This is a genomic window from Devosia psychrophila (assembly GCF_000971275.1).
Lineage (GTDB): Bacteria > Pseudomonadota > Alphaproteobacteria > Rhizobiales > Devosiaceae > Devosia > Devosia psychrophila.
The window spans coordinates 1-44,766 of sequence record NZ_LAPV01000125.1 but is presented as its reverse complement, the minus strand read 5'-3'; the positions used below and the strand labels follow the sequence as shown (position 1 = coordinate 44,766).

General features: G+C 61.9%; 45 protein-coding genes and 3 pseudogenes. 28 read left to right on the top strand and 20 right to left on the bottom strand.

Annotated elements, in window-relative coordinates; translation table 11 throughout:
• Positions 1–89 precede the first annotated feature (89 nt).
• The 4 genes and pseudogenes from WH91_RS23430 to WH91_RS11665 form a co-directional block, all read right to left on the bottom strand.
• Positions 90–826 (bottom strand): annotated as a pseudogene (locus tag WH91_RS23430) (MFS transporter).
• Between the two features lie 339 nt (positions 827–1,165).
• Positions 1,166–1,842, bottom strand: a pseudogene (locus tag WH91_RS11675) (VIT1/CCC1 transporter family protein).
• Positions 1,842–3,191: a sensor histidine kinase gene (locus tag WH91_RS11670; RefSeq protein ID WP_046171191.1), complete on the bottom strand. Its 1,350-nt coding sequence runs from the start codon at positions 3,189–3,191 to the stop codon at positions 1,842–1,844. Before WH91_RS11670 ends, WH91_RS11675 begins: the two are co-directional and overlap by 1 nt.
• 2 nt (positions 3,192–3,193) lie before the next feature.
• A complete protein-coding gene (locus tag WH91_RS11665) occupies positions 3,194–3,850 on the bottom strand; it encodes a response regulator transcription factor (protein WP_046171190.1) in 657 nt (218 codons plus the stop codon).
• A gap of 137 nt (positions 3,851–3,987) precedes the next feature.
• Between WH91_RS11665 and WH91_RS11660 the strand changes: the two genes are divergently transcribed.
• From WH91_RS11660 to WH91_RS11620, 10 genes are all read left to right on the top strand, one after another.
• Positions 3,988–4,458 carry a DUF2271 domain-containing protein gene (locus WH91_RS11660; protein WP_046171189.1) on the top strand — a complete coding sequence of 157 codons (471 nt, stop codon included), beginning with the start codon at positions 3,988–3,990 and terminating at the stop codon, positions 4,456–4,458.
• A 17-nt stretch (positions 4,459–4,475) separates the two neighbouring features.
• Positions 4,476–6,695 carry a PepSY domain-containing protein gene (locus tag WH91_RS11655; RefSeq protein ID WP_046171188.1) on the top strand — a complete coding sequence of 740 codons (2,220 nt, stop codon included), beginning with the start codon at positions 4,476–4,478 and terminating at the stop codon, positions 6,693–6,695.
• A gap of 37 nt (positions 6,696–6,732) precedes the next feature.
• A complete protein-coding gene (locus tag WH91_RS11650) occupies positions 6,733–7,674 on the top strand; it encodes an FAD:protein FMN transferase (RefSeq protein ID WP_210165775.1) in 942 nt (313 codons plus the stop codon).
• Positions 7,675–7,773: 99 nt separating this feature from the next.
• Positions 7,774–8,274 (top strand): cytochrome b, encoded by a 501-nt coding sequence (locus tag WH91_RS11645; protein WP_046171186.1) that lies wholly within the window; start codon positions 7,774–7,776, stop codon positions 8,272–8,274.
• A gap of 95 nt (positions 8,275–8,369) precedes the next feature.
• The gene (locus tag WH91_RS11640; RefSeq protein WP_046171185.1) at positions 8,370–9,455 is read left to right on the top strand and encodes a type III polyketide synthase; all 1,086 of its coding nucleotides are present in this window, start codon (positions 8,370–8,372) and stop codon (positions 9,453–9,455) included.
• The gene (locus tag WH91_RS11635) at positions 9,455–10,165 is read left to right on the top strand and encodes a class I SAM-dependent methyltransferase (protein ID WP_046171184.1); all 711 of its coding nucleotides are present in this window, start codon (positions 9,455–9,457) and stop codon (positions 10,163–10,165) included. The genes WH91_RS11640 and WH91_RS11635 overlap by 1 nt, the downstream gene beginning before the upstream one ends.
• Positions 10,162–11,349 carry an NAD(P)/FAD-dependent oxidoreductase gene (locus tag WH91_RS11630; RefSeq protein ID WP_046171183.1) on the top strand — a complete coding sequence of 396 codons (1,188 nt, stop codon included), beginning with the start codon at positions 10,162–10,164 and terminating at the stop codon, positions 11,347–11,349. Before WH91_RS11635 ends, WH91_RS11630 begins: the two co-directional genes overlap by 4 nt.
• An 835-nt stretch (positions 11,350–12,184) precedes the next feature.
• On the top strand, positions 12,185–12,319 hold the full coding sequence (locus WH91_RS25795) for a hypothetical protein (RefSeq protein ID WP_280140246.1): 135 nt from the start codon (positions 12,185–12,187) through the stop codon (positions 12,317–12,319).
• A 289-nt stretch (positions 12,320–12,608) separates the two neighbouring features.
• Positions 12,609–12,947 carry a hypothetical protein gene (locus WH91_RS11625; protein WP_046171182.1) on the top strand — a complete coding sequence of 113 codons (339 nt, stop codon included), beginning with the start codon at positions 12,609–12,611 and terminating at the stop codon, positions 12,945–12,947.
• 78 nt (positions 12,948–13,025) lie between these two features.
• Positions 13,026–13,697, top strand: coding sequence for a L,D-transpeptidase (locus tag WH91_RS11620; RefSeq protein WP_046171181.1), 672 nt, complete (start codon positions 13,026–13,028; stop codon positions 13,695–13,697).
• 49 nt (positions 13,698–13,746) lie between these two features.
• Here WH91_RS11620 and WH91_RS11615 read toward each other — a convergent pair whose 3' ends face one another.
• The 6 genes from WH91_RS11615 to WH91_RS11590 are packed head-to-tail and all read right to left on the bottom strand — an operon-like array spanning position 13,747 to position 17,079.
• The gene (locus WH91_RS11615) at positions 13,747–14,130 is read right to left on the bottom strand and encodes a DUF302 domain-containing protein (protein WP_046171180.1); all 384 of its coding nucleotides are present in this window, start codon (positions 14,128–14,130) and stop codon (positions 13,747–13,749) included.
• 14 nt (positions 14,131–14,144) lie between these two features.
• The gene (locus WH91_RS11610) at positions 14,145–14,930 is read right to left on the bottom strand and encodes a sulfite exporter TauE/SafE family protein (RefSeq protein WP_046171179.1); all 786 of its coding nucleotides are present in this window, start codon (positions 14,928–14,930) and stop codon (positions 14,145–14,147) included.
• 14 nt (positions 14,931–14,944) lie between these two features.
• Entirely contained in the window at positions 14,945–15,268 is a 324-nt protein-coding gene (locus WH91_RS11605; protein ID WP_046171178.1) for a protein tyrosine phosphatase family protein, read from the bottom strand.
• 6 nt (positions 15,269–15,274) lie between these two features.
• On the bottom strand, positions 15,275–16,189 hold the full coding sequence (locus WH91_RS11600; RefSeq protein ID WP_046171177.1) for an MBL fold metallo-hydrolase: 915 nt from the start codon (positions 16,187–16,189) through the stop codon (positions 15,275–15,277).
• 24 nt (positions 16,190–16,213) lie between these two features.
• Positions 16,214–16,651, bottom strand: coding sequence for a DUF6691 family protein (locus WH91_RS11595; RefSeq protein ID WP_046171176.1), 438 nt, complete (start codon positions 16,649–16,651; stop codon positions 16,214–16,216).
• The gene (locus WH91_RS11590) at positions 16,651–17,079 is read right to left on the bottom strand and encodes a YeeE/YedE family protein (RefSeq protein WP_074797706.1); all 429 of its coding nucleotides are present in this window, start codon (positions 17,077–17,079) and stop codon (positions 16,651–16,653) included. The genes WH91_RS11595 and WH91_RS11590 overlap by 1 nt, the downstream gene beginning before the upstream one ends.
• Before the next feature lie 116 nt (positions 17,080–17,195).
• On the opposite strand from WH91_RS11590, the gene WH91_RS11585 reads away from it, so the two are divergent.
• The 4 genes from WH91_RS11585 to WH91_RS11570 all read left to right on the top strand — a co-directional run bounded on the left by WH91_RS11585 (position 17,196) and on the right by WH91_RS11570 (position 19,867).
• Positions 17,196–17,510: an ArsR/SmtB family transcription factor gene (locus WH91_RS11585; protein ID WP_046171175.1), complete on the top strand. Its 315-nt coding sequence runs from the start codon at positions 17,196–17,198 to the stop codon at positions 17,508–17,510.
• Positions 17,511–17,898: 388 nt separating this feature from the next.
• A complete protein-coding gene (locus tag WH91_RS11580; RefSeq protein ID WP_046171174.1) occupies positions 17,899–18,162 on the top strand; it encodes a metal-sensing transcriptional repressor in 264 nt (87 codons plus the stop codon).
• Between the two features lie 8 nt (positions 18,163–18,170).
• A complete protein-coding gene (locus WH91_RS11575; protein ID WP_046171173.1) occupies positions 18,171–19,586 on the top strand; it encodes a cation diffusion facilitator family transporter in 1,416 nt (471 codons plus the stop codon).
• Positions 19,586–19,867: a hypothetical protein gene (locus tag WH91_RS11570; protein ID WP_052952783.1), complete on the top strand. Its 282-nt coding sequence runs from the start codon at positions 19,586–19,588 to the stop codon at positions 19,865–19,867. The genes WH91_RS11575 and WH91_RS11570 overlap by 1 nt, the downstream gene beginning before the upstream one ends.
• 152 nt (positions 19,868–20,019) lie before the next feature.
• On the opposite strand, the gene WH91_RS11565 is transcribed toward WH91_RS11570, so the two are convergent.
• A complete protein-coding gene (locus tag WH91_RS11565; RefSeq protein ID WP_082102124.1) occupies positions 20,020–20,469 on the bottom strand; it encodes a MarR family winged helix-turn-helix transcriptional regulator in 450 nt (149 codons plus the stop codon).
• A gap of 379 nt (positions 20,470–20,848) precedes the next feature.
• A complete protein-coding gene (locus tag WH91_RS11560; RefSeq protein ID WP_046171171.1) occupies positions 20,849–21,727 on the bottom strand; it encodes an AraC family transcriptional regulator in 879 nt (292 codons plus the stop codon).
• A gap of 187 nt (positions 21,728–21,914) precedes the next feature.
• Here WH91_RS11560 and WH91_RS11555 point away from each other — a divergent pair, with 187 nt between their 5' ends.
• The 6 genes and pseudogenes from WH91_RS11555 (at position 21,915) to WH91_RS11530 (ending at position 28,022) form a co-directional block, all read left to right on the top strand.
• Positions 21,915–23,150: an amino acid ABC transporter substrate-binding protein gene (locus tag WH91_RS11555; RefSeq protein ID WP_046171170.1), complete on the top strand. Its 1,236-nt coding sequence runs from the start codon at positions 21,915–21,917 to the stop codon at positions 23,148–23,150.
• A gap of 180 nt (positions 23,151–23,330) precedes the next feature.
• Positions 23,331–24,203, top strand: a complete 873-nt coding sequence (locus WH91_RS11550; protein ID WP_046171169.1) for a branched-chain amino acid ABC transporter permease — start codon at positions 23,331–23,333, stop codon at positions 24,201–24,203.
• A 20-nt stretch (positions 24,204–24,223) separates the two neighbouring features.
• Positions 24,224–25,116: pseudogene (locus WH91_RS11545) on the top strand (branched-chain amino acid ABC transporter permease).
• Positions 25,113–25,838, top strand: a complete 726-nt coding sequence (locus WH91_RS11540; protein WP_046171168.1) for an ABC transporter ATP-binding protein — start codon at positions 25,113–25,115, stop codon at positions 25,836–25,838. The pseudogene WH91_RS11545 and the gene WH91_RS11540 overlap by 4 nt, the downstream one beginning before the upstream one ends.
• Entirely contained in the window at positions 25,831–26,574 is a 744-nt protein-coding gene (locus WH91_RS11535) for an ABC transporter ATP-binding protein (protein WP_046171167.1), read from the top strand. The genes WH91_RS11540 and WH91_RS11535 overlap by 8 nt, the downstream gene beginning before the upstream one ends.
• Positions 26,571–28,022 carry an aldehyde dehydrogenase gene (locus WH91_RS11530; RefSeq protein WP_046171166.1) on the top strand — a complete coding sequence of 484 codons (1,452 nt, stop codon included), beginning with the start codon at positions 26,571–26,573 and terminating at the stop codon, positions 28,020–28,022. The genes WH91_RS11535 and WH91_RS11530 overlap by 4 nt, the downstream gene beginning before the upstream one ends.
• A 19-nt stretch (positions 28,023–28,041) precedes the next feature.
• On the opposite strand, the gene WH91_RS24235 is transcribed toward WH91_RS11530, so the two are convergent.
• Positions 28,042–28,236 (bottom strand): hypothetical protein, encoded by a 195-nt coding sequence (locus WH91_RS24235; protein ID WP_199533515.1) that lies wholly within the window; start codon positions 28,234–28,236, stop codon positions 28,042–28,044.
• 387 nt (positions 28,237–28,623) lie between these two features.
• On the opposite strand from WH91_RS24235, the gene WH91_RS24640 reads away from it, so the two are divergent.
• The 7 genes from WH91_RS24640 (at position 28,624) to WH91_RS11490 (ending at position 36,163) form a co-directional block, all read left to right on the top strand.
• Positions 28,624–28,791 carry a hypothetical protein gene (locus WH91_RS24640; protein WP_158409553.1) on the top strand — a complete coding sequence of 56 codons (168 nt, stop codon included), beginning with the start codon at positions 28,624–28,626 and terminating at the stop codon, positions 28,789–28,791.
• 220 nt (positions 28,792–29,011) lie between these two features.
• Positions 29,012–30,031: a LacI family DNA-binding transcriptional regulator gene (locus tag WH91_RS11515; RefSeq protein ID WP_280140245.1), complete on the top strand. Its 1,020-nt coding sequence runs from the start codon at positions 29,012–29,014 to the stop codon at positions 30,029–30,031.
• A 50-nt stretch (positions 30,032–30,081) separates the two neighbouring features.
• Positions 30,082–31,320, top strand: coding sequence for an ABC transporter substrate-binding protein (locus tag WH91_RS11510; RefSeq protein ID WP_046171162.1), 1,239 nt, complete (start codon positions 30,082–30,084; stop codon positions 31,318–31,320).
• 50 nt (positions 31,321–31,370) lie between these two features.
• A complete protein-coding gene (locus WH91_RS11505) occupies positions 31,371–32,294 on the top strand; it encodes a carbohydrate ABC transporter permease (protein ID WP_046171161.1) in 924 nt (307 codons plus the stop codon).
• Positions 32,291–33,157, top strand: coding sequence for a carbohydrate ABC transporter permease (locus WH91_RS11500; protein WP_046171160.1), 867 nt, complete (start codon positions 32,291–32,293; stop codon positions 33,155–33,157). Before WH91_RS11505 ends, WH91_RS11500 begins: the two co-directional genes overlap by 4 nt.
• 22 nt (positions 33,158–33,179) lie before the next feature.
• A complete protein-coding gene (locus WH91_RS11495) occupies positions 33,180–35,102 on the top strand; it encodes a glycoside hydrolase family 127 protein (protein ID WP_046171159.1) in 1,923 nt (640 codons plus the stop codon).
• On the top strand, positions 35,099–36,163 hold the full coding sequence (locus WH91_RS11490; protein WP_046171158.1) for an ABC transporter ATP-binding protein: 1,065 nt from the start codon (positions 35,099–35,101) through the stop codon (positions 36,161–36,163). The genes WH91_RS11495 and WH91_RS11490 overlap by 4 nt, the downstream gene beginning before the upstream one ends.
• 565 nt (positions 36,164–36,728) lie before the next feature.
• Here WH91_RS11490 and WH91_RS11485 read toward each other — a convergent pair.
• From WH91_RS11485 to WH91_RS11460, 6 genes are all read right to left on the bottom strand, one after another.
• On the bottom strand, positions 36,729–37,547 hold the full coding sequence (locus WH91_RS11485) for a sugar phosphate isomerase/epimerase family protein (protein WP_046171157.1): 819 nt from the start codon (positions 37,545–37,547) through the stop codon (positions 36,729–36,731).
• 48 nt (positions 37,548–37,595) lie between these two features.
• The gene (locus WH91_RS11480; RefSeq protein ID WP_244542439.1) at positions 37,596–38,399 is read right to left on the bottom strand and encodes an ABC transporter permease; all 804 of its coding nucleotides are present in this window, start codon (positions 38,397–38,399) and stop codon (positions 37,596–37,598) included.
• Positions 38,400–38,523: 124 nt separating this feature from the next.
• Entirely contained in the window at positions 38,524–39,459 is a 936-nt protein-coding gene (locus WH91_RS11475; protein WP_046171156.1) for an ABC transporter permease, read from the bottom strand.
• Entirely contained in the window at positions 39,459–40,472 is a 1,014-nt protein-coding gene (locus WH91_RS11470; protein WP_244542438.1) for an ABC transporter ATP-binding protein, read from the bottom strand. Before WH91_RS11470 ends, WH91_RS11475 begins: the two co-directional genes overlap by 1 nt.
• The gene (locus WH91_RS11465; RefSeq protein ID WP_046171155.1) at positions 40,469–41,455 is read right to left on the bottom strand and encodes an ABC transporter ATP-binding protein; all 987 of its coding nucleotides are present in this window, start codon (positions 41,453–41,455) and stop codon (positions 40,469–40,471) included. The genes WH91_RS11470 and WH91_RS11465 overlap by 4 nt, the downstream gene beginning before the upstream one ends.
• A 5-nt stretch (positions 41,456–41,460) precedes the next feature.
• Complete coding sequence (locus WH91_RS11460) at positions 41,461–43,041, bottom strand: ABC transporter substrate-binding protein (protein WP_046171154.1); 1,581 nt, start codon at positions 43,039–43,041, stop codon at positions 41,461–41,463.
• Between the two features lie 223 nt (positions 43,042–43,264).
• Here WH91_RS11460 and WH91_RS11455 point away from each other — a divergent pair, with 223 nt between their 5' ends.
• Positions 43,265–43,969: a GntR family transcriptional regulator gene (locus WH91_RS11455; protein ID WP_046171153.1), complete on the top strand. Its 705-nt coding sequence runs from the start codon at positions 43,265–43,267 to the stop codon at positions 43,967–43,969.
• 408 nt (positions 43,970–44,377) lie between these two features.
• Here the strand turns inward: WH91_RS11455 and WH91_RS11450 are convergent.
• Positions 44,378–44,766: ISL3 family transposase (locus WH91_RS11450; RefSeq protein WP_046171152.1), on the bottom strand; the 389-nt coding region annotated here is incomplete at its 5' end.

Here is a 44,766-nt window from a genome sequence, read left to right as displayed (position 1 = left end):
CCTCCTCGAACCTATCGGCAATATCCCGCCAGCGGAAGCTGAGGCAAACTTCTACGCGGCACTGGAACAAACGGCCATGGCCGCATAACTTATACCAAACAGCCTCCGGAATTCCCGGCGCGGTTCAGGCCGACCCCGAGCACAAAGCTTAAGATGCAACCGACAAGGAACTGCCGGTCGCCAAGTGTCCGAAGATCGACGATCGGCTTCCTCGATGCCAGAGTGCGACGGGCAAAGCCATATGCACAGGCGGCCGTGACAGCCAGCAACCCAAGTACATACGACGACGCCCAGCCTTGATCAGGTGCCTCCTTGAGGCCAATTTGCAGGCTCGCAAGTGCGATGGCGAGCATGGTCAGCGACAACAAGTCGAGCGTACCACCGACCGCCGGAATAGGTCTCTCTTTGGGAAGAAATAGCAGAGCGGTGATGCCTGCGACTATGCCCGGGGCAACATTGATCAGGAATAGCCAATGCCAAGAAAACGCCTCGGTAATCCAACCACCTACGATCGGCCCAACAGTCGGCGCCAGGACTGCCAGCAATCCGGCTACTGTGGTTGCTCGACCTTGGCTGCCAGCAGGAAACAAGACGAATACCGCTGAAAATACAGATGGTATCAGCGTCCGCCGGCAAAGCCCTGCACCACCCGCCACAGCACCAAAGGCTCGAAACTGTTGCTGGACGCACAGCCGATTGAGGCGACGCAAAACAAGGTAATTGCGATCACGAACAGCCAGCGTGCTGTTAGCAAACGCGTGAGATAGCCCGTTAGCGGAATAGCAATGATTTTTGCTATCAGATAAACCGTCTGCAGCCAGCTCATACGATCAGGCTCTATGCCAACCGAGCCTTGTATCGCAGCGATAGAAGTTGCTACGACCTAAACATCGAGGATTGCCATGAACATACCGACGCACATGGCAATAAACCCAAGCCATGTTGTCGTTAACCGAAGCGTTTCCGTCTGAACTGGCATGTGAATATGCTCGTTTTAGTGGACCATCTGATGTGGACGAGGCGTGTAATATGTCCCGCAGTTGGCATTCGCAGTGTCGCTAACGCTGTGCAAGTGCGAGCAAACTGTGTCTGAGATACAAGGCGGCTAGAAGCTCAAATTTGTTCCCGCCCAGGTAAGTTGGCTAGCGACTACCGACAGGTCGGTTCAACCCGAAATCGCGAATAACAATCCGATGCCAGCTGTGAGCGCCATAGCCAACGCGCCCCATAACATCACGCGGAGGGTCGGCCGAAAGATACCGGCGCCACCTGTCCTTGCGCCTACCGCGCCCAACAATGCGAGAAACGCCAGAGAGGCCAGCGCGACTGCCTGGATCAGCCATGGTCGCGGCACCACAAGCACCATTACCAACGGCAAGGCTGCGCCCACCGAAAATGTCGCGGCAGAGGTGAATGCGGTCTGGATGGGCCGCGCAGTTGTCATTTCGGAAATGCCCAATTCGTCCCTGGCATGAGCTGAGAGCGCGTCCTTCTCCGTCAGCTGAACGGCCAGCTGCAGCGCCAGATCTGGGGTCAGGTCACGTCCCACTTAGATCGCCGCCAGTTCCTGCAGCTCGGCTTTGGGGTCGTACCGCAATTCCTGAGCTTCGCGTGCCAAGTCCGCAGCCTCTGTGTCGGATTGGGAGCTGACCGACACATATTCGCCCGCCGCCATGGACCTATGCCGGCGACCAGAATTTGCGATGGTGCTGCCGCAGCCGCTGCGACTCCGATGATCAGGCTTGCCGTGGAGACAATTCCATCATTGGCGCCCAAGACCGCAGCGCGTAGCCAGCCGATCCGGGTGATTTGATGCCGCTCGGCATGGGTGTAGGCTCGGATCACAGGGTCAGTCCCGGTGTTGGAGACAGCGTCAGGACAACCTCGAAACCATCTTTCTGGCCGGTTGCGGGTGAATGGAGAGCCATGGTTCCTCCGGTCTGCTCCATAATTGACCGGACGATCGACAGTCCCAGCCCCGATCCGGTGCTGGATGTTGGACCCCGACGAAAGGGCTGGCTGATGGTCTGCAGGATATTGCAGGGCACGATCGTCCCGGCATTGGCCACGCGCAGGACATTTGGCCTGTCGACGGTAACGGTGATCGGGTGATCGTCGGCCCCGTGCAGGAGCGCGTTCTGGACCAGGTTAGTGACAGCGATGGCAAAGGCGTCCACATTGATTGGCGCCTGGAGCGTTGCCCCTTTCGAGACGAGCAGGTGGACGCGCAGCCCCACCGCCGACCTGGCCCGGAAATCGCGAACTACCAGCTCCAGCGCCGGCATCAGATCGACGACTTGGTCGGTGCGCGCGAACCCGGACTCCAGCCGCGACAGCTGCAGCAGCTTTTCCGCCAGCTGGCCAAGGCTCTTCAGGGCCTGTTCGATGTCTTTGAGCCGTTCGTGGCCGGGCGCCTGGCCGAGTTCGAGCGCCAGCTGCTGCGTCTGGGCCAGGGCACCAGCGATTGGCGTCCGCAATTCGTGCGCGCTGCTGGCCGCAAAGCTGCGCTCGGCATCCATGGCCGTCTTCAAACGGCCAATCAGGCTGGCAACCGCCTGAGCAATGGGCGCCAGCTCGATAGGATGCCCCTCCGTGCTCAGCGGCGCGAGGTTCCGGCCGTCCCGCCTCTCGATATCGCGCCGCAGCCGCTCCACCGGGCGCATCGCCACTCGGATCGCCACCCAGATGGCCAAGGCGATTAGCGGCAACAGCCCCAGCAGCGGCCACGCCAGAGCGGCTATGCTTTCGAGCAGGGCCTTGTCGCGGTGGTCAGAGCTTTCGAGTATCACGATACCCAAGCCACTCCGCTCGTCGGTCGCGGCAAACAGCCGCTTACCGTCGATTTCGGAGAACCCATTCTGCAGCGTGACGGTAGCCAGTTCGGGTGGCGCATTATCGCCGCGCACAATCACCCGGCCATCGCGATCGCGAACAAAATAGGTGAAGTAGTTCTCATCGCCCGGCTGGTCGAGACCGGGTACCTGGTGCGTCTCATCCTGCTCCAATTCGCCTGCGTCATGGATGGCCAGCGGCAGGAGCCGGTAGGCGCTTTGCTGCAGGGTTTCGTCAAAGGCCTCGTTCAATTCGTGCCGCATGACGGTGGCGGAAATCGACGCCGCGCCGATCCACAGCAGGCCGGTCCCGATGGCGAGGCCAAGCGACAGTCGCAGCGCAATGGAAAAGCTTGCCATGCCTAGCTTGCGACCTGATAGCCGAGGCCGCGGGCCGTGCTGATGAACTCGCGGCCCAGCTTCTTGCGCAATCGGCTGACATAGACCTCTACGGCATTGCTTTCGACTTCGGCGCCGAAGGCATAAAGTGAATCTTCGATGTCGCCTTTGGTGACGATGGCGCCGCGATGGCTGAGCAGGCGCTCGAGCACGACCCATTCGCGGGCGGTCAGCACGACGGACTTGCCGCCGACCGTCGCAACCTTGCGTGCGATATCCACGGCTATCGTCCCGATGGTCACTACCGGAAGTGGGCTGGCAGACGAGCGACGCGCCACGGCCGCCACCCGAGCGCTCATCTCGCTGAGATCGAAAGGCTTGATCAGGTAGTCATCAGCACCCGAGTTCAGACCCTCGATCCGAATTGCCACCTGGTCCTGTGCCGTCGCTATGATGACAGGCACCGGATTGTGTGCTGCACGCAACTCGCGCAGCAGATCCAGCCCCCGCCCATCGGGCAGGTTCAAGTCAAGCAGAACCAGTTCGTAGCTCATGGTGGACAATGCCAGCCGGGCATCATCTAGACGCTGCATCCAGTCGACCCCATGCCCGTTCGAAGCGATGTGGTCGCGGATGGCGGCCCCGAGCACGTGGTCGTCCTCGATCAGTAATACCCGCATGACGGCCCCTCTTGTCGAACGACGTATTAGCCGCCGCAGCTGACGCCAAGCTGAACGCGATAGTGGTCTGAATTCAGGCTGCTGTCAGCTTGCTCTTGTTTATGGACCGCGTCGATAACCCGACTGGGATCCCGAGCATGAAGAAGATAGCTGCAGCCCTCGTTCTCGCCACCGCGCTGGCAATGCCAGGCCTCGCTTATGCCAAGGACCTGACCATTGAGGCGCAGATCGCCGCCTATCGCGGACCCAATACGTTCTTGGCGATTTATGTGACCAAGCCCGATGGAAGCTATGACTCGACGCTTTGGGTTGCCGGACAAAACCAGCGCTACTATCGCCATCTGCGCAACTGGGTACGTGGCATATCCAGCGTAGGAGGCAATATCGACGGCATTTCCGGGGCTAGCGTCGGTGCCGGACAGACGCTGACCGTCCACGCCAGCCTCGCGGACTCTATGATCGACGCCGGCTACCAGATCCACGTCGACAGTGCCGTCGAAAACGGCGGCGAATACGCCAACGACGTCGTCATGCCACTGGCCCAGGCCAGCTCCGGCGTCGTGGCTACCGGTACCGGCTATGTGCAAAGCCTCACCGTGAACTTCTAGCGTTCGGAGTTCGGGCCATGCTGCGTCGTATCCACTCCCTTCCCGGCCTCTTGGCGGGTCTGCTCGTGATGTTCATGGCTCTCAGCGGCGCCTTCCTGTCACTCCAGCCGGCGATTGCCCAGTGGCAGGTGGGTACTGCGGGGACGCAACTCGACGTGGCGGCATTGTCGGATGCGGTTGTGCACGGGCTCCCCGACGTTTCGCGGATCGTCAAGCAGGCCTCGGGCGCCGTCATCGCCTATGCCGATGGTGCGGCGGGACAGCTTGCGACGCGCATCGATCCCTCGTCGGGCGCCGCCTTGGGGCCTTATGAGACCTCGCCGGTCTTTGCCTTCATGACCGAAATGCATCGCTCGCTGTTGCTTGGCCAAGGCGGGCATGTCGTCGCCGGGCTTGCCGCCCTCTCCATGCTGGTGCTGTCGATTTCGGGTGGATTACTGCTCGTCAATCGCCTGGGCGGCTGGTCCCGGGTATTCGGTGCCGCCAAGGGCACCTTCCAGCAGCGCCTGCATGTCGACATCGGCCGCATCGTGCTGGTCGCGCTGCTGCTCAGCGCTTTCACCGGCGCCTATATGTCGCTCGTCAGCATCGGCCTTTTGTCAACCGGGCAGGACAGCTTCATCCCATTCCCCACAACTGCCGATGGCGGCGCTCCGGCGCCGATTTCGGGCCTCGCTGCGCTGCAGGCGCTGCCGTTGGCGCAACTGCGCGAACTGGTCTTCCCGGCACCCGGCGATCCCACCGACGTGTTTGCCATCACCACCAATGCCGGCCAAGGTTTCGTCGATCAGGCGAGCGGAGCCATGTTGGGATTCGTCCCCAATAGCTTCGGCCAGACTGTCTATGAAGCCTTTTACACACTGCATACCGGTCAGGGCATCGCGTGGCTCGGCCTGGTGCTGGGGCTGGCAGCGCTTGCCGTGCCGGTAATGAGCGTCAGCGGCGCGCTGATCTGGTGGTCGCGCCGACACAACCAGCCGCGGCTCAAGCACAATGTTGCGGGCGGCGCCGCTGACACCATCATTCTGGTCGGCAGCGAGGGCAATTCGACCTGGGGATTTGCCACGGTTCTGCACGATGCGCTGACCCTTGCCGGCCACCGCGTCCATACCGCGCCGATGAACAGCCTTGCCCGGCACTATGGCAAAGCCCGCCGCATGTTCGTGCTGACCGCGACCTATGGTGATGGTGCAGCGCCACAAAGCGCCAGCCGGTTCCTGTCGCGGCTGGAACGGTTCAAGCCGAGGCCGGATCTCGCTTTTGCCGTCCTGGGCTTTGGCGATCGCAGCTTCGCCCATTTCTGCCAGTTCGCAGACGAGGTCGGTGCAGCGCTCCTGGCCACGGGGATGGACCAAATTCAGTCATCATGCACGATCGACCGGCAGTCGTCGCAGTCCTTTGCGCAATGGGGCGTCGAAACCGGCACGCGGCTGGGCACAGTGCTGCATCTAGTTCACACGCCACGCCTGCCGCGGACGACCAGGCTCGAACTGATCGATCGCGACGACTACGGCGTCGAAGTCCAGGCACCGACCAGCGTCTTGCGCTTTGCCATGCCAGGGGCAAAGCGCACCGGCCTGGGCAAATTGCTCGGCCTTGGCAGCCGCCTGCCGCGTTTCGAGGTCGGCGATCTCGTCGGCATTGTCCCGCCAGGCAGCCCCATCCCGCGATACTATTCGCTAGCCAGCGCCAGTCGCGATGGTATGCTCGAGATTTGCGTGCGCAAGCAGACAGGCGGCCTGTGTTCGGAGTTTCTGCATGCTCTGACGCCGGGCGAGAACATCGACGCCTTCGTCAAATCCAACCCCGATTTCCGCCCCGGACGTGGCCGCTCGCCACTCATCATGATCGGCGCAGGCACGGGTATCGCGCCGCTGGCCGGCTTCATCCGTCACAATCGGCACCATCGTCCGGTCCACCTCTATTGGGGCGGACGGGATCCGCGATCCGATTTCCTCTACGCGGTCGACATGGCGCAATGTCTTGGCGATGCCCGGCTGGCGCGCTTCGAGCCCGCCTTTTCCCGGACGGTTGGTGGTCGATATGTGCAGCAGAGTCTGCGCGATGATGTAGACGCGATCCGCGACCTCGTTGCCCACGGCGCCCGCATCATGGTCTGCGGTGGCCGGGACATGGCCGGCGGCGTGCGCACCGCGCTCGACGATATCCTCGCTCCACTCGGAGAAAGCGCTCAAAGTCTTAAAAGCACGGGAAGGTATCTCGAAGATGTCTACTAGAGTCATGGATACATGGACCGATCCTGGGGTTACAAGTTTGACGCCAGGTAACGTGCGTCACGCGTTGAATGGCCTGACCATGGGGACACGATACTCCGCGGTTTTCGTAGCTCCGGCAGATATCGATCTCTTTCTCATCCAGCGCGCACTGCAGTCCGCCGCCGATGCAGTCGACCGGCAGATGTCAAACTGGCAACCTGCCTCCGATGTCTCCCAGTTCAACTCGGCCCCGGCCGGCACATGGGTTGCCGTTGCCGCAGATCTGCTTGAAGTCGTCGAGACCGGCCTCGAGATCGGGCGTCGCTCGAATGGTGCCTTCGACATCGGCCTGGGCAACGTCGTCAACGCCTGGGGCTTTGGCCCCGAGCGTTCGGTGCCCGATGCCGCGGCGATTGCAGCTCTATCGCATACCCGGCAGGCTTCCGCGGGCGAAGGGCTTGAGCTTGATCGCCGCAACATCCGGATGAGGCGGCATGCGCCCATGCAGCTCGACCTTTGCGGAATCGCCAAAGGATTTGGGGTTGATCAACTGGCCAGGTGCCTCGACGCCTCCGGCATTCGCGACTACCTGGTCTCGATCGATGGAGAGCTCCGAGCCCGGGGGAGCAGACTTGACGGCGCGGTATGGCAAGTCGCCATCGAGCGGCCCGACAGGACGGACCGGGCGCCCATAGCAGCAATCTCGCTGCATGATGTCGCCATCGCCACGTCGGGCGACTATCGCCACTCGCTCGATTATCGTGGGAGACGCTTCTCGCACACCATGGACCCGCGCACCGAAAGACCGCTGGACAATTCTCTGGCCTCCGTAAGTGTGCTGGCCGCTAGCGCCATGCTGGCCGACGCTTGGGCGACGGCCTTGTTCGTCGCCGGTGAAAACGAAGGACCGGTATTGGCCGAAGCCAACGGCCTCGATGCCCTGTTTATCCTTCGTCAAGGCGATGAACTGCTCGAACTGCCGATCGGCAAGTTTGAGTAGCCTTCAGCTTGGCGTCAGGTTTGGCCGGTAGGACAGAGAAACGTGTTATGTTGGCCGGTTGCGGACAACCTTGTCGCGCACGCCACTGTGAGGTTTTCGATGAACGAACAACAGGCCACTGGCTATTCGACACTTCAGATTTCCCTACATTGGCTGATCGCGGCGCTCGTTGCGTTCCAACTCATCTTTGGCGAGGGCATGACCAATGTCCGCGATGCAGCAGAAGAAGGCGCCACTCCTTCAAGCGTCGATTTTGCCGTCAGCATCGGCCATTACTGGTTCGGTATTGCGATTCTACTTCTTGTTCTGGTGAGGCTAGGCGTGCGGCTTGCCCACGGCGTTCCGCCGCGCCCGGTTGCCACCCCGACCTGGATGGACTGGGCTGCCAAGTTGGTGCACTGGGCTTTTTACCTGATGCTGTTCGCGATGCCGGTGCTGGGCCTGCTGACCGTCTACGTGTCCGACTCGTTCGGCGACATTCACAAGCTTGGCAAGCCGGTATTCATCGTCCTGATTGCCATCCACGTTCTCGCAGCGCTGTTCCACCAGTTCATCAAGCGCGACGGCACGTTGCGCCGCATGCTGGTCCCTGCCCGGTAACCAGCTCTCTCTTCTCCTGCGATGCCTTGGCATCGCAGTCATATCGCAGCGTCATGACAAACACTGGCCGATTTCGGCCCTTTTAAGGACTACTCATGTCTGCTCAGGCCTTTCTGAACCGCGTCGCAACCGCGGTGCCGTCAAATGACGTCCACCAATTCTTTCTAGGGTTCGCCAGCTCCCAACTCAGCAACGATCCACGGCGCCGGGCGGTGTTCAACCGTATGTCCGATAAGGGCGGTATTGAGCATAGGTTCTCCTGCTTCCAGCCAGCCAACGATCCAGAGGGTGGCAGCGCGGACGTCGCTGGGATTTTTGCTCGGGGTAGCTTTCCTGGCACTGCCAAACGAATGGACATGTTTGCCGCCAGCGCTCCTGAACTGGCCCGTCAGGCCGTAGAAAAAGTTCTTGATGGAGAAGACCGAAGCCGCATCTCCCACATAATCGTTACAACCTGTACTGGCTTCTCGGCCCCCGGCCTTGATCTCGAAGTCATCGCACTGTGCGGTCTCTCAAGCTCGATCGAGCGAACCATCATTGGCTTCATGGGCTGCTATGCAGCCATTAACGCACTCAAGCAGGCACGCCATATTGTCCGCTCGGAGCCGGAGGCCCGCGTTCTGATAGTCAATATCGAGCTGTGCACCCTGCATCTCAAGGAAACCACGGACCTCGAAAAACTGCTGTCATTTTGCCTTTGGGGCGATGGCTGCGCCGCATCGATCGTTAGCGCAGAGAAGAAGGGTTTTAGCCTCGATAGTTTCCGCGCGATCATTGCGGCAGACAGCCGTGAATTGATGACCTGGAGCGTGCGGGACGATGGCTTCGACATGGTGTTATCCGGTCAGGTTCCGTCCGCGATCCACGACACACTCAATGCGGGTATTGGCACCATTCTGGGAGATAAGAGCGTTGCCGATGTCGACCTGTGGGCGGTGCATCCGGGCGGCAAATCGGTCCTCGACGCTGTCGAGCGATCGCTCGACCTGCCTCCAAATGCGCTTATTCCATCGCGTACCGTCTTGCGCGAGAATGGCAATATGTCTTCAGCCACGGTAATGTTTGTGCTCGAACGCATGCTGGCAAATCACGCTCCCGGAGACGTCGGCTGTGCGATGGCTTTCGGCCCCGGTTTGACAGCGGAGACAATGATGTTCCATGCAGTCGGGACCGCAAATTGATGGCCCGTCCAGCGTCCCAAAGGGTCATAGAGTCGGAACTGCTCGATACCCTTCCTGCCAACGATCCACGCGCAATTGCGTCCCGGAGCGATCTGGTCCGCGTCAATGCGGTCATGTTTCAAAGCGCGATCATGACAAGGCTGATGCGGACCAACCTCGAACGCAAACCCCTGCGCATTTTGGAGTTGGGCGCCGGCGATGGCCGGTTCATGCTTTCGGTCGCCCGCAGGCTTGGGAAAGGTTGGTCCAACGTTGAGCTGGTCACTCTGGATCAAGCCGACCTCATGACGCCAAAGGTCCGTGCCGACTTCGATTTACTGGGTTGGCGGGTCAAACCCGTTGTCGCTGACGTCTTCGACTGGATCGATAAACCTCAAGATGGCCGTTTTGATGCTGTTACCACCAATCTTTTTCTGCATCACTTCACAGAACTGCAGTTACGGAATCTTTTGGCCGCGACGTCGGGGGTAACGCCCTGCTTCCTGGCAACGGAGCCCCGACGCAGCGGTTTGGCGTTGTGGAGTACTGGGTGGTTGAGGGCGATCGGCGCCAATGACGTCACGTTGCATGACTCGGCTGCCAGCGTACGCGCCGGCTTTTCTGGCAGGGAGCTGTCCCGCCTTTGGCCACGGCAATCGGCTATGAACCTCGACGAGCGCCGCGTCGGCCCGTTCACTCATGCTTTCGCGGCGCGAGCAGCAGATCGATGAACACCCAATTCGATGCTATCATCATTGGTGCTGGACCCGCCGGCACCGCAACTGCCATCGCTCTGGCCAGGCAAGGTCGATCGGTGGCGATTATCGAACGCAGCGAGTTTCCACGCCGCAAGGTTTGCGGTGAATTCACTTCCGCCACCAATGTCGATCTCCTTGACCGATTGGGGGTCGGAGCACAGTTTCGCAACCAAGCCGGTCCCGAAGTCAGGCGCGTCGCGTTATTCGCTTCCGGCCACCCCGTCGAGGCGCCGATGCCAAAGGGCCAAGGGGCAACCTTTGGTCGCGCGCTCGGTCGGGACATTCTGGACGAGCTCTTATTGGATGCTGCAATCGCGGCCGGGGTGTCGGTCTTTCAACCCTGGCGAGCAACAGGCCTTGTCAGGGGCAAAGAGCGTTCCGTTGTTGCAATTGAGTCGGGAGCTGCAAAGGGTCAGCTCGATGCGCCCGTCATCGTGGCGGCTCACGGATCATGGGAACCAGGCAAGCTTTCGACCAATCTTGCCAAAATCAATCGTCCGCATGACTTCCTGGGCTTTAAGGCCCATTTTCTGGGTGGGAGATTAGCCTCTGATCTTATGCCGCTGATTGCTTTTCCCGGCGGTTATGGCGGAATGGTCTGGGCCGACCACGACCGCTTGTCGCTGTCATTTTGCATGCGCCGCGATGCTCTCGCTCTGGCACGCCAGGCCAGCCCCAACATCAGCGCTGCAGAAGCGACCTACAACCACATTCTCAGGTCGTGCCCGGGCGTGGCCGAAGCCCTGCATGGAGCAGAACTCGCAGGACCCTGGCTGGCGGCCGGTCCGATACGGCCCGGTATCCGCGCTGCCTACGATAACGACGTATTTCGAGTGGGCAATATTGCTGGGGAATCCCATCCGATAATTGCCGAGGGTATCGCCATGGCATTGCAATCTGGATGGATACTGGCGGCACAACTTGAACGGCATGAACATTGGGGCATTAGCGCACGGACGGCTGCTGGAAAGTCCTATGGGGCCGCATGGCGCAACCAGTTTGAGATGCGCATACAGCTAGCGGCAATCCTGTCGAGCGTTGCAGCCTCATCCAGCGGCGCAAAGCTCATGCAAGCGGTTATCGGTCGATTTCCCGCCAGCCTGTCTTTTGGGGCAGCTCTGAGCGGAAAAACAAAACGTGTCCCAGCACTCGGCTAATATCTTTCGACCGTTGGTGCACGGCCACAAGCACAGCGCTCCGGAATGCTCCAGGATATGAACGTCTTTGGTGATGGCGACGAAATCGGACACGTTGCCGAGCCCGTGGCTGGAGGGTGACGGCCTAAGCTTATGAACAGCGGCAAAGCCGGCAACAGACAGCGCAACGAGGACCAGCGCGAGCGTAACCTATTGGTTGGGGTGTCGGCGCGGAAAGATTAGCGACAGACTGCGCATGGGCTGTTCACTCCAACGGCGAACGCTATCTGACGGCAACCTGAATTAGGGCCAAGGATGCTAGGTTGCGAATGCAACCAATGACAGCTTCCGGGCACCTCTTAGCTAACTCCGAACGTCCGAAATGGGGTGGCGGGTTCAATCGGTCATTTAGGGGTGGATAGGAGACAGGCAGCTTTCTTGAGGCCGTTCCACACCGGCGCACTTTCGACATCCATGGGGCGCGGCCAGGAAATCGGGGCTCGTACAAATGGCAGCTATCAGGATTCTATAACTGGAGCGCGTATGGCCGGATTGGGGTCACGCAAGCGGACAGGCAGCTCTGGGCGGCAGGGAGGCAATAGCGGACTTTCAAACGATGGATCTTAGGTCTCAGAGTAGTGCCAGGTGGACATTAGCCGCGCGGCGCGAAAAGTATGATGGCGGCGGCGACCAGTGCAGGGCACCCCCAAAAGGTCCCTACGGCCCCGGGCCGTGCCACCAGCCACAGCCTAAGCAATGACGCGACAATGTAGACACAAACCATAGGCGGCAAACGCGCCGGGCATGCTCGGCTGGCGCCGGCGTCAGCAACCATGCGAACGCGATCAATAACGGGATGCCCGCCGCCAGCCAGATCGGCGACTGCTCTGAAGCAGTCACGCCCAAACGCGAAGCGACCTACTACCTCGGCCAGCGCCGCACCGACGTGAACAGCCGCGACTTCGAGGTCTCGATCGACCAGGTCCGCTAGCTAGCCCGCTTTCGATCTGCACGAACAGGTGCTCGGAGGTACGCTACAGGGCTTACCTCCATCCTGAAGTACGCGCCAAGCTCGGAGCTTTGGGACATGGCCCCGCTCGCTGGACGGCCGATTTTGACGCATTCTGACTGTTCAGCAGGCGGAAACAGCCTGTCCGTTTTGGGAGGCACACTTGCTCCAAACGGACCACCTAAATAAGAACCGTGATACAGATGCAACGCACGCACACTTTCGCTTGCGACACCTCGCATCCCTTACCATCATGCATTAGAAGATACTCATGAATAGGTTTTGGCTGCTTATTGTTGTGCTGTTCGGATTGGCTTCCATGTCGAGTCCGACGATGGCCGCAGCCGCCGCAACCGGAAATTTTTGGACGGTGGAAAACCAGGAGCTGTGCGTTGAAGCAGACGCAGCCGGCGAGAGTGCTTTGGCCTACAAGCCTTGTTCGAAGAAGATTAACGGCAAAGCCGTTTCATGCCAGCAGTTGGCTGCTGTGATGCCATTGGCAGCGGAGTGCATGTTCGAGCAGCAATTCGCGGAATTTTCTTTCCCGGCACGGAACGGCAGTCTCTCCCTGACGAACGGCGGGCGTTTCCGACCTCCGCAAAGCGTTTAGGTACGCCGGCATACTGAAGCCGGCTCAGTCCCTTGTCCTGATCCTTTGAGAGGCAGCCTGTCGGCTGCTCTGGAACACATGCATTCACATACAATTTCGCGCCGGCACATGATGCTGGGCGCTTCGAGCCTTGCCGTTTTGGCGCTTGCCGGTTGTGCGACCACTACTCCCAAAGTGCCTGTCACCCCGCCGTCACCAGCCATACCTCCGGAATACCGCGCTATGTATGCGGCTCTCCCCAACGAACGTTTTCCAATTCCTGCAGCCGATATCCATCTGATCGATCCGATTTACTGGCGGCAGGAGGTCACCAACACCACCGGCGAGAAGCCCGGCACCGTAGTTGTCGATACGCCCAGTCGGCTTTTATACTGGACTATGGAGGATGGGCGGGCGATGCGCTACGGTGTCGGCATCGGTCGTGACGGCTTCGCCTGGGAAGGCCGCGGTCATGTTGCCTATGGGCGGGAATGGCCGACCTGGACGCCTCCGTCTGAGATGATCGACCGGCAACCAGAACTCGAGCCGTACCGCCATGGAATGGAACCTGCCCTTGAGAACCCCTTGGGGCCGCGGGCGCTCTACATCCACCAGGGAAATCGGGACACGCTCTATCGCCTGCACGGGAACATGGATGCCCGATCAATCGGTCAGGCGGTTTCCAGTGGATGCGTTCGACTGCTCTTCCAGGATGTCATCGACCTTTACGGCCGGGTCAGATGGGGAGCCCCGATAGTGGTCGTGCAATAGACGATGCAACGGAAGGCCGGGTCGCCCCGGCCTTCCTCGAATGCGGATGTCAAAGCGCCTGGATAACGTCCGACAGCATGGTTCGGACAGTGCCTGCGACCGCGTGAAGGGCATCATTGTCGATTGCAGTCATGGACGCGACGGGGTCGATGGCGCTGACTTCGACGCTGCCGCCGTCCAACTCCCGCACGATCACATTGCACGGGAGCATGGCGCCAACGCGGGGTTCCAATTTAAGAGCCTCATAGGCCATCTTGGGGTTGCAGGCGCCCAAAATCACGTAGCCTGGCATATCCACCTCAAGCTTGGCCTTCATGGTTTTTTGCACATCGATTTCGGTGAGGACGCCGAAGCCATGGGCGGCAAGCACTTCCCTTGTGCGGGTCACCGCTGCCTCGAACGTTGTGTTGAGCTGCTTGTCGAAGGTGTACATACTCGTTCTCCTTGTCAGATGAATGCGGTAACGGTCTGAGCGGCCATATAGACTGCGACGACCACGATCAGACCGGCGAAGGCGATGTTCAGCAGTCCCTTCTGGCGGGCCAGCACCCCGGCGAGCCGAGCGCCCAACAACCCGCCGACAAACCCGCCGCCGATGAACACCGCGGCCAGAGGCCAGTCGACCAGCCCAGAGAAGGCGTAGCTGAGGGCAGTCGTGAGCCCGAAGGCAGTGACGGCGACCAGCGAGGAGCCAATGGCATTGAGGATCGGCATGCCAGTGGAGGCAACCAGTCCGGGAACGATCAGGAACCCACCGCCGATGCCGAAGAAGCCGGAAAAAGCGCCAGTGAGCCCGCCATAGCCGAGGACCTTCGGCGCCTTTTCCCGATTGCATGTTGCGCCATCGATGCCCGGATTACCGCGTCCCTTGAACATCAGCACGCCCACGACCAGCATGAGGATGGCAAATAGGAACAGAAGCTTATCCCCATCCATGGCCTTGCCGAGGGTGGAACCTGCGAAGGCTCCGGCGATGCCCGCCGCCGTGTACATCAGAGCACAGCGCCAGATCACGTTGCCTTTGCGGGCATGTGTCACCAGGTTCATGGCAGCATTGGCCGCCACCGCGAAGGCGCTGGTGCCGATGGCCACGTGCGCGACCGGAACCCCAACAACATAGACCATCAGCGGCACGGCCAGGATGGAGCCGCCGCCGCCGAATAGGCCGAGGGAAAAGCCCACCAGGCTGCCGGAAAATGCGCCCAGCAGGTATTGAAGGGGTTCCAGGAACATCGTCGTCCTTTCAGTCAGAGTGAGGCAGCGTAGAGGCTGCCGGCGCGGCCGCCCGAACGGCAGTAGCCGAGGATCGGACCATCGGTTTCGGCGCGAGCCTGCTCAAAGCGGATGAGATGGCTTTCGGTCAGCTGACCCGAGACCGGGATGTGGTACGCCTTGAGCCCAAACCGCTCCGCTACCTCGGCGATCTCGGCAAAAGAGGGTTGCCCCGCGTCCTCGCCATCCGGGCGGGCGCAGATGATAGCCCTGTAGCCGGCCTCCGCGATGAGGCTGACATCATCTGGCCGGATTTGGGGGCTCTGGGCGAAATGCTCGTCGATTTTCTGAATTGCCATATGGGATTACTCCTTGGAGGTGTTCAGCCCATTGATGGGCACTTTGAGGTAGGTCTTGCCGTCATCCCCGGCGGGCGGCAGTTGCCCGGCCCGCATGTTGACCTGCAGGGACGGGATGATGAGATTGGGCATGGACAGCGTCTTGTCGCGGTTCTCTCGCATCTTCACGAAGTCGTCTTCGGAGGTGCCGTGTCCAACGTGGATGTTGTGGTGGCGTTGCTCGGCGACGGTCGATTCCCACCGGATGTCACGGCCGTTGGGTCCATAGTCGTGGCACATGAAGAGCCGCATTTCGCCCGGCAGAGTCAGCAGGCGCTGGATGGATTGGTAGAGCGTGCGGGCATCGCCGCCTGGGAAGTCGGCCCGTGCAGAACCGCCATCGGGCATGAACAGGGTGTCGCCAACGAAGGCAGCGTTGCCGATCACATGCACCATGTCCGCCGGCGTGTGGCCTGGCGTCAACAGGGTATGGGCAGTCAGCGTGCCGATCCGGTAGCTATCTCCATCCTTGAACAGCCGGTCGAATTGCGACCCGTCCCGCTGGAACTCGGTGCCTTCATTGAAAATCTTGCCGAAGGTGTCCTGCACCACGCAGATCTGATCACCGATCCCGAGCTTGCCGCCCAGTTTGGACTGGATGTAGGGCGCAGCGGACAAATGGTCAGCATGAACATGCGTCTCGATCAGCCATTGCAGCACCCAGCCGTGTTCTTGGATGTGCAGGATGATCCTGTCGGCGCCATCATAGGCGATGTTGCCGGAGGCGTAGTCGAAGTCCATGACCGAGTCGATGACGGCGCAGGCGTCCGAATTCGGGTCTTTGACGATGTAGCTGATGGTGTTGGTCGGCTCGTCGAAAAAGGCGACGACTTCCGGCTTCACCGTCAATTCGGGTTCGAAGGGAATGGGTTGGGTGTACATGGAAATCTCCTTTCGGTTCAAAAATCAGGCCAGCGCTCGGCGGCGAGCAGATAGGGCCCCCAAGCCATTGACCAAGAGAATGCCGACGATCATCGCGCCGACGAAGGTAATCGGGCTGGACTGTCCCGACCCGAGCGCCGGTATGGCGCCGCCAGGGCAGAAGCCAGCAATGCCCCAACCGATGCCGAAAAGTGCGGAGCCGCCGATCAACGGCAGGTCGAGCTGGCGCTTCGCGGGCAAGTGGAACGTGCGCTCCAGGACCGGTGCGGGCCGCTGCAAAACGACTTTGTAGCCAAGAAAAGTCACGGCGAGGGCCGACGCCATCACCAGTGCCAGACTGGGGTCCCAGGTGCCGAAGACGTCGAAGAAGTTCAGGACCTTGGCTGGGTTGGCCATGCCGGAAACGACAATGCCGACGCCGAACACCAGTCCGATGGCCAAAGCGGAGAGGACGCGGCGCATCAAAAGCCTCCCAGCACGTGGCGAATGACGAAGACGGTGACCAAGGTGGCCGCCATGAAGGTCGCCGTGGCAACGGTGGAGCGCCTCGACAGACGGGCGATGCCGCAGACGCCATGTCCCGAGGTGCACCCGCCCCCGAAGGTGACCCCAATGCCCACCAGAAGCCCGCCAAGGATGATGGCCCAGGACGGAAGATCGGCCTGCAGCGGAAGCGCAACGCCGGTCAACAGCGTGATGACACCTGGCGCAGCGATCGCGCCGACCAGGAAGGCTACGCGCCAGTCCCAGTCGCCCTTAGGCAAGATCGCGCCGGTGAGAATGCCGGTCATTCCAGCGACGCGGCCATGGACAGCCATAAGCGCAACAGCGGCAATTCCAATCAGGGAGCCGCCAAGCAGCGCCTCAACGGGTGTGAATGTGGTGATCATGGACCTATCTTGAGATATGAAGTTTATGCGGTTCGGCTGATCGCCGACGAATTACGTTGCTTCATATATTCGAATATTCTAATGTGTCAACGGTGAAAGCGGATCAAAGTTGCAACATGAACATCACTGACCTTGAACCTCGGGCCGAAGAAGCGGCGCAGCTGCTCACGGCCATGGCGAACCCAAAACGACTTTTGATCCTGTGCAATCTGTTGGAACAAGAGCGCAGCGTCAGTGAACTCTCCAGGATCGTCGGGCTCGAGCAGTCGCCGCTGTCGCAACATCTTTCGAAGTTGCGGGCGCTTGGTCTGGTGAAAACGCGCCGGGAGGGCCAAACCATCTACTATCGGCTAGCTTCAGAGCCGGTTACCCGTGTCTTGACAACGCTTCATGCGATTTACTGCGTGCCGCAGCTCGCTGCCGTTGGCTGATGCATTTGCGGTTGGGGTTCCTAGCATGACGGACATTCGGCACGGCCATTGGTGGTCTCCCCTCAAATTGGGTACAGCGTAGAGGTCGGCTTTCGGTTGAAGCGCCGGGGCGGCGCTCAATCGACACACTGTTGGCTGCTACCTGCCATGCGGAAATTCCTAAAGACCGAACAGCAGCGGTTCCTGGGACGCGCACCCCATGCGACCAACCTCTGCTGGCTATTTCCGATCCCTGATGAGGCGTCGGCTGAGATTGCCCCTCAGGTGGCGGATCGGCAGAGCTCATAACCGCGAAAATGCAACGAGCTTAACCGAGCGCCACTGGCAGGCCGCAGGCTGCGGCAAAGTCGCCCTTGTCTATCCTGTCCCCTAGGATAGGATAGGAGTCATGGGACACAGCTCACATCCGGACATTATCAAGCGCCTCAAACGCGCCCATGGGCATCTGGCTTCGGTCATTTCGATGATTGAGGCCGAGCGGCCGTGCGTCGACCTCGCTCAACAACTTTTTGCGGTCGAGAGCGCTATCACCAATGCCAAGCGCGAGCTGATCCAAGATCACATCGAGCACTGTCTCATGGATGAAGTGGGCCACGGGCACAGCGCGGGATCAACTGTCAGCGAGTTTAAGCAACTCGCGAAATACCTTTAGGGACAGCCATGAACAAGGTTTTGAAATGGTTCGGCTTTGGCGGAGCCGGGTATGGTGGGCATGGCGCCCACGGCCATGGCCACGGCGAGGACGGCGGACACGGTCACACGCATGGCGTGATGGATGCCACCATAGCCACCACTGGCCGCGGCATCTGGGCAATCAAATGGTCTTTTGTTATCCTTGCGATAACCGCGGTATTGCAGCTCGCCGTAGTGGCGGTCTCGGGCAGCGTCGCGCTGCTCGCCGACACGGTGCACAATATCGGCGACGCCGCCACCGCCATCCCCCTCTGGGTAGCCTTCGTCCTGGCGCGGCGCAAACCCAATGCAACGTTCAACTATGGCTACGGCAAGGTCGAGGATATCGCCGGAGTTCTAATCGTCCTCATCATCCTGTTCAGTGCGGTCTTCGCCGGTTACGAGGCCATCCACCGGCTGGTTGAGCCGATGCCGATCACCAATATCGTGTGGGTGGCGATCGCCGGCGTCGTCGGCTTCGTCGGAAACGAAGCGGTAGCCGTGTTCCGCATCCGCGTCGGACGCGAAATCAACAGCGCAGCCCTGATCGCCGACGGCTACCATGCCCGGACGGACGGGCTGACCAGCCTCGCTGTGGTTGCCGGGGCAATCGGCGTCGGGATGGGCTTCCCGCTGGCCGACCCTATCGTGGGCCTGCTCATCACGTTCGCCATCTTCGGCATTGTCTGGCAGTCGGCAAAGTCGGTGTTCACCCGCATGCTTGACGGACTTGAACCGGGCACGATCGAGGAGATCCGGCACGCGGCCGAGCATGTGCCGGGCATTGTCTCGCTCCCTGACGTCAAGGCGCGCTGGCACGGCCACAAGCTCCATACCGAAATCGCCATCGAGGTGGATCCCAAGCTCTCGCTTGTCGAGGCCCAGGCGATCGCGGCGCAGCTTCGCTCCGAGCTCTTTGCCCACATGCCGGCCATGAGCGTCGTCAATGTGCGGTTCGAGTCCGCTGATCTTTCGGCGGCTATCGAAGCGCGGGAGACTGCCGACTCCCACGGCGGGCACGACCACCCGCATCCCAACCCGAGTGGCGCGCTTGACCACCCGCAGCCGCACGGATGGAGTGACCACCACCACGCACCCGAGCCGTTCAGTTTCGACAACGAACTGGGCCAGGGGACGCTCTCCATCGTCGACACCGCCGATGGCGAGCGGATGCGGCTACGCCTCGCGCGCGGGCCGGTCACCCTCGAGGCCAGCGTCGTCATCCATCGCCCCAACGGTCCGGAAGTCCTTGTGCTGGACCCAGCGCCCGGCGCAGCACGGACCTACCAGAGCAGTGTCGCTCCGGAAGAGCCGCATGAATTCGATGCGACCCTCGTTCTGGCCAATTCGGGTGAAAAGCTCGAGCTCCCGTTCCACATGGCCGAGCCCGAGCACCAGCACTGATGGGTCGGATCCTGGCGTTCCTCTACGACATCCAGACATCTATCCATGACACTTTTGCCGATCGGATCGCCAGCTTCGCGCAATCCCATGACTGGGCCGCGTTGCTGGCGATCCTGCCATTGGGCGTTGTGTTCGGCCTTGCCCATGCAATGACGCCGGGTCACAGCAAGTCAGTGTTGGCGAGCTATCTCGTCGGTTCCAACGAGTCGCGCTGGCGCGGCTGGCCACCGCCGGCGTTCTCGCCGTCACCCATATCGCGTCAGCAGTCATCCTCGCGGTGACCGCCACCGCGTTGGTGACGCGCACCATTGTCGGGGCCGGCCAGGCGCCACTTCTCGACATGATCAGCCTCAGCGAACCCGGACCGCTGTTTAGGTTGAAGGGCACCACCGTTCGTACCTAAACAACATGCGTCCGCAGAAACGCGCGGTGATTAGCGTTCGGGCTTTGACCTTAGCGGGGCCCGGCTGAGGTCATTGGCTGCCGTGACCGCCCTGCCTAGCAGGCGCATGAGTTCGCTCGCTTCATCGTGGGCCAGTCCCTGCAGCATGACCTGCTGCGCCCGCTCGACGCCCGGCGCAATCCTGTCGATGATCTGCTTTGCTTCCACTGTACCGCGCAGCGAATGGGCGCGGCGGTCATTGCCGTTCACTTCGCGCACCAGCCAGTTTCTCTGCACCAGGCGATCGATCACGCCGCCGATCGTAGTTCGGTCATAGGCGATCAGACCCGCCAGGGTCGCCTGGTCGATACCCTCATTTTCCAGGACGGTGGCCAGCACCGCATACTGAACGGGCGTAATATCGCTATCCAGTTTGGCCATTTCGGCATGAAAAATTGCGACCGTGATCTGGTGAAAGCGCCGCACAAGATGGCCTGGCATATCGTCTAGCTTCGCTACCATGCTATCCAGAAAATCCCAACAAATTGACAAGCATACTGATTATCAGTGTTCATCCTATCATCTATATTGCTGCACAGCGACGGAGGCTCTGACAGATCGCTGGGGAGGCGAAAGACATGCGGTTTCATCTCAATGGCTACACGATAGGTGATCCGCAATTTCGGCGTCTGCAAAGAGCGTCGGGCCCATCGATCATCAGCAGACACTACTGCCCGCCTGCGCGAAACCGAGGTCGGGCTGCCAGGATGCGCATGCAGAGCTGGCGAGCTTCTTCGAGCGTTTCATGATCGGCGGGACCAATGTCACCATTGATCGCTGAGATGGATTATCGCACGCGGCAAATGGCCTTGCAGCCATGTCAGGGCCAGGCTGCGTAAGACTTGTCGCGTGCGGCTCGCAGTTTTTGCACCTGCTGGCGATAACGGCCGGGCGACACGCCGTTGAGCCGGGAAAAGAAGCGGTTAAAATAGCCGGCATCGCGAAAACCCAGCGCGTCGGCTATTTCGCTGACCTGCAACGATGAGCGCTCCAGCAGTCCCTCGGCGTCCTGCAGCAACCGGCCATGCAGCAGTTCCAGCGGCGATTGCCCGGTGGCGCGGCGGATGGCCGTGGTTAGCCGGTCGGTGGAAATGCCCATGGTTCGTGCATAGTCCGCCACACGCCATTGCGCCCTTGCATTGAGTTCGACCAGTTGCAAGAAGCCCTGCACCAGCACGCGCGGCGAGGCCTGCGGCTGCGCGGCGACCCCGCCCATCCGCCAGAATGCAATCAGCACCAGGCATAGCCGGCTCATGATCGCCTCGCGCATCCCGGGCAGGTCGTCGAGCGCCTCGCGCCGCATGTCCTCGAGGTCGCGGATGACGCCACGCGCCGCAGCCGCGTCTATGCGAATGCCCAGCAGCGGTCTATCGATGGCCTGCCGCAATGGGACGGCAATCGAGCTGGCCGGCACGACCCGCCCCAGCGCCGCGTCAGATACCGTCATAGCCACGCCGCGTGCGCCTGCGTCCAGCCTGACGCTGCCGGCCAGCCCGCTCGGCAACCAGATGACGCACGGCGCCTCTATCGTAGTCGTCGCGCCACCAAGGCGCACCATACCACCGCCGGACGCCAGCACGAAACCATGTGCTCCAAGCCGCGCCCGGGCCGCGGCAAAATCCCACTCGGCCACCGAGAGCGATCCTGCAACATCCTCGACCTCAACGTCCTGTACCAGGCCGGGGCCGTGCTGGTTCATGAGGCACCTCTGAAACGGCCAAATCGAGCCTCAAAAGTACATTTATCTCTCTGCAATGTCTATTTTATCGTAACCCGCTTCGCTCTACCGTTCTGGCAAGGACGGAACGGCACGCCACAATGACCCAAGAAGGTCGGCGCCGGTCCGCTTTGGGAGCGCCCGCAGCGACGGGCAGGAGGAGGAAGCTATGACCACTATTAGCCGTAGAGCCGTCTTGCAGGGCATGGGTGTCAGCGCCCTGGCCAGCGCTTTGGCCGGTCTGCCGGTGCTGGCGCAGGATCGCACCGCCATTCGCATCGGCTACGCCATTTCCAAGACCGGCGCGAACGCGGCCGGCGCTGGCATCTCGACCACGCCCAATTACCTGCTGTGGGTCGATGACGTGAACAAGGCCGGTGGCATCACGCTCAGCAAGATCGGCGTCACGCTGCCGCTCGAAGTCACCGAATATGACGACCGTTCTGCCGCCGAGGAAACCGTACGCGCCATCGAGCGGCTCGCCACGCAGGACAATGTCGACTTTATCTTGCCCACCTGGGGCACGGGCGCCAACCTAGCCTCCGGGCCCACCTTTGACCGCTTCGGCTATCCCCAACTGGCCGGCACAGCCGTCACCGACATGGCGCCGCAACTGGCTGCCCGCTGGAAGCACAGCTTCTGGATGCTGGGCGGCGGGCACGACTATGCCAATGCGCTGGTGCAATTGCTGGTCAAGCAGCGCGACGCCGGCACCATCAATAACAAGGTCGCTATCGCCTCGGTTGCCGATGGCTTCGGCATCGACCTGTCCAAGGCGGCCACACCCGCCTTCACCGAAGCCGGGTTCGAACTGGTCTATGACAAGACCTATCCGCTCGGCACTTCCGACTTTGCTCCGATCATCAACGAGGTCTCGGGGCTGGGCGTCGATACTTTCGTCGCCTTCTCCTATCCGCCCGATACCTTCGCACTGACCCAGCAGTCGGTGGTCGCCAACTTCAGCCCCAAGGTGTTCTATCTCGGCGTTGGCACCGCCTTCCCGATCTATCCGGGCATTGCCGGCCCGAACCACAATGGCGTCATGGGCGTCGGTGGCATTGATCCCGACAGCGAAGCCCTCGTCGCTTATTTCGAGCGCCACACCGCGCTCAACGGCCAGGCGCCCGACAGCTGGGCCAGCGCCATCACCTATGCGAGTCTGGAAATCCTGCAGCAGGCCATCGAGCGTGTCGGTGACATCGACCGCGAGGCGATCTCTGCCGAGATTTCGACCGGCGAGTTCGACACCGTGATCGGCAAGGTGAAGCTGGTGGACAACCAGTTGCGCAGCCTGTGGACCGTCGGCCAGTGGCAGGATGGCAAATTTGTCGGCCTGGCGCATACGGAGCGGGACGGCAGCCGCGATCCCGTCGTGCCGAAGCCCGCCTGGATTCCGGCGGCTTAGGAACCTTCACCTCTCCCTTTGGGGGAGAGGTGAAGGTTCTTCCCCAGGCATCACGTCCTGTGAAGGCGCCCTCACCCGACCCAAAAGGGTCGACCTCTCCCCCCAAAAGGGAGAGGTGGCGACAGACCGACGGTCTCGGTCCAGACTGCACTGCTTTCCGCCCAACCACCAGAGACACCCATGCTGCTCAGCGCCATTCTCACTGGCCTCGTCCTCGGGGGCACCTATGCCCTCGTCGCTATGGGCCTGACGCTGCAATATGGCGTCGCGCGCATCATGAACCTGGCTTATGGCGATATCATCATCGCCGCCAGCTTCGGCGCCTTCGTGCTGTTCACGGCGCTGCGCATCAACCCTATTCTCGGCATGCTCATCGTCGTCCCCGCCGGCTTCGCGCTGAGCTGGCTGATCTACGCCATACTGCTACAGCCGCTAGCCCGCCGTTCCCGCGATCGCGGCCGCCTTGAAGGCGACTCCATCCTCGCCACCTTCGGCCTGCTCTTCGTCATTCAAGGCGTGGCCCTGGTGATCTTCGGTTCAGGCTTCATGAGCTACAATTTCCTCGCCATACCGGTCGATGTCCTTGGCACCACAATCGCGGCCAATCGCCTGCTGGCCTTCGTGCTGGCCATCGTTTTCGGGCTTGGCCTGTGGCTGGTGTTGACCCGCACCCGCTTCGGCACAGTGATCCGCGCGGTCGCCGCCAATCCGGCCTCCGCGCCGCTGGTCGGAATCAATGTCGACAGCGTTGCCCGCTTCGCCTTTGCGCTGGGCGGCGCGCTTGCCGCAGCCGGTGGCGTCGTGGTGTCGATGTATCTGACCTTTTCGGCCACCATGGGCGTCGTCTTCACCATGAAGGCGCTGATCGTGGTCATCATGGGCGGGGTCGGCAATCTGATGGGCGCGCTCGCTGCCGGGCTGATCCTCGGGCTGGTCGAAACGCTGGTATCGAGTTTCATCGATCCGGGGCTGACGCTGGCTGCCACCTATCTCATCTTCCTCGCCGTGCTCGTCGTGCGGCCGCAGGGTCTGTTCGGAAAGGCCGCACGGTGAAATTCATCCTTGCCCTTGTCGTGCTTGTCGCGCTCACCTTCGTTCCGGGTCTTGTCGGCCCCTACCCGCTCGGCTTGATGATCGGCATCCTCGGCTATGGCGTGCTCGCCACCGCCTGGGCGATGTTCTCGGGTCCCACCCGCTACATTTCGCTCGCCACCGTCGCCTTCTTCGGCCTCGGCGCCTATACGGTCGCGGTGCTGAGCGAGGTTTTGCCCTACCCGCTGGTGCTGCTGGCTGCGGCCTGCGTGGGTGTGATCGTCGCCCTGCTGGTCGGCCTCGCGACGCTGCGCCTGGCCGGAATCTATTTCGTCATCTTCACCTTCGGCCTCACCGAACTGGTGCGCCAGCTCGTGACCTACTACGAGGTCAACGTCACCGCACCCTGGGCCGCTACGTCTTCCTGCCGCTAGGGCCCGAGCACATCTATTGGCAATTGCTGGCGCTCATGGCGGCCACGCTGGCCATCGCCTTCTGGGTGCGCCAGTCGCGCATTGGCCTGGCCCTCCGCGTCATCGGTGACGATCCGGTGGTGGCCAGCCATCTCGGCGTCCGCATCGCCAGCACCAAGCTGACGCTGTTTTCCATCTCCTGTATGATCATGACGCTGGCAGGCGCCATCCAGGCGCCACGCTGGACTTATATCGAGCCATCCATCGTGTTCAATCCGACCACCAGCTTCCTCGTCGTCATCATGGCCCTGCTCGGCGGACCCAATCGCCTGTTCGGCCCGCTGCTTGGCGCCATCCCGCTGTTCCTGCTGTTCGAATGGCTCTCCGCCAATTTCCCGAACCATTATTCGATCATCCTGGGCCTGTTGTTCATCGCCATCGTCTTCTTGCTGCCCAATGGCGTGCTGGCGGCCGGCGAAAGCCTGTGGTGCCGCCTCACCCGCAAGGAGGCCCGTTCGTGAACCTCCTTTCACTCAACGGCGTTACCAAGCGCTTCGGCGGGCTCACCGCCGTCAACGGGCTGAGCTTCGATCTGCTCGAAGGCGAGACCGTCGGCCTGCTTGGGCCCAACGGTTCAGGCAAGACCACCGCGCTCAACATGATTTCGGGCTATCTGCGGGTCAGCGGTGGCACCATTGCCCTGAGTGGCGATGCCATCAGCAGGCTCGGTCCCGAACGCATCGCCCATCGCGGCGTGGCCCGCACCTTTCAGCTCGTACGCGTCCTCCCCTCCCTGTCAGTGGGCGACAACGTGCTGGCCGCCCTCGCCTTCCGCCAGACCCCGCTCTGGGGCAAGGCCGCCGCAGCCCATATCGACACCCTCCTGGCCGATGTGGGTCTTGCCGGCCGCGCCAGCCAACCGGCCGACAGCCTCACCTATATCGACCTCAAGCGCATGGAGCTGGCGCGCGCCCTCGCCAGCGATCCAAAGCTGCTGCTGCTCGACGAGTGGCTCGCCGGCCTCAACCCGACCGAATTGCGCGCCGGCATCGACCTTATTACGTCGTTGCGTCAGCGCGGCATCACCATCCTGCTGGTGGAGCATGTCATGGATGCCGTGCGGGCGCTCTGCACGCGCTGCATAGTCATGAATGCCGGCAGCAAGATCGCCGATGGCCCGACCGCCGAGGTGCTGGCCGACCCCGAAGTCATCCGCGCCTATCTGGGGGACGAAGATGCTTAACGCCGGCCCCATCTCGCTGCACTACGGCAAACACCTCGCACTCGACGGCGTCTCCATCACCGTGGCCGACGGCGAAACCGTCGTCGTGCTCGGCGCAAACGGCGCCGGCAAGTCGAGCATGCTCAAAGCCATTGCCGGGCTGGTCCGGCCTGCGCCCGGTGCCCTTGTGACCCTTGGCGATGTCGAACTGCTGGGCCGCCCCACGCACAAATTCCTCGAAGCCGGCATCGCGCTGGTTCCCGAAGGACGCGGCATTTTTGGCGAACTCACCGTCGCCGAAAACCTCGAACTGGGCGCCTATACGCGCCATGCCCGCCCGCACGAATCCCGCCAGCGCGCTCTGGTACTCGACCTGTTCCCGCGTCTGGGCGAACGGCAAAAACAGATTGCCCGCACCATGTCGGGCGGCGAGCAGCAGATGCTGGCCATCGGTCGCGCGCTGATGAGCTGTCCGCGCCTGCTGATGCTCGACGAACCGAGCCTTGGCCTGGCGCCCATTATCACAACCGAGCTCTTCGCCGCACTGGCGCGTATCCGGGAAACCGGCATTGCGCTGCTGGTGGTGGAGCAGAACGTCAAGGCCAGCCTCAGGATTGCCCATCGCGGCTACCTCATGGAAGCCGGCCGCATCACCGGCACCGGCACGGCCGATGAACTGCGCGACGATCCGGCAGTGCAGCAGGCCTTTCTCGGTGCTGCCGCGCCTAACCCTCTTTCTAATGGAGTTTCCACATGACCGATCTCGGCCTGCTCATCAATAACGAGGAATCCGAAGCCACCGGCGGCGGCACCTTCGAGCGCAACAATCCCATCACCGGCGAACTGGCCACCCGCGCCGCCGCCGCCACCGTCGACGACGCCCTGCGCGCCGCCGATGCCGCCGCAGCCGCCTTCCCCGCCTGGAGCAAGACCGCTCCTGCCGCTCGCCGCAAGATCCTGCTGGCTGCAGCAGATCGCCTGCAGGCGCGTACGGATGACTTTATCGCCGCCATGGGGGCGGAGACCGGCGCCACCGCCGGCTGGGCCAGCTTCAACGTCATGCTGGCCGCCGACATGCTGCGCGAGGCCGCCTCGCTGACCACCCAGATCACCGGCGAGATCATCCCCACCAACCGCCCCGGCTCGACCGCCTATGGCGTGCGCCAGGCGGCCGGCGTGGTGCTCTCCATAGCGCCATGGAATGCCCCGGTGATCCTGGGCGTGCGCTCGCTTGCCACGCCGTTGGCCTGTGGCAATACCGTGGTGTTCAAGTCCAGCGAAATCTGCCCGCGCACGCATAGGCTGATTGCCGATGCGCTGTTAGAGGCAGGCCTGCCACCGGGCGTGCTCAATGTCGTCTCCAATGCGCCGGAAGATGCGCCCGAGTTGGTGGAGGCGCTGATCGCCCACAAGGCGATCCGACGCGTCAACTTCACCGGCTCGACCCGCGTCGGCCGCCACATTGCCGAACTGTCGGCCCGCAACCTCAAGCCGGCTCTGCTGGAGCTTGGCGGCAAGGCGCCGCTCGTGGTGCTCGACGATGCCGATCTGGAGCAGGCCGTCGCCGCGGCGGCCTTTGGCGCCTATATGAACCAGGGCCAGATCTGCATGTCGACCGAGCGCATCGTCGTTGACGACAAAATCGCCGACCAGTTCGTCGCCGCGCTGGCCGCCAAGGCATCCTCGCTCAAGGCCGGTGATCCGCGTGCCGGCAATACCCCGCTGGGATGCCTTGTGGACCTCAGCGCGGCCCAGCGCATCGATGCGCTGATCAAGGACGCGGTGGCCAAGGGCGCGCGCGTCGTCGCGGGGGGCGGCATCGAAGGCACTATCATGCAGGCGACCGTCGTCGATGGCGTCACCCCGGGCATGAAACTCTATCGCGATGAATCCTTCGGTCCCGTCGTCGCCGTGATCCGCGTCGGCAGTGTCGATGAAGCCGTGCGCGTCGCCAACGACACCGAATATGGCCTCTCCGCCGCCGTCTTCGGTCGCGACGTCACCCGGGCCATGAGCGTGGCCGCTCGCATCGAATCCGGGATCTGCCACGTCAACGGTCCAACCGTTCATGACGAAGCGCAGATGCCGTTCGGCGGGGTAAAAGCTTCTGGCTATGGCCGCTTTGGCGGCAAGGCGGGCATTGCCGAATTCACCGAACTGCGCTGGATCACCGTGCAGGACGGCCCGATCCACTATCCGATCTAAGGTAGTTCGGCGCCCGCCGCTAACGGGTGGGCGCCACCTGCATCTGCTGAATCAGTTGCAGGCCAAGGCGCAGGCTGGCCCCCGTGGTGAGCACGACTTTTGGTAGGGTCAGCCATTCGAGCGTCCAGGTGGCGCCCGAGCGTTCGTTTTCGTGCACCATGGCCTGGTGCAGCGTGCTCGGGCGCTGAAGCTGCGCCTTCGCGGGCTTACGCACCGGATTGGCGTCATCGCAATCAGTTTGTGCGATTGGCGCTATTTGTTTGAATATCGCCCACAAATTCGATGCAGCAGAGACCTCATGGTGAGCCTGTCGAACCACGAGGTCGAGCGCGTGGAGGCTGGGATGCCGCGACCTCGTCCTTCGACAGGCTCAGGGTGAGGTCAACTGAAGCAATCGCCTTGGACGTGTGCACGCTGGTTGGGCGCTTTGGAAACGCGCACAGTCGCAGAACGGCCAACGCATACCGTCCGTGGAAGACTACAAGTGCAGGACACGGGATTGCACGGTGATGCGCAGATAGAAATCCGACGGGTTGGAAAATCGATGTTGACCAGTCCGATCGGTCGACGGTCGGCACACTGCCAAGGCATGCATCAACGCATGCTTTTATTCAATTTTCTGATCGATACAGACCGTTATTCCGTGCTGATCGTAGAGCGTCTGGCAGTGCAATTCGTTTCGTCCTTCAACTTGCGTATCGAGAAATGCTGCATGACTGCAACTTATGCCGCTGCAACGAGCAGCGAATTGCAGATGCCGCCAAAGTAGTCAGAGTTGGCAACGGTTTGAATGGAGCTTGCACACATGGCCGCGCCGACCTGACCTTCGATTTCATCGTCTTAGGAGGCAGCGTAGCCGGAAGCCTGCTTGCCAACCTCGGTAGTTTTTAGCCAACGCATTTAGGTCAAATGCCGTATTGACGCACAAAATCACATGTGAGAAAACGTTTTATCAATTGCGCAAACGTTTTCTCAATTGTGGAATTCAGGTGGAACAGCAGGCCAGAAAGTCTGAGCGCGTACGCATATATGACGTCGCCATGGCGGCTGGCGTCAGCGTTGCGACGGCCTCTAAAGCGCTCAACGACACTGGCCGGATGGCGCCGGAGACGCGCGAGCGGGTCAAGCGCGCTGCGATCGAACTTGGCTTCCGGCCCAATGCGATGGCGCGCGGGCTGCTCAGCAAACGCAGCTTCACAATCGGCCTTTTGACCAACGATACTTATGGGCGTTTTACCCTGCCGCTCATGGCGGGCATTTCCGAGGCACTGGTCGATCACGGCGTGTCAGTATTTTTGTGCACAATCGAGGACGATCCAGCGCTTGCCAAGATCCATGTCGACGCCATGCTGGACAAGCAGGTCGATGGCATCATCGCATCCGGCAAGCGCATCGACCGGCGGCTGCCGGTGGATCTGGGTCACCTTGCGGTGCCGGTGGTCTATGCTTTTACCGATGGGCCGGACGATAGCGTGCGCTTCGTCTCTGACGATGCGCAGGGTTCCCGCGAAGCGGTGCAATGGATGGTTGGCTTGGGCCGCCAGAGCATCGTTCACGTCACCGGGCCGACCACCTTTGCCTCCGTGAAGGTGCGCGCCGATGCCTATTCTGAGATCATCGGGGCGGGCGCGGAAATTCTCCACGGCAAATGGTCCGAAGCCTGGGGTCACGAGGCCGTAGCGCAGTTGTGGGGTGGTGACCGCCCGCGCCCAGACGGTATTTTTTGCGGCAATGACCAAATCGCGCGCGGCGTCGTCGATGCGTTGCGGGAGCGCGGCGTCGGTGTGCCGGGTGACGTGTCGGTGGTCGGGTTCGACAATTGGGAAATCGTCGCGGCGGCAACGCGTCCGCCGCTGACCAGTGTGGATATGAACCTCAAGACGCTCGGCAAGGAGGCCGGGCTGACGGTTTTGGCGATGGCGGAAGGCAAGTCAGTAGAACCGGGAATCCGGAAACTGCCCTGCCAGCTCGTCGTGCGCCAAACCTGCGGAGGAGTAGAAGCAGGCTGAAGTTACGCCATGGGCCGGCGTGTTTGAAGGTCCTAACAGGGAGGAATGAAATGCTTAAACGTCTTCTAGCAACTGCCAGCGTCGCCACGCTGTGCCTGGTGTCCAGCGCTTCGGCGGCTGACACGATCAATATGTGGGTCCGCACCGGCATCGGCGCCGCGTTTACTGGCGTGGTGAAGGCCTATAACGAGAGCCACGAAAACCAGGTCGCCTTGACCGAAGTACCGTTTGCCGAGTTGGTGCAGAAATATGCTACCGCCATTGCCGGCGGCCAGGCGCCGGATGCCCTGTCTCTCGATCTGATCTACACACCCTCTTTTGCGGCAGCAGGCCAGTTGGAGGACCTTACCGATTGGGCGCATGCCCTGCCCTATTTCGACGCTCTGGCGCCTTCGCATGTGAAGCTGGGCACCTATGACGGCAAGAATTACGGCCTGCCGCTCTCGGTGGAAACCTCGGTTTTCGCTTGGAACAAGGACCTCTACACTGCCGCCGGCCTCGATCCCGAAAAGGCGCCGACCAGCTGGGACGAAATCGAGGCCAATGCCGAAAAGATCCGTGCGCTCGGCGACGACACCTATGGCTTTTACTTCTCCGGCGGCGGCTGTGGCGGCTGCATGATCTTCACCTTTACCCCGCTGGTCTGGGCCGAAGGCAAGGATATCCTGTCCGAGGATGCGCAGACGGCGACGCTCGACACGCCCGAAATGCGCGCTGCCATCGAAAAATACCGCTCCATGGTCGTCAAGGACCTGGTTCCGGAAAGCGCCGCCACCGACAATGGCACCAATTTCCTCAGCTTCACCAATGGCAAGATCGGCCAGCAGAGCTTGGGCGCCTTCGCCATCGGCACCATGATCAATGAGTATCCTGACCTGCACTTCGGCATCGCGCCGATTCCGGGCATCACCAGCGGCACCTCGTCCTTTGCCGGCGGCGACAATATCGTCGTGACCAAGGGCAGCCCGCGTCTCGCTGCGGTGAAGGAATTCATCGAATACATGTACTCGCCTGAAGCCCAGAAGGTCTTCGCCACCAATGGCAGCCTGCCGACCCGCAGCGACATTGCCGCCGACGTGCTCAAGGGCCTCGATCCGCGCCTGCAAGTCGCTGTCGACGCCATTGCGACCGCCAAGACGCCCTACACCGTGCTGTTCAACGACCTCATCAACTCTGGCAATGGGCCATGGTCCACCTTCATCAACGCCGCCATCTACGGCGATGATGTGGATGCAGCCTTCGCCGATGCGCAGGCCGAAATGCAGTCGATCATCGACAACGCGAAGTAAGCCAACAGCCGGGGGCTTCGCTCCCGGCTCTCTTCGTCTGGAGCCAAACGATGACCAGTCCCGCTCTTACCTTGGCCGTGCCAGCGCGGTCGCGCCGCCGCCGCGCCCGCATGGGGCAATGGCAGGGGCTGCTTTATATCGCGCCGGCCATGGCGCTTGTCATCGTGTTCTTCGTCGTCCCGGTGCTGTTCACCTTCTGGATGAGCTTTCACGACTGGCCGCTGCTGGGTCAGCCAGAATGGATCGGGCTGGGCAACTATGTCCGCCTGTTGACCGACAACCGGTTCTTCACCGCGCTGAAATTCACCGCCTATTACACTGTCATCACCACGATCGCGATTTTCGTCGTGGCGTTTCCGCTGGCGATTTTCGTCGAGAAGCAACGGCGCGGGGTAGGGTTCTACCGCACGGTGTTCTTCATGCCGGTCGTGGTGGGTCTTGCGACGGCCTCGCTGCTCTGGGTCTGGCTGGCCAATGTCGATAGCGGTCTCATCGGCCCGGCTATCCGCATGATGGGTGTCACGGGTAAGAAGGTGAACCTTCTGGCTACCTTCGATAGTGCGTTCTGGACCATCATCGTCATGGTGGTGTGGAAGGTCGCGGGCTTCACCATGATCATCCTGCTGACCGGGCTGCAGTCGATCCCGGTTGAACTCAACGAAGCCGCGCGGATTGATGGCGCGGGGCGCTGGCAGCGCTTCCGCCACCTGACCCTGCCATTGATGCGCCGCACGATTGCGCTGGCGCTGATCCTCTCCGTCACCGGCTCGGTGCTGGCTTTCGACCAGTTCTACATCATGACCAGTGGCGGGCCGCAGAACCGGATGATTTCGGTGGTCTACTACATCTTCAACCAGTCCTTCGTGTCGTTCCACCTTGGCTACGGCTCGGCGCTGTCGATCGCGCTGCTGGCCATCCTGATCGCGCTGAGCGTCGTGCAACTGCGCCTGCTGCGCGTGGGAGACGACAAATGAGCGCGACCGCAAAACAGGCGCGCCAGCGCCGCAAATTCTGGGGCGGCTTCGGCTACCATGCCTTTGGCATCGGCGCGGCGCTGTTCTTCTTCGCGCCATTTGCCTGGACTGGGCTGGCCTCGCTGCGCACCGGCAGCGAGGCGCAGCAACCGCCGCTGCCGCCCTGGCCGACCAACAGCATCAGCTTCGATACCTATGCGGTTCTCGATACCTTCGGTGCCGGCGTCTGGCAGCACATCTTCAATTCCACCATCGTGGCGCTGGCGACGGTTGTGCTGACAGTGATCGTCAGCTTGCTCGCTGGTTACGGCTTCTCGCGCTACCGCTTTCCGCTCAAGAACGTGTTCTTCGTGCTGATCATCGCCACGTTGATGATCCCGTTCCAGTCGATCCTGACGCCGCTGTTCATCATCCTGGCCAAGCTTGGACTCAACAATTCCCTGGTCGGGTTAGTACTGGTCTACGTGACGCTGCAACTGCCGTTCTCGGTGTTCATGATGCGCAACGCGTTCGATGCGGTGCCGCGCGAAATCGAGGAAGCCGCCCGTATCGACGGCGCCCGGGACCTGAAATTGCTGATCAAGGTGCTGCTGCCGCTGGTTATGCCCGGCGTTGCCACCGTGGCCATCTTTGCCTTCCTCAATTCGTGGAACGAGTTCCTCGCGGCACTGATCCTCTTGTCCGACAACCAGAAATATACCCTCCCGGTGCTGATGACGGCGGTGCGCGCCGGCCGGCTCGGGGCGATCAATTGGGGCGCGGTGCAGGCGGGCGTCATGGTGATGACCATACCCTGCCTCGTCGTGTTCCTAATCCTGCAACGCTACTACATGCGCGGCCTAATGGCCGGCGCGGTCAAATAGTCCCAACCCCCGGAACCTCAAAATGGCTCAGCCCACCACGCGTCAATTCCGACCTCTGCCCGTACCCAGCGTCAACGTCGCCGGCTTCTGGGGCGATTGGCAGGAGGCCGTCTGCGACGAAACCGCCGCCATCCTGCTTGATCGCTGCATCGAGGCACGTATGCTCGAACAGGTCGATGTGGATGCGCCCAATCCCGGCTTAGTCATTCCCATCCTCGGCTGGCTTGGCACGACGCAGATGTTCTGGGACAGCGATCTGGCCAAATCCATCGAAACCATTGCCTATTCGCTCTATCGCAAGCCCAATCCGGCGCTGGAAGCACGGGCTGACGCGATTATCGATCTCTACGAAAAGCTGCAGGACGCAGACGGTTACCTCAATTCTTTCTTCCAGCGCATCAAGCCGGAATGGAAGTGGACCAACCTGCGCGATTTCCACGAACTCTATTGCGCCGGCCACATGATCGAGGCCGCAGTGGCCTATCATCAGGCTACCGGCAAGCGCAAATTCCTCGACGTGATGAGCCGGATGGCCGACTACATGGTCAAGCGCTTCGGGCGCGGGCCGGGTCAGGTGCGCGGCTATTGCGGGCACGAGGAGGTCGAGCTGGCCCTGGTGCGGCTGGCGCGCGAAACCGGCAATACCAGCTATATGGAACTGGCAAAATTCTTCGTCAACGAGCGTGGCCAGGCCCCCAATTTCTTCGTCGAGGAAGCCATCGCGCATGGCCGCGATCCGAAGGGCGTGCAGGCCAATACGCTGGAATATAACCAGTCGCATCTGCCGCTGCGCGACCAGACCAAGGTGGTCGGCCACGCCGTGCGGGCCATGTATATCTATTCGGGCATGGCCGATATTGCCACGGAGTACAATGACGACAGCCTGACCCATGCGCTCGAAACGCTCTGGGCCGACCTGACGCAAAAGCAGATGTACCTGACCGGTGGCATCGGGCCGGCGGCGGCGAACGAGGGCTTCACCGACTATTACGACCTGCCCAATGAGAGTGCCTATGCCGAAACCTGCGCCTCGGTTGGCCTGGTGTTCTGGGCCAATCGCATGCTGGGGCGCGGGCCGAACCGGCTGTATGCCGACACCATGGAGCAGGCGCTCTACAACGGCGCTATCGCCGGCCTGTCGCGCGACGGCAAGACCTTCTTCTACGAAAACCCGCTGGAAAGCGCCGGCAAACACCATCGCTGGATCTGGCACCGCTGCCCCTGCTGCCCGCCGAACATCGCGCGGCTTGTCGCCTCGATCGGCTCGTATATGTATGGCGTGGCCGACGATGAAATCGCGGTGCATCTCTATGGCGAAAGCACAGCGCGAGTCGAACTGGCGGGCGGGGCGGTGACCCTGACGCAGCAGACGCAATATCCTTGGGATGGTGCGATCGGCCTGTCGGTCGCGGTGGACAAGCCAACGCCGTTTGCGCTGTCGCTGCGCATTCCGGCCTGGGCCAAGGGTGCGGCCATCGCCGTCAACGGCCAGAAGGTCGATGTCGATAGCGTCACCGTCGACGGTTATGCGCGCATCGAGCGCGAATGGCGGGCGGGGGACAGCGTGCGGCTGGACTTGCCGCTGGTGCCACGCGCGCTACGCGCCAATCCGAAGGTGCGGCAGAACGCCGGTCGGGTCGCGGTAATGCGCGGGCCGCTGGTCTATTGCCTGGAAGGCGCCGACAACCCGGTGGGCCTGAACTCGATCCTGCTCGGGGATGGCCTGGGCCAATCGCAAACGGCGACCATCCCAAACTTCAACGGCGCCATCGCCATCGACCTGCCGGTGCTGCGCGAACTCGCCGACGGCTGGGGCGACGCGCTCTATAGCGACGCGGTGCCGAGCGCCAAGTCCGATACCGCGCGCATGGTGCCCTATCATCTGTGGGACAATCGCGAGCCGGGCGAAATGCTGGTCTGGGTGCGCGCGGAACAGCGGCCATGACCGACGGCATGCGGCTGCGGCAGGTCCGCAAGAGCTTTGGTCCGCTCGAGGTGATCCATGGCGTGGATCTTGTAGTGGGCGAAGGCGAATTCGTCGTCTTTGTCGGCCCTTCCGGCTGCGGAAAGTCGACGCTGCTGCGCATGATTGCGGGGCTCGAGGAAGTCAGCGACGGCGATATCGAGATTGGCGGCAAGGATGTCACCGACCTCGATCCGTCCCAGCGCGGCATCGCCATGGTGTTCCAGTCCTACGCGCTCTATCCGCATATGAGCGTGCGGGAAAACCTCGGTTTCGGCCTCTCCATGGCCAATGTGCCCAAGGCCGAGATCGCCGCCCAGGTCGATGCGGCGGCGAAAATCCTCAAGATCGAGCCGCTGCTTGATCGCCGCCCCGGCCAGCTGTCCGGCGGCCAGCGCCAGCGTGTCGCCATCGGCCGCGCAATCGTGCGCAAGCCGCAGGTATTTCTGTTCGACGAGCCGCTGAGCAATCTGGATGCCGAGTTGCGCGTCTCCATGCGCATTGAGATCGCTCGGCTGCATCGCGAACTCGGCAATACCATGGTCTATGTCACCCACGATCAGACCGAGGCGATGACGCTGGCCGACAAGATCGTCGTCCTGCGCGACGGAGTCGTCGAGCAGGTCGGCACGCCGCGCGAAGTGTATGAGCACCCCGCCAATACCTTCGTCGCCGGTTTCATCGGTTCACCACGGATGAACTTGCTGACCGCAAGCGTGCAAGGCACCGGTAAGGTTGTGGTGGCAGGTGCTGAAATCGAGGTGCCGGCAACTGATACCGCCAACGGCGGCAAGGTGACCGTCGGCCTGCGTCCCGAGCATCTGGTGGTATCTCCGGAGGCCCCCGGCACGCTCCGGGCGACGGTCGATTTCTGCGAATATCTGGGCGGCACTCGCTACGTATATTGCCAGCTGTCCGATGGCCAAAATCTGGTCGCTGAACAGCGCGAAGGCGAAGACCTAGCCGTCAATAAGCTGATCCATTTCGCTTGGAAGCCAAGCGAGCTTCGTCTGTTTGACCCCCAGGGAATTAAACTATTTTAGATGTAGATAAGTGGGAGTTTATCCTGTGACTCCTGGATGGCGCAGTTCTCTCCTGCAAGCCTAGACTAAGCGGCTCGGCAGCGCGCCACGCCCCGGGCGGCAAACGCGGTGTGGCATTGGATTGGTAGCCAATCTCGATGACGGCGCTTCATTTAGATACAAATATCTTCCCGTCGTTCTCAGAACTAAGAGGGATCGTCGGGCAGAACCTATGCGCTGTAACTTTCGGAGTATGGAGCTTCCGCCTCCGATGACCAAAATGGGTCGAGGGAATTGGCAACAACGGGGTGGCAAGCTGCCTGTCCGCTTTGGGATGGCCTTCAGGGAAAGCGGACGTTGTTGGTCTGGCAAATTTGGGGCCGGAAGCTTTGGGGCCAGGTGGGCGTAAAGCGGACACTTGCTGCGCTATTGTCGTTTCCGTCCAATTATCGATGACAGGCCGCTCAGTCAAAGCCGAGACTAACATCGCTTATTCCGCCACAATTAGACCGTTGAATTGGGCCAATGCAGCAACTCGGATCAATCGCCAAGATCGATGTCTTGGCGATTGACGACGGTCACATGTCTACTGGGCTAGTCCCAGCGCTGCAAGATGGGCAGCAGAGGCCTGGATTAGGGACTTGTCGCGGATTTCGATGATCAGGCGCGGGTTGGATGAGATATTGGCCAGCCGGCCAAAGATGGCGCGCCAGTTGAGATTGCCGTGGCCAACCGGCCAGTGGCGGTCGGCATAGCCATCGGCATCCTGCAGATGCACGTGCTGGAGCTGTTCAGCGGCATCGAGCACATAGTAATCGACCGGCGGCGCGCCGGTGGAGCCAAAGGCATAGGCGGCGTGGCCGGTATCGATCGAAAGGGCCAAGGCGGGCGAATTAAAGCTCTCAATCAGCTTGCGGCGATCGGCGGGATCCTTGTCTTCGATGTTTTCCAGCACAAAGACGCAGCCCTGGTCCTCGGCGCGCTTGACGGCGGCATCGAGCGTTTGATGGGTCAGCTCGAAGACGCGCTGGCGCTGTTCGGGCCAGTTGTCGAGATTGTTGTGCATCCAGGTCGAATAGGGGCTGTGGATAACGATCTGCGTCACGTCGAGCGCGGCAGCGACGTCGAGGGCCTGGTCCATGCGCTTGGCCACGACAGCGCGGATGTCGGGGTCGGCGGAGGCGACATTGAGGCCCATGAAAGGACCATGCATGCCGAGGCGACCCCGGTGCCCATCGAGCAGGCGCCGAGCCTCGTCCACCACACTCTGCCAATCGCCCGCCAGCACCTCAGCCGGGACGAAGTCCTGCAGCTCGAGGTCACGTGGCATTTCCAGCAGCCAGTTGCGGTTGATTTCGACGTCCTTCAACGTCATGGCGGCGCCAAGGATAGGCAGATCAGTCATAGTCGCGTCCTTTCGTGACCGGGCAGCTTGCACCGGCGGGGGGTAAAGTCAGGTGAGAGTGGGATCGAGCTTGTCGCGCAGCCAGTCGCCCAGCAGCGAGATGGATAGCGCTGTGACGGTGATGACGAAGGCCGGGGCCAGCATGATCCAAGGCGCGCCCGTCAGGTATTCCCGACCAAAGCCGACCATATTGCCCAAGGACGTATTGGGAGGCTGCACGCCGAGGCCAAGGAAGGACAGACCGCTCTCGAGCAGGATGATCTCCGGGAAGGCCAGCGTCATCGACACGATCAGCGTCGAGGCGATATTGGGCAGGATGTGGCGGCCATAGAGCCGCAGGGGCGAGGCGCCCAGTTGGTGAACGGCTGCGGCATAGCCCTGCGCATTACCGCTAATGGCCAGCCCCCGGGCGATGCGCGCATAGCGCTCCCAGGCATGCAGGCCCAGCAGGCAGATAAACAGCGTGATCGAATTGCCGAAAAACGCCAGCACCGCCAAGGCGAGGACCAGAAACGGGATGGCCGCGGAAAAATCGACCAACGCCAGCACGATCTGCTCGATGAAGCCGCGGAAGTGGGCCGCCACGAAGCCGAGCGTCACGCCGAGAACTGCCCCGATGATGGTGGCGCCGAAGGCGATCAGCAGGCTCATGCGGATGGAGGCAATCAACCGCGACAGCACATCGCGCCCCAGTTCATCGGTGCCCAGCAGATGAGCCCAGTCGCCGCCCATGAACACCGGGGTGCTCAGCCGGTTGTGCAGGTAAATCTGCGTATACGGATAGGGGGTGATGACATCGGCGAGCAGCGCCACGGCGAGCATGAAACCGAGCCAGATCACGGCGATCACCATCAGCACCGGCACCTGGCCCAATTGGGCCAGCAGGTTCTGTCCCTGGGCAAGCCCAGACCGCCCGGGCCTGGCCTCGGTGGATTGGATATCGGCCATGTGCTGTCTCCGGCAGTAAGGGGGGCGATCAGCCGCGCGCCTGGCGCGTCTGCAGTTGCATTTTGGGATCGAGCAGGCCGTAAAGCACGTCCACGACGAGGTTAGCCGCCACCATGGTTATGGCGATCATCAGCACGATGGCCTGGACCACGGCGAGGTCGCGATTGGCGACCGAGACGACCAGCAGCCGTCCAACGCCGGGCCAGGAAAAGACGCTTTCCACCACCACCGCGCCAGCGACGAGGCCGCCCAGCATGAAGCCGATAATGGTGACCGTGGGGATGGCCGCATTCTGCAAGGCATGACGCCAGACCACGGCTGACCAGGACAGCCCCTTGGCGCTGGCGGTGCGGATATAGGATTGGCCCAGGACTTCAAGCATGGCGCTGCGGGTGAATCGAGCCAAGAGCGCAGCCCCACCAAAGCCCATGGTGGCGATGGGCAGGATGGCATGGCGCCACGAATCCTGCCCGGCCGATGGCAGCCAGCCCAGACTGACCGAAAAGACCAGTACCAGCAGCATGGCCAGGATGAAGGAGGGCATGGCAAAGCCGGTTACGGCCATGACCATGACGAAGCGATCAATGGCGGAATTGCGGTGCAAGGCGGCGTAGACCCCAGCCGGAATGCCGATACCGACATTGAGCAGGAAAGCGGGGACGGTCAGGGCCAGCGTCGAGGGCACGCGCTCGAGCACCACGGAGACGACATCGCGGCCATCGCGCATGGATTGGCCAAGATCGCCACTGAAAATGGCCTTGAAGAAGGTCAGGTATTGCACCCAGATCGGTTGATCGAGGCCCCATGAGGTGCGGAAGGCATCGACAGCCTCGGGCGGGGCGTCGGCCCCCATGATGACAATGGCTGGATCGCCCGACAGGCGCAGGACGATGAATACGAAGGTGACCACCATCACCACGCTGACGATGGCGCGCAGCAGTCGCGACCCGAAATAATGCAGCATCAGCTCAGCTCCAGTTCAACGCCGCGGCCGGGGGCGATCTCGCCATGCGCCACGTGGCAGGCGACCCGCCGACCATCGCCGAGGCGCGGCTTCAGTAGCGGCGTTTCGGCTCGGCACAGCGGCGCCGCGACATGGCAGCGCGGATGAAAGGCGCAACCGGAGGGTCGATCCGCCGGGTTGGGCGGATCGCCTTGCAGCACAATGCGCTTGGCAGTCTTGCCGGGATGGGGGATCGCCGAGACCAGAGCCTGCGAATAGGGATGGGCGGCATCGTGCAGAATGTCGTCCGGCGTGCCTTCCTCGACGATGCGGCCCAGATACATGACCGCAACGCGGTGGCTGATCTGGCGCACAGCACGAAGGTCATGGCTGACGAACAGCATGCCCATGCCCAGACGCTCCTGTAATTCGACGAGCAGGTTCATCACCTGGGCCTGGATCGAGACGTCGAGCGCGCTGATGGGCTCGTCGCAGACCAGCAGATCGGGCTGGGTCACCAGGGCGCGGGCGATCACGGCGCGCTGGCGCTGCCCGCCCGACAGGGAGTGCGGATGCCGGCTGGCATGATGGGGCTGCAGGCCCACTTCCGCCATGACAGCAGCAACGCGCTCGTTTTGCTCGGCTTGGGTGCCGATGCGGTGGATTTCAAGCGGCTCGCGGATCTGCATGCCGACCGGCAGGCGCCGGTCGAGAGCGCTCAGCGGGTCCTGGAACACCATTTGCATGCGCTTGCGCAAGGCCGCCCACGCCGCACTGCTCGAGCGGGGCATGGCCGCGCCATCGAAGCTGACCTGACCTTCGTCGGGGCGCTCGATCCCGAGCACCAGCCGTGCCGTCGTCGACTTGCCGCAGCCTGATTCTCCGACCAGTCCGAGGGTTTCACCCCGCGCGATGGTCAGCGTGACGCCGTCCACCGCCCGCACATGGGTGACGCGACCGCTCATGCCGCGTCTTACGCTATAAGTGCGCGCGAGGTTATCGGCGCTCAAAAGCGCAGTGGCAGCAGGCATCATGCCATAACACTTTCCATGATAGGGGCCCGTACTGCGGCCGGAGTGGCTCGGATGCAGGCGGCGACATGACCCGGCTCCACCGCGCCGGCGGCCGGATCGATGCGGGTGCAATCGGGGATGACGAGGCTGCAGCGCGGGGCAAACGCGCAACCCAGGGGCATGCGCGAGGCCTCCGGAACGCTGCCGGGAATGGAAACCAGTTTGCGGCGCAGGCCGCTGATTGGCGGCATGGCGCCGATCAGCCCGCGCGTATAGGGATGGCTGGGATAGGCAAAGATGCGGTCGCTCGGAGCCTCTTCCACGATGCGGCCTGCATACATGACCGCGATGCGCGAGCAGGTTTCCGACACGACCCCCAGATCATGGGAAATCAGGACCAGGCCCATGCCGGTATCGCGCCTGATGGTGCCCAGCAAATCGAGGATCTGCGCCTGAATCGTCACATCGAGCGCGGTGGTCGGCTCGTCGGCCACCAACAGCTCCGGCTCACCCGCCAGCGCCATGGCGATCATTACGCGCTGGTTCTGCCCGCCTGAAAGTTCGTGCGGATAGGCATTGAGGCGGTTCCTGGCGTCTGGGATGCCGACCTGATCGAGCAGCCGGATGACTTCGGCCCGCGCCCGCGCCCCCTTCATGCCCCGATGCAGGGCCAGGGCTTCGGCGATCTGCCGACCGATGCGGTGCACGGGATTGAGGCTCGAAGCGGGATCCTGAAAAATCATGGCAATCCGCCCGCCGCGCAATGGCTCAAGCACGGCGGGCGTTGCGCCGATGAGCTCGGCCCCGTCCAGCCGCACCGAGCCGCCCACCTTGGCGGACTTGGGCAAGAGGCCCAGAGCGGCCAGCCAGGTTATGGACTTGCCACAACCGGACTCGCCGACCAGGCCGAGCGCTTCACCGCGCTCGACCGAGAGGCTGATGCCACGCAATGCCGGGGCCGTGCCAAAGGCCACCGTCATGTCGCGGATCTGGACAAAGGCCATAGGCCTCAAGCGCCCCAGTTGTGGCGGCTGAAATCCATGACGAAGGACTGCGCGGCCTTCCACTGGATATCCTTGCGCTTGGCCGTGAACGACGCATTGCGGTGCAACACCACATAGGCCGGGTCCTCGATCTCGATGATTTCGAGCATGCGGCGCCAGACCGCGATGCGGCGAGTGCGATCGGCGCTGGTTTCCAGTTCGTCCGAGAGCGGGCCGAATTCGTCGTTGCTCCACTGACCAATGCGCCAGCCATTGCTGGTCGGGCCCCAGGAACCCGGCATCTGCACGCAGGGATCTGGCAGCGAGGCGGCAGCGGACCAATCATGGATACCACGGGTTGCCGGCTCGCCTTCGCTGATCTGACCCCAGTTTTCCACCATCTGCAGCTCGACATTGAGCCCGACGGCCCGCCAGTTTTCGGTGTTGATCTGTGCGGTCGAGGTCTGAGCGGTATAGTAGTCGTTCAGCACGCGGTAGGGGATGGGTTCGCCGGCATAGCCTGCCTCGCTCAGCAGGGCGCGCGCCTTGTCAGGATCGTAGACCGGATTTTCGTGGTCGGCGATGTAGAAGTCGCCGTAGAATTCCCACTGCAGGCCGCGCGGCACTGTGGTGCGGCCGCCCCACAAGGCTTCCACGATGAGGTCACGGTCGACCGAGTGGGTCAGCGCCTGGCGAACCAGGGGATTGGCCAGCACGGGATGGGACTTGTTGAAGATGGTATAGCGCGTGTTGTTGATCGGACCGCCGACGACTTCAAAGCGGCTATCGGACTCCACCGTGGCAATCTGGTCGGGCGGAATATCGCAGGCAAAATCGGCGCCGCCCGAACGCAGCAGATTGATGCGCGACGCGGTTTCGGGGGTTTCGACGAAGCGGAGACGGCGCAGCGGCGGGCTGCCTTCCCAATGGTCGTCGAAGGCTTCGAGGTCCAACACCGCATCGGCCTGGAAATCGGCAATTTTGTAGGGTCCAGTGGTGATAGGCGAGCGGGCCCATGCCATCCAGTCCCCGGTTTCAAGGAAGGCGCGCTTGTTGACGACCATGCCGATGGCGCTGGCCAGGCGACCTTCGAGCACCGGGTCGATCTTGGAATTGTGGAAACGCACCTTGTTGGGCGCCACGATTTCCACACGGTCGAACGCCGGCAGGGCCCGGCGGGACGCGGCAATCACGGCCTCGGGAACTTCGATCGTGCCACCGCCCCACATGCGGTCGGGACCAAAGGTGAAGGCTACGTCTTCGGCGGTCAGCAGATCGCCATTGTGGAACTTGACGCCTTCGCGCAGCTCGACCTCTATCGTCATGTCATCGATGCGGGTCCAGGACGTCGCCAGGGATGGCTGCAGCGACATGTCGCCGATCCAGTCGGTGCCGATCAGCGGTTCGGCATAGCTGGTATAGATGCGGGCGCCGACATTGGACTGTTCAGACAACATTTCGAGCGTGTTGGAATTGGAGACCTTTTGCACCGCCACGGTTACTTCAGAGCGATTGTCGGACTGGCCGAAGGCGGCACGCGGCAGGGCCATGGCTGCAGCTGAGGCCGCTGCCAGCGTAAGAACGGTGCGACGGGTGAAATCAGTCATGTTGTCTCCTCTCGCAAAGCGATTAGGTGTGGAAAATCATGTCCCGGCGGACACGGGTATTCATCGCGTCCGACCGCTTGATCTACAGTGTTGCTATGTTTCATTGGTTGGCAGGGATCGAGGTGCGAGCCACTTGCCGTGATGGCCCTTGTCTAATGGCTCATTGTGTATCGCGCGTGACAGCTGTAGGTACAGGTTAGAACATTCTGTCTAAGGACACTGTATGGCCGCCCAGTGGTTTCGCGTTTACGACACTCTGCGCAAGGCCATTGTCGTGGGGGAGCTAGCGCCCGGCAGCCAGTTGCCCACCGAGTTCGAAGTGTCGGCGACGCATCACGTGAGCCGCAATACGGTGCGGCGCGCTTACCTCGCCCTGTCACAGGACGGCCTGATACGCAGCGTCAACGGCCGCGGCTCCTTCGTGATGCAAACCGGCATCACCTACGAGATCGACGCCACGTCGCGCTTCCGGGACGTGTTGGATGGACAAGGCGTGAAATCGAGCGTGCGGGCGGTGGAGTATCGCGACATGGCGACAGATATCGCAATGGCCGCCTGTCTGGCGGTTGCGATCGGCTCACCGCTGCTCAAGGTTACCACGCTTATCCTTGGCGACGATACTCCGTTCATCCTGACCACCCGGCACGTTCGCGCCGACCTTATCGATGATCTGGAAAGAAAATTGCTGGAGTGCGATTCCCTGACCCTTGTCGCCCGGAGCGAAGGTCTGGGGCAACTGCGGCGCGTGTCGAGGACCGTAGGCGCCCGACTGCCGACGCAACGAGAGGCAGATTTACTCGAATGTCCCTCCCATGCGCCCGTCCTCGTCGTCTCCACAACCAGTCGGATCGACAATGGTATGCTGCTTGAGTGCCAGGACGCGGTGATGAACGGCCGGCTGGTGCGACTGTCTTTTCGCAGTGACTAGCCGACCTTTGGATAGCAAAAGCCCGCTGCTCAAGCGAAATTGCCGTTCTGGGTTTGGCGAACTGCGGGCGAGATGTTGCAAAGTGTCTGACCTCACCAGTGGCAGCGACTGGACAGGGCATACAGGCTATGTCCGCAAGCAGGTGGGTTGACACCATGGTCACGAGCAAGCCTACGCTGGCTGAAGTCTGGGCGCACCTAAACACCGCTGCGAGCTGAGAGTGGATGGCCACGTCCGCATTCGAACACTGGCAACTCAATGCCGCCAGTCCGCAATCCACCCGAGGCTGTGTGAGAACTTGTAGCGCCTTGGCGAACGGGATGCTGGCGGTGGTGTCAATCGGCGCCGGATAAGGACCACCTATCGGCGTGCAACAGGGGCTCTGACGCACATTCGATGATCGCAGGATCATGTTGCTCCGATCAGTCTGGCCTGGAGCAGGTCAAGCTTGGCGCGACCGTACATCTGACGTTTGACGAGCTTGAGCTTGGTGATCTGCCCTTCGACCTGACCGTTGGACCATGGCTGGGTGATCGCCGCGCGGATGGCGGATTTATCATTGGTGATACCCTTGGCAAAGGATGCGATCAGGCTGGCGCCGGCCTCTGCGATCCACGGGTCGAGCCGGGCGACATCTTTCTTGCGGATCATGACGTGGAAGTCGTCAATGATCCGACGCGCCTCTGCAAGCATTGGCACGCCGGTCTCGATAGCGGCGATAGTGACGGTTTCTGCCTTGCTCAGATGATCACGAGCGGTGGTCATCAACCGCGCGATGGTTCTGGCGGACGGCACTC

Bases quoted from the DNA above. Each gene is read 5' to 3' on its own strand.
- WH91_RS11670 (WP_046171191.1), bottom strand. From the start codon at position 3,191: ATGGCAAGCTTTTCCATTGCGCTGCGACTGTCGCTTGGCCTCGCCATC.
- WH91_RS11665 (WP_046171190.1), bottom strand. From the start codon at position 3,850: ATGCGGGTATTACTGATCGAGGACGACCACGTGCTCGGGGCCGCCATC.
- WH91_RS11660 (WP_046171189.1), top strand. From the start codon at position 3,988: ATGAAGAAGATAGCTGCAGCCCTCGTTCTCGCCACCGCGCTGGCAATG.
- WH91_RS11655 (WP_046171188.1), top strand. From the start codon at position 4,476: ATGCTGCGTCGTATCCACTCCCTTCCCGGCCTCTTGGCGGGTCTGCTC.
- WH91_RS11645 (WP_046171186.1), top strand. From the start codon at position 7,774: ATGAACGAACAACAGGCCACTGGCTATTCGACACTTCAGATTTCCCTA.
- WH91_RS11640 (WP_046171185.1), top strand. From the start codon at position 8,370: ATGTCTGCTCAGGCCTTTCTGAACCGCGTCGCAACCGCGGTGCCGTCA.
- WH91_RS11635 (WP_046171184.1), top strand. From the start codon at position 9,455: ATGGCCCGTCCAGCGTCCCAAAGGGTCATAGAGTCGGAACTGCTCGAT.
- WH91_RS11630 (WP_046171183.1), top strand. From the start codon at position 10,162: ATGAACACCCAATTCGATGCTATCATCATTGGTGCTGGACCCGCCGGC.
- WH91_RS25795 (WP_280140246.1), top strand. From the start codon at position 12,185: ATGCCCGCCGCCAGCCAGATCGGCGACTGCTCTGAAGCAGTCACGCCC.
- WH91_RS11625 (WP_046171182.1), top strand. From the start codon at position 12,609: ATGAATAGGTTTTGGCTGCTTATTGTTGTGCTGTTCGGATTGGCTTCC.
- WH91_RS11620 (WP_046171181.1), top strand. From the start codon at position 13,026: ATGCATTCACATACAATTTCGCGCCGGCACATGATGCTGGGCGCTTCG.
- WH91_RS11615 (WP_046171180.1), bottom strand. From the start codon at position 14,130: ATGTACACCTTCGACAAGCAGCTCAACACAACGTTCGAGGCAGCGGTG.
- WH91_RS11610 (WP_046171179.1), bottom strand. From the start codon at position 14,930: ATGTTCCTGGAACCCCTTCAATACCTGCTGGGCGCATTTTCCGGCAGC.
- WH91_RS11605 (WP_046171178.1), bottom strand. From the start codon at position 15,268: ATGGCAATTCAGAAAATCGACGAGCATTTCGCCCAGAGCCCCCAAATC.
- WH91_RS11600 (WP_046171177.1), bottom strand. From the start codon at position 16,189: ATGTACACCCAACCCATTCCCTTCGAACCCGAATTGACGGTGAAGCCG.
- WH91_RS11595 (WP_046171176.1), bottom strand. From the start codon at position 16,651: ATGCGCCGCGTCCTCTCCGCTTTGGCCATCGGACTGGTGTTCGGCGTC.
- WH91_RS11590 (WP_074797706.1), bottom strand. From the start codon at position 17,079: ATGATCACCACATTCACACCCGTTGAGGCGCTGCTTGGCGGCTCCCTG.
- WH91_RS11585 (WP_046171175.1), top strand. From the start codon at position 17,196: ATGAACATCACTGACCTTGAACCTCGGGCCGAAGAAGCGGCGCAGCTG.
- WH91_RS11580 (WP_046171174.1), top strand. From the start codon at position 17,899: ATGGGACACAGCTCACATCCGGACATTATCAAGCGCCTCAAACGCGCC.
- WH91_RS11575 (WP_046171173.1), top strand. From the start codon at position 18,171: ATGAACAAGGTTTTGAAATGGTTCGGCTTTGGCGGAGCCGGGTATGGT.
- WH91_RS11570 (WP_052952783.1), top strand. From the start codon at position 19,586: ATGGGTCGGATCCTGGCGTTCCTCTACGACATCCAGACATCTATCCAT.
- WH91_RS11565 (WP_082102124.1), bottom strand. From the start codon at position 20,469: ATGCCAGGCCATCTTGTGCGGCGCTTTCACCAGATCACGGTCGCAATT.
- WH91_RS11560 (WP_046171171.1), bottom strand. From the start codon at position 21,727: ATGAACCAGCACGGCCCCGGCCTGGTACAGGACGTTGAGGTCGAGGAT.
- WH91_RS11555 (WP_046171170.1), top strand. From the start codon at position 21,915: ATGACCACTATTAGCCGTAGAGCCGTCTTGCAGGGCATGGGTGTCAGC.
- WH91_RS11550 (WP_046171169.1), top strand. From the start codon at position 23,331: ATGCTGCTCAGCGCCATTCTCACTGGCCTCGTCCTCGGGGGCACCTAT.
- WH91_RS11535 (WP_046171167.1), top strand. From the start codon at position 25,831: ATGCTTAACGCCGGCCCCATCTCGCTGCACTACGGCAAACACCTCGCA.
- WH91_RS11530 (WP_046171166.1), top strand. From the start codon at position 26,571: ATGACCGATCTCGGCCTGCTCATCAATAACGAGGAATCCGAAGCCACC.
- WH91_RS24640 (WP_158409553.1), top strand. From the start codon at position 28,624: ATGCTTTTATTCAATTTTCTGATCGATACAGACCGTTATTCCGTGCTG.
- WH91_RS11510 (WP_046171162.1), top strand. From the start codon at position 30,082: ATGCTTAAACGTCTTCTAGCAACTGCCAGCGTCGCCACGCTGTGCCTG.
- WH91_RS11505 (WP_046171161.1), top strand. From the start codon at position 31,371: ATGACCAGTCCCGCTCTTACCTTGGCCGTGCCAGCGCGGTCGCGCCGC.
- WH91_RS11500 (WP_046171160.1), top strand. From the start codon at position 32,291: ATGAGCGCGACCGCAAAACAGGCGCGCCAGCGCCGCAAATTCTGGGGC.
- WH91_RS11495 (WP_046171159.1), top strand. From the start codon at position 33,180: ATGGCTCAGCCCACCACGCGTCAATTCCGACCTCTGCCCGTACCCAGC.
- WH91_RS11490 (WP_046171158.1), top strand. From the start codon at position 35,099: ATGACCGACGGCATGCGGCTGCGGCAGGTCCGCAAGAGCTTTGGTCCG.
- WH91_RS11485 (WP_046171157.1), bottom strand. From the start codon at position 37,547: ATGACTGATCTGCCTATCCTTGGCGCCGCCATGACGTTGAAGGACGTC.
- WH91_RS11480 (WP_244542439.1), bottom strand. From the start codon at position 38,399: ATGGTGATCGCCGTGATCTGGCTCGGTTTCATGCTCGCCGTGGCGCTG.
- WH91_RS11475 (WP_046171156.1), bottom strand. From the start codon at position 39,459: ATGCTGCATTATTTCGGGTCGCGACTGCTGCGCGCCATCGTCAGCGTG.
- WH91_RS11470 (WP_244542438.1), bottom strand. From the start codon at position 40,472: ATGATGCCTGCTGCCACTGCGCTTTTGAGCGCCGATAACCTCGCGCGC.
- WH91_RS11465 (WP_046171155.1), bottom strand. From the start codon at position 41,455: ATGGCCTTTGTCCAGATCCGCGACATGACGGTGGCCTTTGGCACGGCC.
- WH91_RS11460 (WP_046171154.1), bottom strand. From the start codon at position 43,041: ATGACTGATTTCACCCGTCGCACCGTTCTTACGCTGGCAGCGGCCTCA.
- WH91_RS11455 (WP_046171153.1), top strand. From the start codon at position 43,265: ATGGCCGCCCAGTGGTTTCGCGTTTACGACACTCTGCGCAAGGCCATT.